55 protein-coding genes, 1 other RNA gene and 1 riboswitch are annotated in these 57,671 nt (G+C 37.6%); of the genes, 11 read left to right on the forward strand and 45 right to left on the reverse strand.

The genetic code is table 11. The features are described 5' to 3' along the window. The 13 genes from MW695_RS11635 to MW695_RS11695 form a co-directional block, all read right to left on the reverse strand. Nucleotides 1-3,514, reverse strand: a 3,514-nt coding sequence (locus MW695_RS11635; RefSeq protein ID WP_247105493.1) for an isopeptide-forming domain-containing fimbrial protein, incomplete at its 3' end; no start/stop codon positions are given. Between the two features lie 1,102 nt (nt 3,515-4,616). Beyond that, complete coding sequence (locus MW695_RS11640; RefSeq protein ID WP_247105494.1) at nt 4,617-4,886, reverse strand: DUF2564 family protein; 270 nt, start codon at nt 4,884-4,886, stop codon at nt 4,617-4,619. 152 nt (nt 4,887-5,038) lie between these two features. After that, nucleotides 5,039-6,175, reverse strand: coding sequence for a THUMP domain-containing class I SAM-dependent RNA methyltransferase (locus MW695_RS11645; protein ID WP_247105495.1), 1,137 nt, complete (start codon nt 6,173-6,175; stop codon nt 5,039-5,041). A gap of 101 nt (nt 6,176-6,276) precedes the next feature. Beyond that, an RNA gene (gene rnpB / locus MW695_RS11650) (RNase P RNA component class B) lies at nt 6,277-6,656 on the reverse strand. 64 nt (nt 6,657-6,720) lie between these two features. Continuing rightward, nucleotides 6,721-7,119 (reverse strand): reverse transcriptase-like protein, encoded by a 399-nt coding sequence (locus MW695_RS11655; protein WP_247105496.1) that lies wholly within the window; start codon nt 7,117-7,119, stop codon nt 6,721-6,723. Nucleotides 7,120-7,137: 18 nt separating this feature from the next. Continuing rightward, entirely contained in the window at nt 7,138-7,437 is a 300-nt protein-coding gene (gene gpsB / locus MW695_RS11660) for a cell division regulator GpsB (RefSeq protein ID WP_247105497.1), read from the reverse strand. A 143-nt stretch (nt 7,438-7,580) separates the two neighbouring features. Further along, the gene (locus MW695_RS11665; protein ID WP_247105499.1) at nt 7,581-8,159 is read right to left on the reverse strand and encodes an SLOG family protein; all 579 of its coding nucleotides are present in this window, start codon (nt 8,157-8,159) and stop codon (nt 7,581-7,583) included. A 64-nt stretch (nt 8,160-8,223) separates the two neighbouring features. Then, entirely contained in the window at nt 8,224-8,640 is a 417-nt protein-coding gene (locus tag MW695_RS11670; protein WP_247105501.1) for a spore coat protein, read from the reverse strand. Nucleotides 8,641-9,027: 387 nt separating this feature from the next. After that, nucleotides 9,028-10,254 (reverse strand): ribonuclease H-like domain-containing protein, encoded by a 1,227-nt coding sequence (locus MW695_RS11675; RefSeq protein ID WP_247105502.1) that lies wholly within the window; start codon nt 10,252-10,254, stop codon nt 9,028-9,030. A gap of 2 nt (nt 10,255-10,256) precedes the next feature. Then, nucleotides 10,257-12,530, reverse strand: a complete 2,274-nt coding sequence (locus tag MW695_RS11680; protein ID WP_247105503.1) for a DEAD/DEAH box helicase — start codon at nt 12,528-12,530, stop codon at nt 10,257-10,259. Nucleotides 12,531-12,675: 145 nt separating this feature from the next. Then, nucleotides 12,676-12,933: a hypothetical protein gene (locus MW695_RS11685; RefSeq protein ID WP_247105504.1), complete on the reverse strand. Its 258-nt coding sequence runs from the start codon at nt 12,931-12,933 to the stop codon at nt 12,676-12,678. Nucleotides 12,934-12,974: 41 nt separating this feature from the next. Then, a complete protein-coding gene (locus tag MW695_RS11690; RefSeq protein ID WP_247105505.1) occupies nt 12,975-14,573 on the reverse strand; it encodes an ABC transporter permease in 1,599 nt (532 codons plus the stop codon). Then, complete coding sequence (locus tag MW695_RS11695) at nt 14,570-15,472, reverse strand: ABC transporter ATP-binding protein (protein WP_247105506.1); 903 nt, start codon at nt 15,470-15,472, stop codon at nt 14,570-14,572. Before MW695_RS11695 ends, MW695_RS11690 begins: the two co-directional genes overlap by 4 nt. A gap of 146 nt (nt 15,473-15,618) precedes the next feature. Between MW695_RS11695 and MW695_RS11700 the strand changes: the two genes are divergently transcribed. Next, nucleotides 15,619-16,200, forward strand: a complete 582-nt coding sequence (locus tag MW695_RS11700; RefSeq protein ID WP_247105507.1) for a TetR/AcrR family transcriptional regulator — start codon at nt 15,619-15,621, stop codon at nt 16,198-16,200. Between the two features lie 85 nt (nt 16,201-16,285). On the opposite strand, the gene MW695_RS11705 is transcribed toward MW695_RS11700, so the two are convergent. Both MW695_RS11705 and MW695_RS11710 read right to left on the reverse strand, forming a co-directional pair. Next, entirely contained in the window at nt 16,286-16,591 is a 306-nt protein-coding gene (locus tag MW695_RS11705) for an AzlD domain-containing protein (RefSeq protein ID WP_247105508.1), read from the reverse strand. Beyond that, a complete protein-coding gene (locus tag MW695_RS11710; protein ID WP_247105509.1) occupies nt 16,588-17,322 on the reverse strand; it encodes an AzlC family ABC transporter permease in 735 nt (244 codons plus the stop codon). Before MW695_RS11710 ends, MW695_RS11705 begins: the two co-directional genes overlap by 4 nt. Before the next feature lie 110 nt (nt 17,323-17,432). Between MW695_RS11710 and MW695_RS11715 the strand changes: the two genes are divergently transcribed. Beyond that, nucleotides 17,433-17,996 carry a helix-turn-helix domain-containing protein gene (locus tag MW695_RS11715; RefSeq protein ID WP_247105510.1) on the forward strand — a complete coding sequence of 188 codons (564 nt, stop codon included), beginning with the start codon at nt 17,433-17,435 and terminating at the stop codon, nt 17,994-17,996. Between the two features lie 130 nt (nt 17,997-18,126). On the opposite strand, the gene MW695_RS22700 is transcribed toward MW695_RS11715, so the two are convergent. The 4 genes from MW695_RS22700 to cspD form a co-directional block, all read right to left on the reverse strand. Beyond that, complete coding sequence (locus tag MW695_RS22700) at nt 18,127-18,249, reverse strand: hypothetical protein (RefSeq protein WP_260505910.1); 123 nt, start codon at nt 18,247-18,249, stop codon at nt 18,127-18,129. A 190-nt stretch (nt 18,250-18,439) separates the two neighbouring features. Next, entirely contained in the window at nt 18,440-19,408 is a 969-nt protein-coding gene (locus tag MW695_RS11720) for a sugar phosphate isomerase/epimerase family protein (protein WP_247105512.1), read from the reverse strand. Nucleotides 19,409-19,608: 200 nt separating this feature from the next. Next, complete coding sequence (locus tag MW695_RS11725; protein WP_247105513.1) at nt 19,609-21,633, reverse strand: penicillin-binding transpeptidase domain-containing protein; 2,025 nt, start codon at nt 21,631-21,633, stop codon at nt 19,609-19,611. A gap of 177 nt (nt 21,634-21,810) precedes the next feature. Further along, nucleotides 21,811-22,011 (reverse strand): cold-shock protein CspD, encoded by a 201-nt coding sequence (gene cspD / locus MW695_RS11730; protein WP_035340302.1) that lies wholly within the window; start codon nt 22,009-22,011, stop codon nt 21,811-21,813. Nucleotides 22,012-22,367: 356 nt separating this feature from the next. On the opposite strand from cspD, the gene MW695_RS11735 reads away from it, so the two are divergent. Further along, nucleotides 22,368-22,937, forward strand: a complete 570-nt coding sequence (locus MW695_RS11735; protein WP_247105514.1) for a hypothetical protein — start codon at nt 22,368-22,370, stop codon at nt 22,935-22,937. A 53-nt stretch (nt 22,938-22,990) separates the two neighbouring features. On the opposite strand, the gene MW695_RS11740 is transcribed toward MW695_RS11735, so the two are convergent. Next, on the reverse strand, nt 22,991-23,701 hold the full coding sequence (locus MW695_RS11740) for a YhcN/YlaJ family sporulation lipoprotein (protein WP_247105515.1): 711 nt from the start codon (nt 23,699-23,701) through the stop codon (nt 22,991-22,993). 246 nt (nt 23,702-23,947) lie between these two features. Here MW695_RS11740 and MW695_RS11745 point away from each other — a divergent pair, with 246 nt between their 5' ends. Then, nucleotides 23,948-24,094, forward strand: a complete 147-nt coding sequence (locus MW695_RS11745; RefSeq protein WP_247105516.1) for an aspartyl-phosphate phosphatase Spo0E family protein — start codon at nt 23,948-23,950, stop codon at nt 24,092-24,094. 106 nt (nt 24,095-24,200) lie between these two features. Beyond that, nucleotides 24,201-24,379, forward strand: a riboswitch (Lysine riboswitch). A gap of 131 nt (nt 24,380-24,510) precedes the next feature. Then, the gene (gene dapA / locus MW695_RS11750) at nt 24,511-25,398 is read left to right on the forward strand and encodes a 4-hydroxy-tetrahydrodipicolinate synthase (RefSeq protein WP_247105518.1); all 888 of its coding nucleotides are present in this window, start codon (nt 24,511-24,513) and stop codon (nt 25,396-25,398) included. 124 nt (nt 25,399-25,522) lie between these two features. Here dapA and MW695_RS11755 read toward each other — a convergent pair whose 3' ends face one another. From MW695_RS11755 to MW695_RS11780, 6 genes are all read right to left on the reverse strand, one after another. After that, nucleotides 25,523-26,449, reverse strand: a complete 927-nt coding sequence (locus MW695_RS11755) for a DMT family transporter (RefSeq protein WP_247105519.1) — start codon at nt 26,447-26,449, stop codon at nt 25,523-25,525. Between the two features lie 207 nt (nt 26,450-26,656). Further along, nucleotides 26,657-27,847 (reverse strand): M24 family metallopeptidase, encoded by a 1,191-nt coding sequence (locus tag MW695_RS11760; RefSeq protein ID WP_247105520.1) that lies wholly within the window; start codon nt 27,845-27,847, stop codon nt 26,657-26,659. Nucleotides 27,848-27,882: 35 nt separating this feature from the next. Then, on the reverse strand, nt 27,883-29,322 hold the full coding sequence (locus MW695_RS11765; protein WP_247105521.1) for an aldehyde dehydrogenase family protein: 1,440 nt from the start codon (nt 29,320-29,322) through the stop codon (nt 27,883-27,885). Further along, on the reverse strand, nt 29,300-30,367 hold the full coding sequence (locus MW695_RS11770) for a homoserine dehydrogenase (RefSeq protein ID WP_247105522.1): 1,068 nt from the start codon (nt 30,365-30,367) through the stop codon (nt 29,300-29,302). Before MW695_RS11770 ends, MW695_RS11765 begins: the two co-directional genes overlap by 23 nt. After that, nucleotides 30,357-31,544 (reverse strand): M20 metallopeptidase family protein, encoded by a 1,188-nt coding sequence (locus MW695_RS11775; RefSeq protein WP_247105523.1) that lies wholly within the window; start codon nt 31,542-31,544, stop codon nt 30,357-30,359. The genes MW695_RS11770 and MW695_RS11775 overlap by 11 nt, the downstream gene beginning before the upstream one ends. Before the next feature lies 1 nt (nt 31,545). Then, nucleotides 31,546-32,733 carry a cystathionine gamma-synthase family protein gene (locus tag MW695_RS11780; RefSeq protein ID WP_483299857.1) on the reverse strand — a complete coding sequence of 396 codons (1,188 nt, stop codon included), beginning with the start codon at nt 32,731-32,733 and terminating at the stop codon, nt 31,546-31,548. A gap of 139 nt (nt 32,734-32,872) precedes the next feature. On the opposite strand from MW695_RS11780, the gene MW695_RS11785 reads away from it, so the two are divergent. Further along, nucleotides 32,873-34,549, forward strand: coding sequence for a PucR family transcriptional regulator (locus MW695_RS11785; RefSeq protein ID WP_247105524.1), 1,677 nt, complete (start codon nt 32,873-32,875; stop codon nt 34,547-34,549). Between the two features lie 38 nt (nt 34,550-34,587). Here the strand turns inward: MW695_RS11785 and kapB are convergent, their stop codons facing one another. From kapB to gltB, 6 genes are all read right to left on the reverse strand, one after another. Then, complete coding sequence (gene kapB, locus MW695_RS11790; protein ID WP_247105526.1) at nt 34,588-34,965, reverse strand: kinase-associated lipoprotein KapB; 378 nt, start codon at nt 34,963-34,965, stop codon at nt 34,588-34,590. Between the two features lie 73 nt (nt 34,966-35,038). Continuing rightward, a complete protein-coding gene (locus tag MW695_RS11795; protein ID WP_247105527.1) occupies nt 35,039-35,263 on the reverse strand; it encodes a hypothetical protein in 225 nt (74 codons plus the stop codon). Between the two features lie 58 nt (nt 35,264-35,321). Beyond that, a complete protein-coding gene (locus tag MW695_RS11800) occupies nt 35,322-35,684 on the reverse strand; it encodes a hypothetical protein (protein WP_247105528.1) in 363 nt (120 codons plus the stop codon). Nucleotides 35,685-36,022: 338 nt separating this feature from the next. After that, complete coding sequence (locus tag MW695_RS11805) at nt 36,023-36,670, reverse strand: YpjP family protein (RefSeq protein WP_247105720.1); 648 nt, start codon at nt 36,668-36,670, stop codon at nt 36,023-36,025. A gap of 164 nt (nt 36,671-36,834) precedes the next feature. Continuing rightward, nucleotides 36,835-38,322 carry a glutamate synthase subunit beta gene (locus tag MW695_RS11810; protein WP_247105721.1) on the reverse strand — a complete coding sequence of 496 codons (1,488 nt, stop codon included), beginning with the start codon at nt 38,320-38,322 and terminating at the stop codon, nt 36,835-36,837. A 146-nt stretch (nt 38,323-38,468) separates the two neighbouring features. Next, nucleotides 38,469-43,061 (reverse strand): glutamate synthase large subunit, encoded by a 4,593-nt coding sequence (gene gltB / locus MW695_RS11815; protein ID WP_247105722.1) that lies wholly within the window; start codon nt 43,059-43,061, stop codon nt 38,469-38,471. Between the two features lie 531 nt (nt 43,062-43,592). Between gltB and MW695_RS11820 the strand changes: the two genes are divergently transcribed. Both MW695_RS11820 and MW695_RS11825 read left to right on the forward strand, forming a co-directional pair. After that, nucleotides 43,593-44,588 carry a toxic anion resistance protein gene (locus tag MW695_RS11820; RefSeq protein WP_247105529.1) on the forward strand — a complete coding sequence of 332 codons (996 nt, stop codon included), beginning with the start codon at nt 43,593-43,595 and terminating at the stop codon, nt 44,586-44,588. A gap of 30 nt (nt 44,589-44,618) precedes the next feature. Next, nucleotides 44,619-45,518 (forward strand): hypothetical protein, encoded by a 900-nt coding sequence (locus MW695_RS11825; protein WP_247105530.1) that lies wholly within the window; start codon nt 44,619-44,621, stop codon nt 45,516-45,518. A gap of 215 nt (nt 45,519-45,733) precedes the next feature. Here MW695_RS11825 and MW695_RS11830 read toward each other — a convergent pair whose 3' ends face one another. The 4 genes from MW695_RS11830 to MW695_RS11845 are packed head-to-tail and all read right to left on the reverse strand — an operon-like array spanning nt 45,734 to nt 49,083. Beyond that, nucleotides 45,734-47,245, reverse strand: a complete 1,512-nt coding sequence (locus tag MW695_RS11830; protein ID WP_247105532.1) for a PH domain-containing protein — start codon at nt 47,243-47,245, stop codon at nt 45,734-45,736. After that, entirely contained in the window at nt 47,238-47,714 is a 477-nt protein-coding gene (locus MW695_RS11835) for a PH domain-containing protein (RefSeq protein ID WP_247105533.1), read from the reverse strand. Before MW695_RS11835 ends, MW695_RS11830 begins: the two co-directional genes overlap by 8 nt. A gap of 19 nt (nt 47,715-47,733) precedes the next feature. Beyond that, nucleotides 47,734-47,943 carry a hypothetical protein gene (locus MW695_RS11840; protein WP_247105535.1) on the reverse strand — a complete coding sequence of 70 codons (210 nt, stop codon included), beginning with the start codon at nt 47,941-47,943 and terminating at the stop codon, nt 47,734-47,736. A 6-nt stretch (nt 47,944-47,949) separates the two neighbouring features. Next, the gene (locus MW695_RS11845) at nt 47,950-49,083 is read right to left on the reverse strand and encodes a conserved virulence factor C family protein (RefSeq protein WP_247105536.1); all 1,134 of its coding nucleotides are present in this window, start codon (nt 49,081-49,083) and stop codon (nt 47,950-47,952) included. 176 nt (nt 49,084-49,259) lie between these two features. Between MW695_RS11845 and MW695_RS11850 the strand changes: the two genes are divergently transcribed. Next, nucleotides 49,260-49,982, forward strand: a complete 723-nt coding sequence (locus MW695_RS11850; protein WP_247105537.1) for a metallophosphoesterase family protein — start codon at nt 49,260-49,262, stop codon at nt 49,980-49,982. A 63-nt stretch (nt 49,983-50,045) separates the two neighbouring features. Here the strand turns inward: MW695_RS11850 and MW695_RS11855 are convergent, their stop codons facing one another. From MW695_RS11855 to MW695_RS11875, 5 genes are all read right to left on the reverse strand, one after another. Beyond that, entirely contained in the window at nt 50,046-50,483 is a 438-nt protein-coding gene (locus MW695_RS11855) for a BrxA/BrxB family bacilliredoxin (RefSeq protein WP_247105538.1), read from the reverse strand. Between the two features lie 4 nt (nt 50,484-50,487). Then, nucleotides 50,488-50,817, reverse strand: coding sequence for a thioredoxin family protein (locus MW695_RS11860; RefSeq protein ID WP_247105540.1), 330 nt, complete (start codon nt 50,815-50,817; stop codon nt 50,488-50,490). A gap of 145 nt (nt 50,818-50,962) precedes the next feature. After that, entirely contained in the window at nt 50,963-51,223 is a 261-nt protein-coding gene (locus MW695_RS11865) for a DUF2524 family protein (protein WP_247105541.1), read from the reverse strand. 62 nt (nt 51,224-51,285) lie between these two features. Further along, the gene (gene rnz, locus MW695_RS11870; RefSeq protein WP_247105542.1) at nt 51,286-52,197 is read right to left on the reverse strand and encodes a ribonuclease Z; all 912 of its coding nucleotides are present in this window, start codon (nt 52,195-52,197) and stop codon (nt 51,286-51,288) included. 2 nt (nt 52,198-52,199) lie between these two features. Further along, complete coding sequence (locus MW695_RS11875) at nt 52,200-52,724, reverse strand: type 1 glutamine amidotransferase domain-containing protein (RefSeq protein WP_247105543.1); 525 nt, start codon at nt 52,722-52,724, stop codon at nt 52,200-52,202. A gap of 137 nt (nt 52,725-52,861) precedes the next feature. Between MW695_RS11875 and MW695_RS22825 the strand changes: the two genes are divergently transcribed. Beyond that, on the forward strand, nt 52,862-54,010 hold the full coding sequence (locus MW695_RS22825) for a C40 family peptidase (protein WP_308446087.1): 1,149 nt from the start codon (nt 52,862-52,864) through the stop codon (nt 54,008-54,010). A gap of 195 nt (nt 54,011-54,205) precedes the next feature. Here the strand turns inward: MW695_RS22825 and MW695_RS11895 are convergent, their stop codons facing one another. Together MW695_RS11895 and ilvA are read right to left on the reverse strand one after the other, a co-directional pair. After that, the gene (locus MW695_RS11895) at nt 54,206-55,111 is read right to left on the reverse strand and encodes a chemotaxis protein (RefSeq protein ID WP_247105545.1); all 906 of its coding nucleotides are present in this window, start codon (nt 55,109-55,111) and stop codon (nt 54,206-54,208) included. Between the two features lie 35 nt (nt 55,112-55,146). Next, nucleotides 55,147-56,394, reverse strand: coding sequence for a threonine ammonia-lyase IlvA (gene ilvA / locus MW695_RS11900; protein ID WP_247105546.1), 1,248 nt, complete (start codon nt 56,392-56,394; stop codon nt 55,147-55,149). 192 nt (nt 56,395-56,586) lie between these two features. On the opposite strand from ilvA, the gene MW695_RS11905 reads away from it, so the two are divergent. Next, on the forward strand, nt 56,587-56,787 hold the full coding sequence (locus MW695_RS11905) for a hypothetical protein (protein ID WP_247105547.1): 201 nt from the start codon (nt 56,587-56,589) through the stop codon (nt 56,785-56,787). A 70-nt stretch (nt 56,788-56,857) separates the two neighbouring features. Here MW695_RS11905 and MW695_RS11910 read toward each other — a convergent pair whose 3' ends face one another. After that, nucleotides 56,858-57,250 carry a YppE family protein gene (locus MW695_RS11910; protein ID WP_247105548.1) on the reverse strand — a complete coding sequence of 131 codons (393 nt, stop codon included), beginning with the start codon at nt 57,248-57,250 and terminating at the stop codon, nt 56,858-56,860. A gap of 68 nt (nt 57,251-57,318) precedes the next feature. Continuing rightward, nucleotides 57,319-57,567 (reverse strand): hypothetical protein, encoded by a 249-nt coding sequence (locus tag MW695_RS11915; protein WP_247105549.1) that lies wholly within the window; start codon nt 57,565-57,567, stop codon nt 57,319-57,321. Between the last annotated feature and the right edge of the window lie 104 nt (nt 57,568-57,671).

The raw sequence follows: 57,671 nt of genomic DNA on the forward strand, positions 1-57,671 counted from the left end.
CGGCATCCCCGTTCACTCTTAGCGTTCCCGGCACATATTCCAACCCTTCTGGGATCACATCGGAGATGACTAGATTTTCAACTTGACTGTCTTCAATCGTATTTCGTGCCTCAATCGTATACAGAAGTGTATCGCCTACTTCTGGATGATCGTCATCGGTATTTCCGTCTGCTTTCTCAAGAAGCGTGGCCGTTTTGTCCGATTCGAGTACTGGATCTCTGTACTCAACTGGTGTCTCGACTTCGTTAGAATCGGTCGTTTCATCTTCACCCGTTAGTAAGTTTTTATAATCAACGGTGGCTTGGTTTACAATCAACTCACCAATATGACTCGATAATGCGGTCACTTTAAATTGTACAGTGATTCCATCAGATAAATCCGTCGTATTTGGTAAATCCCCAAGTTGGATAATCACTTTTTCACCGTCAAAATATCCAGCATCTCCATCATCTGCATCGGTTAAATTGCCCGCGTTTGGTCCATTGAGAATTCGCATTGAATTTGGTGAATACTCTGAACCTTCTGGGATCGCATCTTCAAAGACGACGTCCGCCGCGATGTCCCCACCTTCGTTTTTAATCGTTACTTCGTAGGTCAATTCGTCTCCGGCAACTACTTCTCCCTCAGGAGAAACCGATTTTTCTGCCACGACGCACGGCTCTGTTCCTAGAAAAATGTCGTCTAAGAAGTTTCCAGCACCTAATACTCCATTTGCAGTGCTAACCGCTTCAAATCCAAATCTTGTCTCAGTTTGTCCAGCTGGGACAGTATAGGTACCTGTATACGTTGCCCAAGCTGTATTTCCTGTCGACATTTGGGTTTGCACGATCGTATCATAAGGATTGTCAGTCGCTGGACCAAAGCGAACTTGCATCGTGTCTACCCCTTGACGCCCCATATGAGATAAACGCCAGTAAATCGTTTGACCAGGGGTGGTCTCGACATCTTGATACAGCATGCCATGCTCATAGGCATTTAATTCTGCATAACGGTTGCCATCAGGTGGCGCAGGAAAGTTCCTGACTCCGGCCGGATAGTTTTGCGCATAATCCCAGATTTCAATAATTTTCACACCTTGGCTATCATCTGTCGTCAACCATCCAGGTACTTCTTCCTCTAAAAACGCCCATGAGCCGTTATAAGATCCTCTTGCAGGACCTCCCTCAAAACTTCCATTGATCAAGGCAACAGGCCTTGCGCAAGCATCAATGACTGGCCTTTCAATAATAGTATTTGTCACTTCGTTTGATTCAGTCGTTTGCGCTTCATCTGTTTGTAAGTTTCTATAATGAACGTCGGCTTTATTAACGACTGTTTCGCCCATATGGCTTGTTAACGCAATGACTCTAAATTGTACGGTAATGCCATCAGGTAATTCGGTCGTATTTTGTAAATTGCCAAGCTCGATAATGACCTTTTCGCCGTCGAAGTGACCCGCATCGTCATCGTCCTCATCGGTTAGGTCACCGGCGTTAGGGCCTGTTACGATCCTCATCGATCCTGGAACATATTCGGTACCCTCTGGAATCGCGTCTTCAAAGACCGTATTAGCCGCAATGTGTTCCCCTACATTTGTAATCGTGACGTTGTATGTGAGGACATCGCCGTCAAATACTTCATGCTCCGGAGACACTGATTTCTCGGCTTGTATCACAGGGCCATCCCGCGGATACACCTCGACGGTCTCGCTAGGTTCCTCCGGTTCATCGACATTGTCACCTACAACCGAGGCTGTATTATCAATGTCTCTTCCTGCTTGTCCCGGCAAGATGATCACGTCAAATTCAAGCGTATGCCATTCTGTATCTGCTATATCGCCAAAGTGTCCGACCACGTCACCGTTCACATAATGACCTTTGTCATTATCTTCTTCATCGGTGACAGCTTGTCCATCCACTTTTAATGTCCCTTGTACATATTCCAATCCTTCTGGAATCGTGTCAGAAATGACAAGGTTTTGGAATAAGCTATTTTCTATTGTGTTCCGTGCTTGAATCGTATAACGTAACATGTCCCCCACTTCTGGGTTCTCATCGTCGGAGTTTCCTTCTCCTTTTTCCACCAACTCCACTGACTTCTCAGCTTCTACCACAGGAGGCAGCGGATCGAATCTTGGATAGACTCGTGAGGCTAAATCGAAAGATGGAAAAAATCTCCCATCGCCAGCTATCGTGGCTGACCCAAGAAAAGTTGTTTGCAAAGTTTCTGGATCTATTGAAAAATAGTCAGCACTTTGGCTACCCTGGGCACCAAGCCCACTAGACAATAAGATTTGACCATTCGGTAAAAAGCTAAGACCTCTCACCCCTCCTTGCAAGACTACACCGTCTCCACTCGTAATCGGGACCTGACGTAAAACCTCACCTGTTTGTGCATCCATCTGAATGATGGAACCAGCTGTATTATTCGAAAACCAAATATATCCATCTTCATCGATAATCAGGTCTCCTCCAACATCATTGTTATCATAACCATTGATGGGAATTGCTTCTTTCTCTCCTGTCACTAGATGGTAAGAGCCAAGAAGAAGCACCCCATTTTCTATATAGGTATGATAGTAGCGTGTCCCATCTTCTGAAATGATCGCATTAGCAGCCGTACCATCTAGATCTCCAACATACTCGGCTGCTCCACCTGGTGTAATTCGATACAATCTATGTGGGATTTCATCTCCAGGGAAGCCACCATATGCATAAAAGGCATTTTCAGTCGGGTGAACAGCTAAGCCATTATTCATGTTTACTCCACTAGGGAGCCCCGTAATAAACACGATCGCCTTCGGATCTGGATCAAAGTTCCCTCCATCAAATTGACGAATTTGAGGGGTAGTTCTATCCGTATTATTTGAAATGCCATACGAATCTACATCGTTGATTTCTAAGACATTATTGGTTTCAACATTGTTTATGCCAATAACGGCCTCTTCACTTTCAGACTCCTCATCCGAATGATCAACTAGTATGACTACAGCAGAGGTTGTTTCTAAAAGAGTATCGTCATTAATCAAAATATGGGCAATATTATCAATTTCCTCTCCAGCTGTAGCACCCTCTGTTGCTTGTGTTGTGATCTGCAATGTCACTTCCTTACCCGCAAGCTCCTCAAGCTGTTCTCTCGTCCATTCAAGGGAAACATTTTGTTCATCTACCGTTACTTGATAAGTATCGGCCACTTCTCCATTGATGTAGGTAGATGTTTCCTGAATGGCTAATCGGGTATCTATTGCGTCTGAGATGATCAGAGATTCATAGCTTGATACATCCACAGGCAATTCAAATGAGATATTATAGGAATAGTCTTGTCCAATTAGCACCTCTTTACTTTCTTCACCATCGACATCTTTTGATACAACTAGGTCTTCTATGCCTGTACCTGTATCTTCTGCTACTGCGATCAAAGGAATGGTCGCTAAAGCCTCACTACAAATGATGAGCACTGTCATCAATAAAATAAAGGAGCTTTGTAGAGTCGATTTCATTTTCCTATTTATGAATCGTTTAGATGTAGTTCTCAATCTTACCCCTCCTAACATCATTTATCTTTTGAATAGTAAAAATTAAGGTTAATCGTGAATTGTCGAAATGACTATCCTCCTTTCTCTGATAGGAACGTAAGTACCTTCATGTAAAATACCACCCCCTTTCAATAGAATTTCAAGACATAGACTTACCTCATCGAAACATTTAACCGTACTTAAGTTACCTTTGTGATAAGCAGTTTTATCCACTTTGAGTTAGTGCTTTTAATATGGATTGAACCTACTATTAAATCTACTATTAATTATTGTTTTTACTAATTATCTACTTTATCGGATAAATGTGTTTAGCATTCCATAGTTCTTAATGGCTGATTTTTTTTGACAAAATTCGAATAAATTCACAGTTCTAATTAACCACTTTTTAAATAAACCACTAAAAAATAACTATAGAACTTTTTTGACTGACAGGAAATAATTACTATATTTTGGCACTTCGGGGTACGGGAGGTGAATCTTTTCTAGCTGGTTTTTCCAACGAGTTTGAAAAATAAAAGTTCACTCGTTCAATACTAATTCTATCGATTGATTTGAATTAATTGTAATTTTTTGTTTATAATTGTAAATGTTGATTATCAAGTTTTCTTATATGAAATGATTTATTATTTAACTAAATTCAATTTATTTTGGAGGCTTTATAAATGTTTGGTAGATTCAATCCAGATCTATCTAAACGGTGACAAAGGTGACAAATTAGTAATGGTGAAGAATACGAAACGAGGGTGTGAATTTTCTGCGGGACACAGAGAAGAATAGAAATGTTTTATTGAAGCAGCTAGAAGAGAAGCTTTTGACGAAGTTGGTGCAATGTTAAATTAGGTTAATGCGTTTTACCTAATGGGCACGTTATGATTATTACACTTACTGAAAGTTTTATATTACGAGTGGGTTTCTCGTTCAAACGAGCAACGAGTGAAGCCTTTGCTAATCAAATCAAAGCCACTGAGAAATTTAATTTGTGTATTTTCAGTGCCTCCTTTCATCCCGCGGGAGTCTACGTATATTTCATCCGCTATGTTCCCTAGATGTTCGGATTTTCAGCTAGACACTTTCACAATGTCTAGCCTCATTTTTGGGGATTTTATTCTGATTGACGATCTTTCATTGCTTCTACTAATTGATGATCTGCCTTATTAATTAACTCATCGGCCATTTCTAAAAATGCGTGATCTACCCCTGTTTTGTGTGTAACCGCATTACGCAATTGCGTCTTTGCTATTGAGATGGCTTCAGTTGCTGACTGGAGCTGTTCCTCATCCATAGATCTAGTTGCTTGCCCTACCATATGCTCTGCTGATAATATTGCCATTTCCACTTGCTTAATGTCATTATACTCTTGATCAGAAGCCATAAAGCATCCTCCTTTCATTCAATGTTAGAATACCCAATTTTAAAAAGTACATTCACATTTCCACACATGAAGTTAATCATAATTGTATTATGTTAACTTAAAGCGTAATAAAAACAATAGCCTATAGCAGCTACTGTTTTTACCAATTATCCTTATGATTTTGGGGGTCTTGGTCCAAAAAATTGATAATAATCAACTTTCAAATTTCCATTGTATAGTTTACGTTTTTTTGATGCTTGCTTGCCAAATAATGTTTCAAAGCCTTCATGAGAGGTTAGCATGTAAATGGACCACGTTTCTAACCGATTACATACATTCCCCATATCTTTGTACATTTGCTCGACCTCTGGACGTTCCATTAGACGTTCTCCATATGGTGGATTTCCGATCATCACCCCATATTCCCTTGAGTGTGTGAAGTCCTTAATTTGCATTTGCTTAAATGAAATAAGGTCTGAAAAACCAGCTTCCATCGCATTGCCTTTCGATAATTCAACACTTCGATGATCGATATCGCTACCTAAAATATCAAGAGGTTGATCATAATTAGCGACATCTTCCACTTCTTGTCTGGCAGCATCCCATGTTTTCTTCCCGATCCAGTGCCAATCTTCAGATACAAATTCACGATTAAACCCTGGAGCAATATTTTGACCGATCATAGCTGCTTCAATCGGGATCGTTCCTGAACCGCAAAATGGATCAACAAGTGGAAGTTCTGGTTTCCATGTTGTTAGCATAATCATAGCAGCCGCTAACGTTTCTTTTAACGGAGCTTCATTATGTAAATAACGATAACCGCGTTTATGTAATCCAGTCCCAGAAGTATCAATGGATAGTGTCGCTACATCTTTGTGAAGTGCTACTTCTATTCGATAAAAAGGGCCGTTCTCATCAAACCAACCTCGCTTATAACGCGTCTTCATTGATTCAACAACTGCTTTTTTTACAATCGCCTGACAATCTGAAACACTAAAGAGCTTTGATTTAACAGACTTCCCAATAACGGGAAACTCTCCATGTACAGGAATAAGGTCAGCCCATGGTAATGCTTTTGTTTTTTCGAAAAGCTCATCAAACGAGAATGCCTTGAATTGACCAACCTGTAGCTTGATACGATCTGCTGTTCGTAACCATAAATTGGCTCGAGGAATAGCTGATACATCAGCTGTAAATGTTACTTTTCCATTCTCTACTTGTACATCTTCATATCCTAAACTACGAACTTCCCTTGCAACTAAAGCCTCTAGACCCATTGTTGCAGTTGCAATTAGTGTCACTTTTTTCATAATTAGCTCCTTTATCAATCATTCGGTTAATACCTATTATTTCCACTATCTATGATTATAAAAAAAGCCCCATAAAGGGGTTTTCTTTCATCTTATAAGCATTCGATAAGCCATGTTCTGTTCCATTGTACTACAAACGGTGATGAACCTCGTACTCCGGTGGCAATCATCTATCTACAAGGGATTCCCTTGTTCTCCTCATTCGTTCATTTCCGGTTGAGAAGATGCCCCTACCAATTTTGGGTTTCTCGCTCGAGGGGTTTACCGCGTTCCACTCCACCTGTTTCCAGCTGGACTACGTCACTGTGGCACTTTCAAAGGGCTCACACCATATCATATGACTTAGGTGCTTCCCTTGCCGTTAGTCTTATAAAGACTACCCTAGCTTATGACTTCGCTAGGCACGAACACTACGAGCATCGCAGCTCGTGCGAGCATGGACTTTCCTCTACATATAAATATGCAGCGATTACCTGAATGCTTATACATTGTCTTAAGCGACAATCTTCATTATATCGTGAAAGTGTTAAGGAAGCAATAGGTAATTATTTCCTTCCTTTTATGATCGCTTGTCTTGCTAATTGATCTGCTTGTTGATTTTGTCGACTTGGTATCCATTTTAGAAAAAATAGATCAAAATGACGATCAATAAGCTCAAGAGCCTCTTTTACATACGGTTGGTATAGAGGGTTTTTCACGTGTTGTTTTTCAATCGCATCATCAACCAACTTAGAGTCCGTCCGAAAAGAAACTGTTTTGATTTTTTGTTCACAGCATAAATGAAGGGCAATTATCAATGCTTCAAATTCAGCTTCGTGGTTCGTTAATTCACCTAAAAATGTAGAATGGTGTTCAACTTTTCCGTTTTTATAATTGATATATATACCTGCCCCAGATGGACCGGGATTACCAGCACTCGCACCGTCAATGTAGACTTCAATCATTTTGCTCGATTTAAAAGTCTATAATTTATTGCCAAAGACGGCTTTTTCTAAATTAGACAAACGTTGTAGGATATCGTAGTTGGTACTCCCAACCGGCTGAGCTGGTGCTTGCTTTTGCCGTTCGGTTGCTTTTTTCAAATCACGCTTCAAATGAACATTTTCTTCTTCAAGCTCTTTAATTTTTCTGCTGAAAACCTCGTAATCTTGTATGATCGCATCCAAAAATTTATCAACCTCATCGGCATTGTAGCCTCTCATGCTTGTCTTAAAATCTTTTTCCAAAATTTCCTTCGTTGTAAACTTTAACTCTTGATTCATCGTCTTCACCCCATCATTATCAATGTTCATATCTCGTTATATATGTATGGTCGATCTGTCTCATTATTCACAAAATCATTTGAATACTTATTGGTGTTTATCACATAAACTACTTTTTATTTTTTCAAAAATTCGATCTCTTGTCAATTTTCAAATGGTTCATCATGATCATATGAATGTAGAAATTGCTCTTCTTGAATGAGTTCGTTCATATCCATCGCTGTTATTTGTATTAATTCTACATCACCACGGTCAGTCATTTTCTTTGCCAAGTCGAACATGAACCTGGGGGAACCAGGATTTTCTTCGTCATAAAACAATATCAATCCGTCAGCTTTAGATAAAATAAATTCATTCTTTTGTTTAAGTTGTACAGGGCTGGCATAAGGCCTCTTAGAAATACTATCATTGAAATCGGCTCGGTCCAAGATGGATTGATAATATTGTTGAGTTTCTTCCTTCCAGCGACTTTCTTGTTCTAAATAAGGTGTTAGTACCGCTAATCTTAAGTCTTTGTATTCTTGTTTCAATGAAAAGACGACTTCAGCGCTCCAAAGCTCAACACCTAATTGGCCACTAATGATCACCCATTCTAAACCCTGATCACATAATGGTTTAAGCCTGTTTTCGATTGCTTTTTTGATGTATGTAATCGCTTCATGGTTAGAATCAAAAATACCTAGCTCATGAGCTTTATATCCTGAAATTGCCACAACCTTCATTGTTCATTCACACCTTTATAAAGGAAAAGCGAACTGGCAGTGATCAGTTCGCTTTTCTGTTAACTTAACGTCTGCAGCCGCATCCCTTTGGTCCAAAGCCCGCAGGCCCCATGCCCATCGGTCCAGATTGAGCGCCTGCAACTTGCCCCATTCCTGGTCCGTATCCTGGTCCCATGCCCATCGGTCCTGTTTGAGCGCCTGCAACTTGCCCGAATCCTGGTCCGTATCCTGGTCCTGTTTGAGCACCTGCAACAAATTGCTGATTTGCGATTGACTCACTTTGAGAATAAGTGTGAGGGAAGCTCTTAACATGCTTATATACATGGTTTACCTGCTGATGCGTATGAGTTGGATATATTTCAGGGACAATATATTCACACGTCTTTTTCACGATATTATGCTGCGTAGGTGCAACTTGTGCTGGCATCACCTGAGTTGTGGTTGGAAGCTTGCAAACATGTGGTCTAGGCTTACAATACATAGGTAAATTCCTCCTTTATTAGTTGAGTCAATATTAACCTATGTGAAAACTTGACGATTGTCCTAGTCAGCTACCTATTTAATGAGCCTAAAAATATTTAAATAGGCATTCTATTCTTTATAAGAGTGATAACGCCGCTTCTCTAATATCTGACATAATTAAAAAGGTTAATCCAATCATAATGAAAAATAAAATTAACAATGCACGATGCAATGTGCCCTCACCTTCTCCTACCTAAACGTCTCTAACGATTTTTATTTTAATAGGTTCGAAGAAAAATGACAAATCCTTTTTCGGTTTTACAAAGACTTACCAAAATTTCACGTGTTGTTTGACAAAAATTGTTGATTTATCACATTACTTGCGCTTGCCCCGGAAATAGTTTGATCAACGCCTTATTTTTTTCGTAAGCCGCTTCATTCTCTTTCGCACATCTTCTGTAGGTGATTGGGTATTGACTTGATTACAATAATAAAGAGCTTGTTCAAAATCATTGAATTGATGCTCTAATAGTTTAGCAGCTTCTATAGCGGCGACGCAAAAGTTGGGTTGTGAAGGTGCGCATTTTTTAAAGTAACAGAGTGCTTCTTCGTGGCGCTTTTGCTTTTTTAATAATAGGCCGTATGAAAAGTAGCAATTATGCTTCGTGTCATCGTCTAGTTTGTCATCCATCTTTAATAGCATCTCGTACAATTGGATTGCTTGATTCACTTCACCTAATGAGTCAAACCAACGTGCTATTTCAAATGTTTCTTTGTAAGTAGCCCATTTTTCAGGTTGAATAATTTTTTGCGATAGGTGGATATACAAGCTTAATAAGGATAGAACATCCCACTCATGATGCAAAAAAACAGAACGTACATACGCAGGATTAGGATCTTGTAAAAAATCAAAATATAACATCGGAACGAGATAGCTAGGAGTGTCAGCCTGTCGATAAAAGTGTAGCTCCTCCTCTTCCACTATTTTTAGCTTACACGAGGGCAACACATTCTTCCATAGCCTGCGAGATGCATGCAGCAGATCGAAATGTCCAAATGACGGAAGCTTTGGCACCTGATTGCGGACGAATGTGTGCCTCGTTTTAACTTGTGGCCAATCAAATGCTTTACCATTATATGTGACGAGATATTTGTCATCACCAATATCTGTTAAAAATGCATGATAAAGAGCTACTTCAGACTCAGGCCCAGGTAAAAAATATTGTTTAACAATAATAGACTCATGATCAAATTGACAAAAGCCTAGTAAAAAGATCGTATTCCCAGCACCTCCACTAAGACCAGTCGTTTCTGTATCAAAAAAAAGAAGCTGGTTCTCTTTTACCCCTTTCGTAGTAAGTGGATGTGTCACCTGTTGTGTCTCCCATAATAATAAAACGTCTTGTAGTTGCTCGAATAGATAATGTCCATGTTTTTTTGTTAAAGGGTAAATCTTTTCGCGAATGAGAATATACTGTCCGTCAAACCAATAAGGGTACACGTCAAGCTCAGACCATTCTGATTCATAAGGAATGGTCTCTGTTTTCGTTTGTTCGACCTGAACAAGTTTCTTTTGAGTCGGTTCACCTTGAAAGCCCATGTGTCCTTTAAGACGATTTAATTTTGCTTTCATCACTAAGAGCTCTCCCTTAACAATAAATCAATAAAATGTATAACGATCGATTTCACCTGCTCATCGTCTGTTGTTCCAATACAAGAAGGGCAGCCAGTACGACAAGTACAACGGTGAATAGCATTAGATATATGATTCAAGATCGTATGTAAGTTAGTAAAGACGTCCTTGGCTAAACCGATTCCCCCCGGGTATCGATCATAAACAAAAATCGTCGGACAATGATTATGATCAGCCTTGATTTGTGGGATGACGTGTAAATCATGCTGATCACACATAACAAATACGGGAGCTACATGTTGAATGAGTTGAGCTAAGCCGGTTAGAACGGCATCTAGTCGTTGTTCTGAATAATGCTGGAACAATTGCTCTTGAAATTGAATCCACATCGCATTTGTGTGTAATTCTTCTTCAGGGAGATGGATCGTTCCAGAACCAATCGTTTCAAATGTTGTTAGTTTAATCTTTTTGAAAATCGTTGCCTTTGCATTGACCATGACATCACCAAAATACATAAAGGTATTAGATCCAACCTTTTTTTCATCCTCTTCTAATACGCGTAATTGAACAGCTAAATGAGCATCTGTAAAGTAGTCAACAGCTACCTGTGTAACAAATGCCTTCTTCTCCTCCCAATCGAGCTTTTCAACTTGAAATTGAACGCCTTCATGCAAATAAATGGCTTCGTCATGCAATAAAGTCATTGCGCTAAATCGATCCATTTCACCGATGACTTTCTCTGAACCTATTTTGGTTTGGTCAATGATAATGACATTTTCTTGAGAGGCAGATCGTAAGCTAATTCCGTGTGCCGGAAAGGCATCGGACATCCAATACCACTTATTGACTCGGTGGTGAAGCACATGCTCCTCTGCTAAAAAATCAAGGATGTCTTCTATATCCTTCCTATCAAATAGCTCACCACGTTGAAAAGGTAGCTCATAAGCAGCACACTTTAAATGATCGACTAAGATAATTAAATTGTCAGGGTTAATCCGAGCTGATTCAGGACTTCGTTCAAAGAAATAACGTGGATTTGAAATCATATATTGGTCAAGTGGTGACGAGCTAGCAACCATAATGATGACTGATTCATTTTGACGTCTACCGGCTCGACCTGCCTGTTGCCAAGAGCTAGCAATTGAACCAGGATACCCTGTCATAATACAAACTTGCAGTTGGCCAATATCAACGCCTAACTCAAGAGCATTTGTACTTACTACCCCCTTTATAGAGCCTTCGCGTAAACCTTTTTCGATTTCACGTCTTTGTTTCGGTAAGTAACCGCCACGATAGCCTCTTATCGATTGGTTGCCAAGCTTATTTTTTGTTAACTCCTTTAGATGACTTAAAATAATTTCAACTCGAACTCGACTACGAGCAAATACAATCGTTTGAATATCATGGTTTAGAAAGAGCTTAGCGAGTTGATTCACTTCAACTGTTGCGCTTTTACGAATGTTTAATGGTTCGTTTATAAGTGGCGGGTTATAGAAAATAAAGTGCTTCTTTCCTCTTGGTGCTCCATTATTATTAATAAGTTTAACATGTTCCCCAATCAAACCTTCTGCTAATTCTTTTGGGTTAGCAATTGTAGCCGAAGTGCAAATAAATATTGGATTACTTCCGTAGTAATGAGCAATTCGTTTTAATCGTCTAATCACATTTGCAACATGACTCCCAAAAACACCACGGTATGTATGAAGTTCATCAATAACGATATACTTTAGCTTTTCAAAAAAAGAAACCCACTTCGTGTGGTGAGGCAAAATGGCAGCATGTAACATATCAGGATTTGTAATGACGACATGTCCAGCCTTACGGACAGCCTGCCTAATAGTCGGTGGTGTATCTCCGTCGTACGTATAGCTTTTTATTGGGATTTGCATTTCTGAGATCAATTCATTCATTTCACTCATTTGATCTTGAGCTAATGCTTTCGTAGGGAAAAGATATAATGCTCGACTTTCATCATTTTTCGTTATTTCTTGTAGCACGGGTAAATTGTAACATAGCGTTTTACCTGAAGCAGTTGGTGTAACAGCTACAACGTGCTTCTTTTCTTGAGTTGCACGATACGCTTCGTATTGATGAGTATATAAAGTGTTCATCCCTCTATTATGCAAAGCAGTGACAAGGCGTGAATCAAGTTCGGTAGGAAATGGAACTGTTTTCGCTTCTACTGCTTCGATTTCATGCCAATGAACAATTTGCTGTTTATAGTTTTCTTGCGTTTGAAATTCTTCAAGTAGTTGCTGTAAACTTTTTTTAAACATTTCTCTTCCACCTCGTTTCAATTATTCATTATAGCGAATGTTTGTTTGTATGAAAAGAGAGATTCGAAGAAATGGTTATTTATGACGTATCGTGTGCAGATGTTAAAATGGTTTGAGGAGCATTTTTGAAAGAGTGTTCTTTCATTCAATTCCAATGACATATAAGGTGATGAGGGCTCCAAAAATCAACTAATTTCTGAGTGTGTAAAAAAACAGTGAAGAAAGAGAAGTCCACCAAAAAAGTTTGGTTTTTAACCTTTTTGGTGGATTTAAAGTAATGAGCGAAAACATTTCCTGTATTAAGCGAGCAACGAGTGCGGTCATTGCTAGTTAAATAAAGGAATGAAAAAGTCGGTTTGTCCTTTTTCAGTGGCATCTGTTTTTTAACTTCTTCGGTATTCATTAAGAGCCCTTCTTCGCTGTGTAAAACGAATCTATACTATTTTATCCTTCTAAATCACGTGAACGATATTGGGTGAAGCCAACGGTTGTCAACACAATGGCGATAAGACAAAGAATTAACGTCACTGCCCAGTTCATATCTTCAACAGGTAAATTTGGGACAGCACCAAATGGTGAGAGTGAGTTAAGCCAAGTTGGAAATTGTAACAAATCTCCTAAATAGACGACGAAAAAAGAATAGCCTAAATAACACCAAATCATTGAAGACATTTTCGGTATAACTCCGATGAAGAAAATGGATATAGCTACCATAACTAGAATGGCGGGCATATACACAAAAATAGCTGGCAATAGTATTCCTAATCTAAGTGGCTCTTCCATGACAAAGTATTGCGCTAACCATAGTCCAACGCAAGCTAATAACAACATGACGATACTACAAATAACCGATAGAATCGTATACGATGCAATCATGTTTATTCTAGAAATAGGATAAGCAAATAACCCCTCTGTCATATTCCTCTTTTCTTCTCCACGTAGCTTTAATATGATCATTAAAGCAGGAACGGTTGCGATCATCGACATTACGGTCATAAGCATCGTAATAAATTGTTCTGTTAAACTGATATCGGAAGCCGTTAACATTTCCGCGAACATTTCATTGCTAGCTATAAACGACTCTAAGTCTCCAAAAATAGAGCCATATGATAGACCGATAACGAACATTCCAATTGCCCATATGATGATACTCGTTCTTTGTAAACGAAATGAAAGAGCTAACGGATTTCTCAAGTACGAATTGGCATGAGCGCTCCCTTTCCTAGTAGGTAAAAATCCAGAACCAAGGTCACGGATGAAGTTAAGATAAAGTGAAAGTATAATTAAAAAGAGAGAAACGATGAATAAAAGTAAAACGGGCCACCAATAATTATTTACGTATACTTCCGTACGTAAAATCCAATTAAGTGGTGAAAGCCAAGATAGCCACTCTATGCTAACATCTCCAATTGCCCGAATTATATAAAGGAAAAACAAAGTGGCAAAAGATAATCCGATTGTTCCACGTGTACTTTCAGTTATTTGAGCAAACACACTTGTAAGGGCGACAAAAAAGATTCCTACTACTCCTAACGAAACCCCATACAGTAAGGATCCAGTCCAATTTATATGATCTATTTGTAATGCTGTAAGCCCAATAGCCATAAGGATCGCTAACAAAAAATGCACAAATATATAAATGGTCAAAGTAGCACCAGTGATCGATAATCGCCCAATTGGTAATGCTCGTAACAACTCCATTCGCCCTTCCTCTTCATCTGAGCGTGTGTGACGCGCAACGAGTAAAATGCTCATAATCGCTACAATTACTGCTGAAAATAAAAGCATTTGATGTGCGAGCATGGCACCTTCAGTATAATCATCTAGTCCGTAACCCGGACCAACCATAGCTGTCATTGCTGGGTTGCGCATCGTTTCAGCGATAGCTTGTCGTTCTTCTTCCGTTTGATATAATCCTGAAAAGCTAGACGCAGTTAAAACCGTAAAAATCGTAATGGCAAACAACCAAATCGGTATTCGAAATCGATCTCGTTTTACCATAAATCGAATAAAATCACTCATGTGATGAAAAGTAGCTTTCATCGTGACTCGACTCCTTCCACACCAACCTCATAATGACGCATAAATAAATCTTCGAGCGTCGGTGCTGTGCTCTCTAACTTTTTAATCCCATAACGACTAAGGTAAGACATCACCTCATCAAGCTTCTCAGCATCCACTTGAAAAGATAGCCCAGCCTCTTTTTGTTTTAATTCATATATACCTTCAAATTGATCCATTTGTTCAATTGGTTTCTTTGTTTCGATATACAGCTGGGTCCGAGTTAAATGTCGCATCTCTTGAAGAATCCCCGTTTCAATCATTTGCCCTTGACGAATAATCCCAACCTTATCACATAATCGTTCAACCTCAGATAGAATATGGCTTGAAAGTAATACACTCTTTCCATCACGTTTGGCTTCCAGTACACATTCTTGGAACACTCTCTCCATTAATGGATCTAATCCAGAAGTTGGTTCATCAAGGATAAACAAGTCAGCATTTGATGCAAATGCAGCTACAAGAGCTACTTTTTGACGATTTCCCTTTGAATAAGCTCGACATTTTTTTGTAGGATCTAGCTGAAACCTTTCAATCAATTGCTCTCTTTTCTGCGAGTGAGCATTTCCATGTAATCTCATAAAAAAATCAATGACTTCCCCACCTGTTAAATTGGGCCAAAGATTTACATCTCCAGGTACATAGGCAAGCCTTTTATGAATGTCGACTGCGTCTTTCCAGGCATCCATTCCAAACAGCTGAGCTTTTCCTGACGAGGCTTTGATCATCCCAAGTAAAATGCGAATGGTCGTCGATTTACCAGCACCATTCGGACCGATAAATCCGTATATTTCCCCTTTCTTAAGCTCAAGGCTAACTCTATTTAATGCTTGAAAGGAACCAAATTGTTTCGTTAAATGACTTGCTTTTAGAACAGACATTGTCTTACCCCTTTCAAAATAATTATGAAATATTTTAACTTATATATTTCATATTATACAAAAAATATGTTTTTGACAAGAGATTTTGAACGGAATTATTTGTTTTATTTCATATTTTTGATTAAACTTAATGAGAGGTGAACGAAATGGACGGTTTTCAAAAACGAAAAGAACAAAAAAAGCGAAACATTCTCGAGGCTGCGCAGCAACTTTTTATGATTTATGGTGTTCAAAAAGTTTCGATTGCTGAAATTGCTAAAAAAGCGAATGTATCTCAAGTAACGATTTACAATTATTTTGAAAATAAACATACATTAATTAATGAGGTATTTATTTATTACGTTGATGAGGCATTAAAGGAATTTGAAACGACGGTCTTTAGTGATGCCCCATTTCCAGAGAAGATAAAAAAATTGATTTTTGCCAAAAAGCGTGTAGCAAATGAAATTCACCAAGAATTTTATGAGTATTTAATGAATGAGTATTCAACTGAAGGAAATTATATTGAGAGAGTATATGAAGAAAAAGCCGTTCCGTATTTTACTCATCTTTTCAATGAAGGGAAAAAGGAAGGGTATTTAAATCCAGAGCTTTCACACGAAGCGATTTTATTTTATTTGAAAATGCTAAGTGAATACATTCAACGTGAGGACGTTTATCGTCACATCCTCCCACTAACGGAAGATATCACTCGTATTTTCTTTTATGGTATTATGGATCAGCATTAAATGGCTCAATATCCTTATAAATACTGAATGGAAAATATCAGGAATGACTCTTTCTATCATGTCTAGTAGACTGATAGAAAGGAGTCTAGAAAAAGAAATGATGACTAATAAATACAGCGGTGATCCCACCTAATACAATAATGATTAAATTCATTCCAAAAATTGCAAGGATTATGGATGCAAGACCACCGATGATGGCGGCTGGCACATGATCAACAGAGTATAAAATTCCCGGAAAAATTAAACTTGCTAACACAGCATATGGGACGAACTGTAAGAAGCGTTGTAGGAAGTTTGGTAACTCAATCGAATGTAAAAAAACCATTGGTAACATCCGTGGTATGAATGTTACGAGTCCCATACATAAAACTAATAGGAAATATTCAATCATTTCATTTCCTCCTTTGGATACAATAGTGCGCCAATTGAAGCGGCAATAACTGTTGTGCCGATGATCTGCATCCCACTTGATACTTGTATAAAATAAGGTACGATCCAATAAAATAACGAACTAACGAACAAGGCAATTGAGACGACAACAATCGTTTCTTTTGATTTCTTTAAACTAGGAACTAATAAACCGATAAACATGGAATAAAGGGCAATTCCCATACTTGATTGAATCGAGGTCGGTAAACCAACAGCTATAAAGACACCCATCCACGTTCCGATGTTCCAAGAAACGAACGTAATACTATTTAAGCCTAATAGAAATGTTGGGTGCAATTCTTTATCTTGCTGGGTTGAAGCGACACTAAATGTTTCATCCGTAACTCCAAATGAAAGAATAGCTAGTACTTTCTTCGATGTCTTTTTTGGTAATCGTTGTGATAGTGAGGCAGTCATTAAAAAATGACGTACATTTAATAAAAAGGTTGTAAAAACAATTTCCCAATAAGCGACTCCAGCTGCCATAAGATTAATGCCGATAAATTGACTTGCACCTGCAAATATCATAAAGGACATCATCATAGTTACAATATCTGGTACTTGAGCAGATTTAGCTAGGAGGCCAAACGCTATCGCAATAGGAATATATCCGATTGAAACAGGGATGCCTATTTTTAATCCCTTTTTAAAATTCGATTCTGTCTTTTGATCAATAGATATGACATTATTCACTTTTCCTCCTCCTTAACATCATACATCATAACATATTTTTGTATGTTATGATAAACATCATACTCTCTTTAATACATAATCACAACATTAAATATAGGAAGGTGTAGTAAATGGATGACATCAACGTACGAATAGCAGCAAAATTAAAATCGATACGGAAATCCAAGAGGCTTAGTTTAGAACAAGCATCTAATGTGACAGGTGTCAGTAAAGCAATGTTAGGTCAAATTGAACGTGGTCTTTCGAATCCAACTGTGTCCGTCCTATGGAAAATTGCAAATGGGTTAAAAGTATCTTTTTCCTCTTTTTTTGAAGAAGAGGAAGAAGAAGTTGCTCTTGTTTCATTTGAGCAAATCGAACCGATCACTGAATCAAATGGCCATTACAATGTGTACCCTATCTTTCCATTTAAACAAGGTAAGCAGTTTGAAATTTATACGATACAAATGGAGCCGCACAGTACACATATGTCAGAAGCTCATCAGAGTGGCGTTGAGGAATACATTATTGTGACAAAAGGAACGCTAATTATAGAGATCAATGATATGACTTATACGGTGACTGAAAAGGATGCGATTCATTTTGTAGCACATTCCTCTCACATTTATCGTAATGAAACGGATGGTTCTGTCAGCTTTCAGAACATATTGTACTATTCTAATGAAGAAAAATAAGGTTTCAAAAGTTATGTAATATAATGTCTTCGTTTGCACGCTTCTATTAACGGGTATACAATACGTAAAAGTTTCCTCAGTGCGTTATATGGCATTCAAATTGAACAAACAGAACTAGAAAATATCGGAATTACGGATTAAATCCCATCAACTGATTACGAAAAACAAGCAACAATTGCTGATTTGTTAACGTCACGTCCAGGCGTATATTTGCAAGTAGGAGAAGAAATTGATCGGAATGAGATGGAGACATCCAAATAGAGAACGTTATGAACCGGGCACATACTTCTATTATAATAATTGGGATTTTAATGTATTGGTTTCATCGCTCGTTTAAACAAGTGAATGATGATACATGTCTTCATTTATTAAAAATGATTGTAGATGCTAAACAAACGAAAAAAGCAAGCTGCATCGGATCAGCTTGCTTTTTTATAACTTTATTACACCCACCACATATCTGTTGGTTGTTCCCTTAACAATACTTTCTGTAAATTGTCTACGGCACATTTAAACCCTTCATCAATCGACATAAGTGGATCCTCATGTTCAATGCTTACCACAAAGTCATAGCCATACGTTCGAAGAGCACTCATCATATTGATCCACTCTTGGCTACTATGACCTAATCCAACTGAACGGAAATTCCATGCGCGTGTTTGAATTTCGCCATATGGCTGCATATCTGTTAAACCATACATGTTGACATTATCTTGATCGATAAATGTGTCCTTTGCATGGAAATGATGAATCGCACCTGCTTTACCAAGAATTTTAATGGCTGCTACGGGATCAATTCCTTGCCACCATAAATGACTTGGGTCAAGGTTCGCACCGATTGCATCGCACGTTGCTTCTCGTAATTTAAGCAATGTATATGGTGTATGTACAAGGAATCCACCGTGTAACTCCAAGCCAACTTTAATTCCATGATCTTCGGCAAACGCTCCCGCTTCTTTCCAATAAGGAATTAGTTTCTCTTCCCATTGCCATTTTAAAACATCGCCATATTCGTTTGGCCATGGTGCTACTGGCCAGTTTGGATATTTGGCACCCTCATGATCTCCAGCTGCTCCTGAAAATGTATTGACAACTGGAACATTTAATAATTTTGCTAGTCGCACTGTTTTCTTAAACGTTTCATGACATTCTTCCGCGAACGCTTTATCTGGTGATATCGGATTTCCATGACAACTAAATGAACTAATCGTTAATCCACGTGATTCAACTTTCTCTTTATATTCATTGCGCTTTTCTTCACTTTCAAGAAGTTCGTCTAAAGGACAATGGGCATTGCCTGGATAGCCACCTGTTCCGATTTCAACGGAGTCCAATCCTGCTTCTTTCACATAATCTAACATTTCCTCAAAGCTTAAGTTTGAAAATAATACAGTAAACACTCCTAATTTCATCTCTTAACACCTCTCCTTTGTTCATTTGATCAACCATATGTGAGAACGATCCCATAATGATGTAACAATTAGCTGAAATCGTTTACACTTACTATAAAAGGTTATTGGATATAAGTCAATGATTGATCCAGTATTCATCATAATGCTACGGCCTTACCTTTTCATTAATACCTTTAAAAGATAAGGCCTTAGCCTACTCATTAGTTGCCAAAAGTTCGTTCAAAAATTTCTTTCACTTTCGGAACAACGTAACTACTACCACCACGATCTTCTACTTCCTCAACCATTAAAGTTACTAATAATTCAGGATTTTCTGAGTCATAAGCTACAAACCAGCCTGTTTCATTTCCATTATCATCCTGAGTCAATTTATATTCTGTCGTACCTGTCTTACCTGTCAGTGGAAGGTTAGTCATATTTGCAGCATGAGCTGTCCCCCTTGAGTCTTCTACAACTGTTTGTAAAGATTGATCGATAAGCTGTGCATGCTCTTCCGTCAGTACTTGCTCTAGCCAATAAGACGTTTCCTCACCATGAATTAAAGAAGGTTTGACAATATTCCCTTCATTCACAAAAGCTGTATACATAAGAGTTAAATGTAAAGGATTTACGAGCATCTCTCCTTGTCCATATGAAGTATCAGCTAATTGTAAATCACTTGATATATCTTCATTAGCAAAAGTGGAAGTTCTCATCCCATATGAAAATGGGAGTGTTTCATTAAAACCAAATTTATTCAACCCATCCGTAAAGGCATCTGTACCTAGTTCTAAAATGATTTGAGCAAAATAGATGTTATCTGAATACATTAAAGCACTATTCAAGTCGATTGAATGACCAGGATCGGTTACGCGTCTAACAAAATACTCCCCCCATGCTGAATCGTCTGGCTGCCATTGATGAGATTGAATCGTACGTTCATTATTTGGATCTAATCCTTCATTTAGCGCAATAGCAGCTGTAATAGGTTTAATGGACGAGCCAGGTGCAAATGACTGTGTAAATCGATTTGTAAATGGTCGATGTTCATTTTGCTCTAATGATTCATATTCTCCTGGTTGGAAACCAATGACAAATGAATTCGGATCGTACATAGGAGAGCTAACTAATGATAGAACCTCCCCTGTTTTTGGATGTATCGCAACAGCAACACCTGCATCTTCATCTGATAAAGTTTCAACTATTCTTTTTTGTAAGGTACTATCAATGGTTAAATGGATGTCCTCTCCATCTATCGGATCTTTACGGGTGATTAAGTCCTTTTCTTGACCTTCTTCATTTATAACAGCTATCTCAATACCAAATTCCCCTCGTAATTGTTCTTCGAATACAGCTTCAAGGCCCGCTCGCCCAATTAAACTATCTTCTGGATACCCATCATTTAAGCGTTCCTCTATTTGATCTTCCGGAATAGAGCCTATATAGCCAATTAAATGAGCGGCAGCTTCAGCTAATGGATATTCGCGTGTATCGAACGGTAAATAGCTGATGCCTGGCACTGTTAAACGTAAATGTTCAACATAATCCTCTTGGTCACTTCTTACACTAATTAATGGAACAAATGTATCTGGTTGAACCCATGATTGATTGAGTCTTGCTTCGATAAATTCTTCAGATAAACCAAACTCTTCCTCTAAAAAGGCAAAAGTCTCATGTTCAACTCCTTCCATCCGGTCTTGCACTAACCCGATGTCATAAGCTTGACCATTAATGGCTAGCCCCTCTCCATTTCGATCAAATATTTCGCCTCTTTCAGGCATTTGATATCGAACTTGTAGGTCATCGCCAGCATTTAACATTGGAAGGATTAGTGAATGATCCCAATCGACTTCCCATTCATTCGTTTCAGCATTTCGAATGAAAGAGATATGCTCCTCGAGTTGCAACGATCCGCTTATAATATTTAATGATTGTTTATAAGGTAAATAAACTTCTGTTACGTCATCATCTCGTTCTTCTTGATCTTCCTCTTCCAAAATAGGGCTTTCTACTGTTAGTTCATTTAATTGTAATTTTTCATACACCTGACTATATGCTTGTGTAAATTCTTCGCTTGAAATTGTCTGTTTCACATTCTCAGTTATCATGTTGTACATATTGCTATATTCTTCATTTTCCCAATAGTTCAAATAAGTCTGTAGTGCTTGCTCAGGTGTTGGGTCTGGCTCAGAACAGCCTACAATTAAGAAAATAAGAATACCCCCCATACAAAATAAACGTTTCATTGTAAACTCCTCTCTTTTTCTATCTATACATAAAAATATTTTACTTAATTTATGTCCTTTTGGCTATGTTCTTGCAACAAAAAAACATCCTAAGAAGAATTCCATCTTCTTAGGATGTTTTCATCAACACACATAAGATAGTGTGAGATTTATAAATTGAATAAGCGTTAACGCAAATTAGCGCTTAACAACGTTAGCTGCTTGAGGACCACGGTCACCTTCAACGATTTCAAATTCTACTGCTTGACCTTCGTCAAGAGATTTGAAACCTTCACCTGTGATAGCGCTGAAATGTACAAATACGTCATTTCCACCTTCAACTTCAATAAAACCGAATCCTTTTTCTGCGTTGAACCACTTAACTGTACCAGTTTGCATGCTTTAATTTCTCCAATCGTAAATAAATTTTCTTAATATGCGCTAATCTGTATTTGCACGAGCAAATAGAAAAAAATTCACATATTATAAGGAATATCAACAACAAAATGAGTAAATATCCCTTATAAGATGTGAATACTGAACTCTTCATTAATTGCAATTGATGGTACATTTAAATTATTTATAGAACATTTATTAATGTATTCTTTCATTATCATTACTATACACGACTCGATTAAGTAATGCAAGTTATTTCAAGAAAAATTTTCACTTTTTTAAAAAGTAACAGTCTCTTACACATAAATTATCTTGTTTTATTCATACTAATAAAAAAGTGATATATGGAGTGATTGACATTGCAAAGATTCTTTCTAGTCCTCATTGTACTTCTTTTGATAATATCAGGGTGTGCTATTTCTGATAGTGAGGAAGACATAGTTAATGATTTGACCATTCAACAATCAGATGAGAATACGAAAGAAGACCAACCCAATAATATGGAACAAAACACGTTTCTAAATCCAAATGTGAGAACGATGGATTTACAGGGATATGCAGACTATACAGGTACATATATTTATTCAGTATATCAGTATTTAGAAACTGTCGATGAACTCTTCAATGATGAGCGTGTTATAAATGATTCAATTGTCAATGACGCAACTGAATCGTTGAAAAGATTATTAGAAGAACATGAACATTATCGTCAGATAGAAGAACCTCAGCCATTTAATGGGCTTTCAGATGTACATAGTGTAGCCATTTATGAAATTGAGTTGTTACTTGAAGAACTTAACAAAATGAAGAAAGGTCAATCAAACAATTCATTAGAGCATGCACGGCGTCATTACGAAAATGCGATCCTATCTCATAATTTAATGGAGCGAGAATTTATGTCATTATCAGAGGAATACGGTTTATATTAAGGTTAATATGAGATCACAGGCAAAAGGAATACATGTTGCTGTGATCTCTTGTATTATCGATGATGATGCGTAGCATCGTCGATTAAATCAACGATTTCTGCAAGGGCAGCTCCAAATGTGTCAAACGGTTCAGCGAGCGATACATTGTGTTCCAATGCTTTTATTCGATTAATTATTTTTCTATTTGTTGTTACATGAATTTCCTCTTCTTTAAATGAATCAAGTTCTTTTCTAACTTGATTGACTAAATGATTTCGATCAGTTTCATCAGACTCTACTCCGACGACAAAAGTATTTTCATTTGAAATGACATGAGCATCTCTAACAATTTGAAGTTTTTCCACTATTTTTTCGATCTCATTCTCTTTTAATGATTGTGATTGGATAACAATATTAGATTGATCCGTTTTTAGTCTTTTCTTTGAATCGGAGCGTCTATGAGCATATTTATCTCTTATTGTTCCTGGGCGGTTCGTGTAAATCCTTGCACCTTGGTGATTGATCCCTTCATGTTTCATCCCTAAATTTTTCCTTGTCGCTGAATGTGTATGGTTAAGAATGTCATCGATTCTTTGACCGGTGCCCATAGGAGATTGATCGGGAACCATTAAATCAGTAAGTGGTCCTTCATGATTCCGATAAAATGAAATCGTTGAATTTTTCTCTGTTTTATTTGCATTTACACCTAAAGGAGATTGTTGTGGAACGGTACAAGCTGAAAGCATTATAACGATAAATAATACAGCCAATCCGTTACGTGACATCTATACCTCCTCCTTTCTTTTATATAGTGTGCATCAATTTCCTTATTAAAACCAACATAACTCCTGAAAAATCAACCAATTAATTGATAAAAAATGTCGATTTTTTTCTTATCATTCATCTTTCTGACTTATTTCGTAGAATCACTTTTTTTTATTAAGGATTCGCTTATAATTAGTCGTATGAAGAAAAAAGGTGCTTCTATTTAGAAAACCCTATTTCTTATTAAGACATTTGGAGTGGGAATTATGATTATTGGTAAGATTGAGGATAAACGTATGGAAATGCTGAAATTTGCTAAATCTCATGGACTAACTTCGAAAATAACGATTCAATGTAGCCAGGAATTGGATAAGTTATTGAATAAAGTACAAAAGAAACCTCATATTAAGTAAAATGCGTTATACATTTTAAAAAAATTTATGCAAAACCATTGCAAACATTGAGTACATTTGTTAAGGTAGACACAAATTAATACTTAATCTTACTTCAAATGCTTGAAGTGAGGGTAGAGGTGCAAAGATCATCAGTAAACATGTTGAGGAGAATGAGCTCCAAGGACCCATGTTAAAAGGGATATTTGCCGAAGCTATTGGAAGCTCATAATCCAATCGCTGGGACTGTTTTGAATAAGAGCAGGACTGTCATATAGCATGGCTATATGGAGGGCTATCTCACACATTGAATTGGTTTTGCTATTCTTTGCTAACCATCAACAATGAGATGTAACCTCATTGTTGTTTTTTTGTGCTTCCATTAGTAGCCCAAAACGAAATAGGACAAACTAAAATAAAGAACGAGGGTGAATCGGATGAATTTCGGTCGAGTAATTACAGCAATGGTAACACCATTTAATCAAGACGGACAAGTAAATGTCGAGGCAATAAGAGAGCTTGTTCATCACTTATTAGCAAATGGTTCAGATGCACTTGTCGTTGGAGGAACAACAGGTGAATCCCCGACGTTATCAAAAGAAGAAAAAATCCTTTTATACAAAACAGTTGTTGAAGAAGTTAATGGAAAAGCACCTGTTATTGCAGGCACTGGTTCGAACAATACGTATGAATCCATCGAATTAACGAAACAAGCTGAACAAATTGGTGTGGACGCCGTTATGTTAGTCGTACCGTACTATAATAAACCTTCACAAGAAGGTATGTATGCTCATTTCAAAGCAATTGCCGAAGCTACATCATTACCTGTTATGCTATATAATATTCCAGGTCGAAGTGCTGTTAATATGAATGTTGATACGACATTACGTCTAGCACAAATTCCTAACATTGTTGCAACGAAGGAAGCAAGTGCTGATTTAGAAGCCATGTCTGAAATTATTGAGAATGCGCCAGAAGGTTTCTCATTATATAGCGGAGATGATAGCTTAACATTACCAATTCTTTCAATTGGCGGAATGGGTATCGTGTCTGTAGCTTCTCATATTGTCGGAAATGAAATGCAACAGATGGTACGTAATTTCCAAGCAGGACAAGTAACTGCTGCTGCAATGCAACATCGCCAGTTACTACCAGTTATGAAAAAGCTATTTATGGCTCCTAACCCTACTCCTGTAAAAGCTGCATTAGAAATGAAAGGAATTCAAGCAGGATCCGTTCGTTTGCCATTAATTCCTCTGACAAATGAACAATATAAAGAGCTTCAATCAGTGATCCATCCTAATATGAACTTCTTTGTTAGCTAAATAATAATGGTAATACAAAAACAGCCTTCAATAGCGCACAATTGAAGGCTGTTTTCAATTTGTATAGAAGCATTGCTCGCTTAATACGAGAAATCCATTCAAAATTACGCACATTGCCCTTGTTTTATGAGGCTCTCTTCTTATACTCTGCTCGCTCTTTTGAAAACCACATATGTTCCATGTAACCAGTACCGAAAAGGACACCAATCACTATAAATATAAACCCTACCCCTTGGTACCAAAAAATTTGCTCACCTAAAAAGATAGCAGAACTAATTAAACCAAAAAAAGGAACAAAATTATTAAAAATAGCTGTTTGTCCAGCACCAATTTGTTCAATAGCAGCATTGAATAAAAAGTGGCCAATGGCAGTAGCAACGATAGCTGATATAGCAAAAACACCATAAACCCACATTGGTGCACCACTCATTTGTTGTATCCCATTAGGTTCAATTATGAAGCTAATTATAAATAACCCAAAAGATCCGATGACGAGCATATATCCAGTCATTTGTTTAGAATCTAATGTCTTGGTGGCCAGTTTAATATACACAAAGCTGATCGCTTGAAGCAGCATGGCAATAAATATATACATCTCACCTTTGTCAATTAATAACGTACCACTCCCACTTTGAATGAAGAAAACGCCAAAAAAGGCAATGCCTATACCAAAAAGCCTCCATCTTGTAAGTCGATCATGTAAAAACCAAACAGCAAGAATGGACGTTGTAACGGGAAGTAAAGCCAATATTAATACAGCATTAGAGGCTCCTGTATGAACTAATCCTTCAGCTAGAAAAAAGTGATGTCCGACAACACCAAACAATGCCCCAAGTAATGTATATTTCCACTCGAAAGCCGTTAAATTACGTATATTACGTGCTAGGAATATGATGGCCATTACAACAATACCAGCTAACATAATTCGTAATGATGTCATTGAAATCGACGGGAAGTGTTCAACTAGTATTTTTAGCATAACGGCATTCACTCCCCAAATCATCATCACAAACAAGATCACACCGTATGTCATTAGTAATGAATGTTTCATTTAACCCCTTCTCTCCACTAACCATTATCTATAGTTTTACTCTATCGTCGTATGTATCTTATCATGTTCACCGTGTATCGTACATCACAATGGACGTTCATATTTAACAACTATTTATCATAAATAGTCATTATTTGATTAAGTCGAACATTGAAGAAAGACATCTAAAAAGGCCTCTTTCTAGATGTCAATGTATACATAGTGTCATTAGACGGATTCTGACATGCGTAAGCATGATTTTTCATACAATTCCCGTGGGAATGTCGTGAGTGTATCCACTCCTTTATCCGTCAGTAAAATCGTTTCAGTGATTTCAATGCCATAATCCTCATACCAAATGCCTGGCATTAGATGAAAGGTCATATTCGGTTTTAAAATAGAGTGATCACCCTGGCGAAAGCTTATTGTATGCTCACCCCAATCAGGTGGGAAGCTTAGACCGACAGAATAGCCTAAACGAGAGGCTTTAGTATGGCCTTTCTTTTCAATTGCTTTCCTCCAGACTGTTTCTACCTCTTCTGCAGTCATACCTGGCTTAATGGCGTCGAGCGTGAGCTGAATCCCTTCCTCTACTACTTTGGAAAGCTCTTTCAATTTATGTGGAGCAGGACCTAAGGACATCGTACGCGCCATAGGAGCGTGATATCGTTTATAAGCTCCAGCTATTTCTAGCGTTAAGAAATCACCTATTTTATATGTCTGATCTGTCCAAGTTAGGTGAGGGCACGATGTATGCTCATTTGTTGGTAGCATTGGTACGATCGATGTGTAATCTCCACCAAAATCTTTTGTCCCTTGTATTTGCGAATGAAAGATGGTTGCTGCCACATCACATTCTCTTACTCCCACATTCACTTTGTCATATGCAGCTTGCATAGTTTGCTCGACAATCTTCGCAGCTCTCCTCATGCATTCAATTTCTCGGTCTGATTTAATTAATCGGATCATATTCACCAAGGTTGTTGTATCCTTAAAAGTAGCATTAGGTAATCCATTTGTTAGTTGTTGGTATGATAATCCAGTAAAATAGTGTGCATCCATCTCAATCCCTATCACTCGATTACTTTGACCAATCTCTTTCAATATATTGACGATAAAATTCATCGGGTGTTTCTCTTTAGATTGAACATAGTAGTCAGGATAAGGGATGATATGATGATCATCCAGCCAAGTTGTTTTTGAGACGCCTTGAGCGTCCATTTGTCTTCCTATCCAAATCGGTTGGGCATCTTCAAGTGTTACGATCATCATTTGATGCACGTAAAAGCTCCAAGCTGAATAATTCGATAAATAATACATATTAGAAGGGTTCGAGATAAGTAATACCTCTACCCCTTCATGAGCCATTCTTTTTTTTAGTGTATGAAGACGTTGATGGTATTCTTTTAGTGGAAACACTCTCCCCACCCTCTTTCTATTTAATAAAAAGGTACTTATTCTTTCGTTTGGAATGCAACTACTTTCCATTCAGTCATTGCTTCCATTGAATAGCGAACTCCTTCCCTACCTATTCCAGAATGTTTCACCCCACCAAATGGCATGCTGTCAATTCGAACATCGCTACTATCATTGATCATGACTGCACCTACATCTAATTGCTTAACGGCTAATAATGCTCGCTGAATGTTTGATGTATATACACCAGCCTGCAATCCATATTTTGAATGATTAGCCTTTTCAATTGCTTCTGAAAATGTTTCAAATGGCTCAATTATAACAACAGGCCCGAAGGCTTCCTCCTGCGCAATGATTGCTTCACTCGGTACATTAGTGAGAACGGTCGGCTCTAGGAATGCCCCCTCCCGTTTTCCCCCATATAAAATCGACCCACCACGTTCGACAGCATCTCTAATCCAGGCTTCAACACGTAGTGCTTCTTTTGCTGTAATCATCGGTCCCATATCTGTTGACTCTTGTTTTTTTGAACCTACTTTTAGATTTTTTGTTTCGGTAATAAATTGATTCATAAATGTCTTATAAATCGAAGACATGACGTAAATTCGCTGTACACTTAAACAATTTTGCCCAGCAACACTGAATGCGCCTTGTACCGTATCATGAACAGCCTTTGAGATATTAGCATCATCAAAAATGATAGTTGGTGAATTGGAACCGAGCTCCATTACCGTTTTCTTAATTCCTGCTGATGACATAATTTTCCTTCCTGTTTTATAACCGCCAGTGAATGAAATAAATGAGATCGCATCGTGTTCAAGTATAGGTGGGCAGATTTCGGCTCCGTCACCTGTTAATACCGTTACGACGTGTGGTGGTAATCCAGATTGTAAGAAAGCTTCCGTCAATCGTAGCGTACTAAGTGGAGTTAAGGTTGAAGGTTTAATGATGATTGCATTTCCTGTTGCAATAGCTGGGCCCATTTTATGTGCAACTAAATTTAAAGGATCATTAAAAGGAGTAATAGCTAAAACAATGCCGATCGGAAATCGATATTTATAACCGATTCGTTCTTCGTGTCCTTCTACTTGTGCAAAGGATATTGTTTCTCCTTCTAATCGTTTCGCTTCTTCTGCACATAGGGTTAACGTGGTTAAACAGCGTTTTACTTCTTTTCTTGCTTCACGAATCGTTTTGCTGCTTTCCTGTACAATTGTATGAACAAATTGCTCGAAATGGTTGTTTATATAAGAAATAGTATTCTTCAATATACGCACTCGCTCATGAATTGGTAACTGTGCTGAAATAGATGCTCCTTTCATTGCGCTGTCAATCGCCTTATAAGCATCTTCTTTTGTTGCTTCCGGTACGTAAGCGATGATTTCATTTGTTTCGGGATTACTTACTTCTGTATATTGCTTTGCATCTACCCATTCACCGTTTACGAACATTTTTTCAAATACGGTTTGAATGGCCATTGTGATCACCACCTATCTCTTGATTTAAGGTGAGTAAATCAATTAATACGGCATATGCAGTTTCTAGCTTTCCTGCACCAGCTCCGACTAAAGTAATCGGTCCAGATATGTCGCAATCATACGTGATCGCATTCATCGCACCAGAAACGGCAGAAAGTGGATCTGTCATTGAAAGTAACTCAGGTTGAACGGTCGCTCTCGTTTCATTCGATGAGTGTTTAATTGAACCGATATATTTCCATTTTGCATTTTTTTGTTTAGCGATCTTCACATCCTCTTCTGAAATGGTCGTTAAGCCTTTAACCTGTACATCTTCACGTTTTAGTGGTACATCTAATAAGACATTGGCTAAAATTAATAGCTTATATAGTACATCGTAGCCTTCTATATCATTGGTTGGATCAGCTTCGGCATAACCGAGCTGCTGAGCTTCTTTTATTGCTTTCGATAAAGATACTCCTTCTTCCATTCGCATTAAGATGAAGTTACAAGTTCCATTAAGAATACCCCTTATTTCAGAAATGCTATTTGCAACTAAGGTCTTCTCAGGTAGTCGTAATGCAGGAGTACCACTCATCACCGCTCCTTCAAAATACCACTTTACTCCATTTGATTGGGCTTCATTCAGGAGGTGCTTATATTCAAGTGCCACAGGTCCTTTATTTGTCATCACGACGTTTTTCTGCTCTTTAAAGGCTGATAAGCAATGATCTATAGCGGGTTGACCTGTATGAGTATCCGTAAATGTCATTTCGATGATCGTATCAGCATTTGTGTTCATAATGGTTTCTTTACTCGACCAACCGCGAATTAGATTGTTTGATGTTGGATAAGAATCTAATGAATCATTTGATTTGATTAGTTCGTTTATTTTGTATAAATCTAAACCATTTTCATCATGAATAGCCCCTTTATATAAATCACAGATTGAAACAACAACAAACGTATGACCTAGTTTTTGTAATGTTTGTTCCTTTTTAATGAGTAATTCAATAACCGTTTGACCAACTCCACCAAAACCAATTAAAGCGATCTTATGTTCCATTGTTATCACTCCTTAATTGATTAATAACAAACTGAACCAGAGTATTCATTCCAAATACTAGTGCTTTTTCATCAAAGTCAAAGGATGGATGATGTAAAGTAGTATCAATGTGGCCTTCTTTTTTTGCGCCTATAAATAGAAATGCGCCTTTCATTCGATTTGTAAAATGACTAAAATCCTCTCCACCCATTCCATACGGAATTTGATGAATCGCTACATGAGGATTTATTTGTTGTACACTATTTTTTATTTCGCGTACAACATCTTCATCGTTATTTAATAGTGGTTCGCCTTTCATATAGTGTAATTGTACAACTCCGCCATGAGGCGATAGCGAATCACATATTTGCTGTAGGTGTTGCTCCATACATGCTCTAGCTTCTTCTGAATACGTTCTACAAGTCCCCTCTAACTTAACTTGTGATGGAATGACATTTGCCGAAGTTCCTGCTGTAATTTGACCGATACTGCAAACAGCAGGCTCCAAAGGCGAAAAACGGCGACCAGGCATACTATAAAGAGCTGGTAATACGAAAGAGAGAAGCCAAATTGGATCATTTGTTTGTTCGGGATAACCTCCATGACCACCTTTTGAATGAATAATTATAGAAAAGGTATCAACATTCGCCATAACCGGTCCAGTTGTTAGCTTCACCTGACCCAGTGGCAATGTTGGGTCAATGTGCAGGGCCATAATCATGTCTATCTGTTTGATCAGTGAGGATTCAACCATATACTCAGCACCTGTTCGACCGTTATCATCTGTTGCCTCTTCTGCTGGTTGAAACACACATGTGACATTTCCTGTTAATTGACCGTTTTGAAATAATGCGGACAATTTGTGGATGGCTCCAATCAGCATCGCTGTATGACCATCATGACCACAGGCATGCATAATTCCGTTATGTTTAGAGCGATAGTCACAAATGTGATCCTCTACAATTGGTAAAGCATCAATATCCGCTCGAAGCCCGATTCCTCGTTTTGTACCATCACCTATAACGGCGATTAATCCTGTTGAAGTTCCTACTAATTCTTTTCCGTGGAATATTTCCACATGGGGTAAAGAATCAAGCTGCTGAATGATATAGTCCGTCGTATCATACTCTTCATAACTTAGCTCTGGATATTGATGTAAATGTCTTCTCCATGTTACCATTTCGTTAAATAGATCCATTTCATTCACCTACGAAACGAAGTGCTTGCTCAAGGTCTTCCATTAAATCGTTTATATCTTCAATACCTGTTGAATAACGCACTAAACCCTCTGGTATTCCTAATGCTTGTCGCTCTTCTTTTGTATTTTCAACATGACTTGTCGTTCTTGCAGGTCCAACGGTCGTTTCTACGGCACCTAAGTTAGCGGCACGATGAGCCAATTGTAATTTGGGTAGGAATTGTCTAACAGCTGCCATCTCTCCTTTTAATGAAAAGCTAAGCATACTTCCAAATCCACTCATTTGTTTTTTGGCGATATCATGGTGTAAGTGGTCTTTTAAGCCAGGATAAAAGACGGTTTCCACTTTACGATGAGATTTTAAAAATTGGGCAATTTGATGGGCATTTTCTTCCTGTTTTTTTATTCGGATATCAAGTGTTTTCATTCCACGTAATAACAAATAAGCAGCCATCGGATCGAGTGATGCTCCATTGATTTCTCGATAATGGTAAATCTGTTCTACTAAAAGCTTGGAGCCACATACAACTCCACCTAATGCATCTGCATGACCACCAAGAAATTTAGTTGCACTATGAATGACAAGATCGACATCCATCATTAACGGATTTTGATTAATCGGTGTTGCAAACGTGTTATCGACAAAAACAAGAGCTCCCATTTGTCGTGCTGCTTCAGTGATTCGTTTAATATCTGTTATTTTCACTGTAGGATTTGTTGGAGTTTCCAAATAGACAAGTTGGCACCCTTTAGCTATTTCATCTTCCATTTTACTATGGTTGCCCGTTTCAATAAGGTCGACTTCTATTTGAAGCTTTGGGAGAAATTCCGTGAATATCTTATTTGTTCCACCATACGTATCTTTAATAGATACAACTCGATCCCCTGGCTTCAAAAATGTTAACAATGAATTAGATATTGCCGCCATTCCTGTTGAGAAGCTTGTAGATGCTTCAGCTCGTTCAAGCGCTCTTACTTTATCTTCGAACGCTTGAACAGTTGGGTTCGTATTTCGTCCATATATATGCCCCTTCTGCTTTCCAGTTGCGACCTCATACCATTGATCGATGTCATCATACGTATAAGCAACACTATGAACGACAGGTACTTGAGATGCTCCATGAACTAAATACTCTTTCTCACCTGACCAAACGGTTTTCGTAGCATTACGACGTGTCATGTCTTTCATCAATAGCACCTCTTTCTTTTTTGTTAGTACTATCATACGAAAAACCATGGTAGGTAACTATTCGTCAAATTGTATGAATTTTATCATAAATTTTCATACGTCTTTGACAAATTGAGATTATTAGAAAGGTGGGTTTGTTATGAGTATTTATTTAAAAGACATTCAATCCCTTTCGATATTGAATAAAGCAAAGGTTCATAGTGGTAATCATTTATTGGCAATAAAAAAAGTGGAATGGATATCCGTTATTGAGGCCCCTGTCGAGTCATTTGTACGTCAGAATGAATATGTATTAACAACGGGTGTTAGCTTTTCAGAAAACGTACAATCTTTTCAACAATTTGTAGAAGATATTATCACGTCAAATGCAGCTGCATTAGCAATTGCATTTGGTCCGTATGTAAAAGAAATTCCTCAGTCTATCATCGAGCTTGCTGAAAATCATCAACTTCCTTTAATCGAATTGGCTTGGACGACACGCTTTGCGGACATTATTAAAGAAGTAATAAACCTCATGCAACGACATAAACATGAATATGTAGAAAGAATTGAATTAATCCGACGAGCTTTGCTTGACTATATATTAAATGGTCAATCTTTATCTGTAGTAGCACAGCATGTATCTGATTCGATTCAGTCAGATGTTATCATTGCTGATAAAAAAGGAATGATCCGAGGTTATAACAAGAAATTGAATCCTATGTTAGAAAAGGCGTGGCAACAATCTTTAAACAAGTCTTTATTAGAAGATGGACTAGAGCAAGAAACAGAAAATCAATTTCAATGGATCCTATATGATCGCAAGTATTATGCCCTTCAACTATCCATACAGTTAACAGGGCATGTTCAAGGATATGTTGTGATCGGTGATTTTTCAGAAGAACCTCTCACTCCAACGGAGGAGAAGAAATGGAAAATGCTACTTGAACATGTTACTACGGCTATTGCTATCTATTTTCTTCATGAACAGGCTGCAAAAGAAGCTGAATGGCGTCTGCGTGATGATTTTGTTTGGGAATTATCGCAAGGAAGTATACATTCAACGGATTTATTACGTTCGCGAGCCAAATCTCTTAACTACCAAATTCATTTACCATATATTTGTCTCATATTGCATGTTTCGAATTTAAAGGAATCTTATGATTTACATCCTCACCTTCCAATTTCATTTGACCATTGGCATCATGAATGTATTAGACATATTGAGGAAGAAGCTGAGCGTACAGCTAAATCAATGGCCATAAAGTTATTAGTCACTTATCAACACAAAGAATTCGTACTGTTTATTGAAACAAGTGAGCATAATGTCATTAGTCATGCTAATACATTTATTAATCGTTTAAAGAAGCGAATTCAGATGCTCTATCCATATGTTTTATTAACATGGGGAATCGCGAACCAGTTTGGCTACTCTTGTTTTAACGAAAGTTATTTAGAAGCAAAGAGAGCAATTGATATTGGGCGTAAACGAAGAGGAGAAGGAACAACCTCTGTTTACGCTGATACAAAGGTAGACCGTGTGTTAGAGCTATTATTGTTGAATAAAGACCTACAAGAAATAGCTTATTCTGTGTTGAGTTCGTTATTACGTTATGAACAAAATAGACAAATCGATCTCATTCATACGTTTACTACGTACCATGCGAATCATGGGAATGTTAGTCAAACAGCAAGGCAGTTAAATTTGCATAGACAATCATTATTGTATCGACTTCGAAAAATTGAAACGTTAACCAACTGTCAACTTTCAAACGCAGATGACTTATTTTTATTAGATTTAAGCATTAGGCTTTGGTTATATGGCATGGAAATCTAATACTAGCAGCATTGTCACCTCTCATAAAAAGAGTACAACTAGGGTAAGTTGTACTCTTTTTCGCATTCGCGTAGTTTCGCTAAGCTCATTTTAGCCCAGTCAGACTGATCAGCTTGCAAAGTGTTCTTTTGTTGTAGGATTGCTTTTTTTAATGAATCTTTGTATTCAGGTACAACATCATGCTCAAATGGTTTCATCGATGTTAAAGGAACCCATGCTTTTTCAAATTGAGCTAATGCTTTTCGTTGGTGAAAGAGCGGGACATTGATTTGCTTTGGAGAGTGTAAATCACCTTGAGTAGGGTGCTTTACAACTGCGATAATTTTAATTAAACCTCTATTTTGGTTAGCCTGACGTTCTATAAGCTCTCCAATATAAACTCCCGTTTTATATGTAGCACGAACTAGTTCAGTCAAGTTTCGTCAACTCCCATCTCCTAATACTGAGGCCTCGGAAAAAGTATAAATCTCCTTTTTAGTACCCTTCTAATTATAATCCAGGAATTAAAAAAGTAAATAAATCCCACATGAATTCTGATAACGGAACTAAATATTGATCAGAAATAGTGCCCAATCGATTCGAATCGGTAAATAAATCGACGACGACAAATGAGAATGTTATTAAGATCGAGATGATTGTGATAGCTAATATAATGGCTAGGAAAATAACATAGGCTAACAAAACTCTAAGAATCCATATTAACCATGTAGGCATTTCACTCCTCTTACGTTCCTCTCTAGACAAAAATTTCTCCTCCCACACAATAAAATAGTTAGTCAGCGATGCCTATTTTCTCTAAGATCCCATCAATAGGAACCCCGTCTCGTGCTGAAATATCGCTAAAATCATAATTTGACAAATCAAACGTTTCGTTAGCAAGGTAAGAGTCTTCGTTGTCACTTACTATGATAACTATTTCTTCATCTTCTTTGTTTGCATTAACCTCTTCACCTTTAAAGTCAGTCTCCTCTGTATTATCTGCTCCATCTAACGTTATTTCCTCAAATTCAAATCCATCCATTGGTGATTCTTGACTATAATCTAATTGTGAATTTGTCATTTGGATAATGACTAACACCCAAATACCGACAAATGCAATAAATGTTGTTATTAGTAATGCGAGTTGTTTTTTCATTATCAATCACCACCTATTATGTATAACTAATATTCTATCATTTTACACAACTTTTGTCACATTTAGGTGAAAGAAATCACAATTTAGCCATTTTGCTTGAAATAAGAAAAAGACGCTGTGACAAAACCCTCCTCTGAAATGAAAGTTTCACCGACTTTCATTATCTCTTACTCTTTAAAGTAAGGGTCTGTCACAGGTTCCTTCTATTGCGCTCCGGGAGCGAAGCGCCCGTATCGTGGCAACTAATCAAAAAAACCTGTCGACTGTCTCGCTTTTGCGAGACTTTGCCGACAGGCTGAATCCTCATTATTAAAATAATGATTCATATTATGTTAGTCCTATACATCATAAATGTCAGTACTCCACTTGGGTGGCATATCTTTCCCCCAATATACGATACCTAACTCATTATGAGATTCATAATTATCAACCATAGTATGGTAATGAAAGTTAAAATAGTAACCTTGTTTAGGACGCTGATCCCTACGCACGTGAAAACGAAGTATATCTCTTCCTGAATCCCCATTGTATAAATGAATGATTTTTTCTCCAAGGCCTCTTGACGGTTGAGTTGACCATTTTAAAGTTAGCCAGTCATTTGTTGAAAAATCTTTCGTCGTGTTACTGATAACCTCTTTAAACTTCGGTATGATTTCAGATTTGTATTGTTTCGCAATATTGTCTGAAATAGCTGAGCCGAATTTTGTTAACCCCTGTTCAATCGCCTGGTTGGCAATGTAGTCATTTAATAAAAGTGACGATTTGACATCACGGTGAATATAGCAATCTGTTCGTACAGGTAATACATCTGTATACAATTCATAATCATGCTGATCTATTTTATAAATGAGCTTTTCATCAGCTTCATCATGAGTTTTATCTACTTTATCATTTAACTCAGCAGCAATGGCTTGTTGTAAATCAACTGAAGTAGCTAACCCAAATGATAGAAGGACTGATGAAAGAATAAGGCTTCTTTTCATCATTTTAATCACGTGTATGACGTCCTTTCATGAGTTCATTACTTATATTTTCTCATGAATTCTATGAAAGCGCCACATTTTTTTAAAAGAATGAAGATCTATATATTAGGGATGTTGCAACAAAAAACGACAATTGCATTACTATTGCCGTTTTTTGTATTAAACTATTAAGGTAGATTAGAGCTTCCCATCAAATAACGATCACATTCTCTAGCTGCCTCACGTCCTTCATGAATAGCCCAAACGACTAAACTTTGACCTCGGCGATTATCACCAGCTGCAAACACACCAGGAACATTCGTTGAATACTCTCCATATTCAGCATCAATTGTTGATCGACCTGTCGTTTGTAATGATAGCTCTTCGATAATACGTTCCTCTGGACCTGTGAAGCCAACTGCTAGTAAGATTAAATCTGCCTTCCAAACTTTTTCCGTTCCAGGAATAGGAGTACGTACTTTTCGACCACTTGCATCAATTGTTGTATCTACACAAATGGTATGAAGCTCTGTTACTTGGCCATTCTCGTTTCCAACAAATTTAGTTGTGCTCACTTGGTAGCTACGAGGATCCTTCCCATAGACTGCAATGGCTTCCTTTTGACCATCTTCTACTGTATGAACAATAGGAAATAGTGGCCATGGGTTGCCTTCAGATCTTTCATTTGTCTTCTCGCTATTTATGTCAAACTGCGTTATAGACGCAGCGCCATGACGAACTGACGTAGTAATACAGTCTACACCTGTATCTCCTCCACCAATTACAATAACATGTTTGTCTTTAGCAGAAATATAATTGCCATCCTTATGCTCTGAATTAAGCAAGCTTCTTGTATTTTCTGTTAAGAAATCCATGGCAAAATGAATGCCTTTTAAGCTTCGTCCTTCAACTTCAACATCACGAGGCTTGGTAGCACCTGTACAAAGAATAACGGAATCGAATTGATCATGTAATTCTTTAGCAGAAATATCTTTTCCAATTTCAGTATTTGTCTTAAAGGAGATCCCTTCTGCATTTAAAATAGAGATTCTACGTTCGACGATGTCATTAGCTAACTTAACATCTGGAATGCCATATGTTAATAAGCCCCCTATTCGATCCTCGCGTTCAAATACGGTTACTAAATGACCCGCTCTGTTTAATTGCTGAGCGGCAGCTAGTCCAGCTGGACCTGAGCCAACGACTGCTACTTTTTTGCCTGTTCGATTAGAAGGAGGCTGAGGTTTAATCCATCCTTCCTGGAATCCACGCTCTACAATGTGGTATTCGATACTTTTAATTGTGACTGGGTCATCACTAATAGCTACCGTACAGGAGCCTTCACAAGGTGCTGGACAAACACGTCCAGTGAATTCAGGAAAGTTATTTGTTTTATGAAGACGGTCAAGAGCTTCCTTCCATTTACCACGATAAACTAAGTCGTTCCATTCTGGAATTAAATTATAAACTGGACAACCAATTTCACCAGACCCGTCCATTGTTGTACCAGTTTGGCAAAATGGTACACCACAATCCATACAACGTGCACCTTGTTGGCGTAAAGCTGGTTCAGGCATTAAAATTTGGAACTCTTTCCAACTCTTTGTACGTTCAAATGGATCTTTTTTGGTTGGGTTTTCTCTCTTATATTCAAGAAATCCTGTTGGCTTCCCCATCGCATTCACTCCAATCTCTGTCGTTCCCCTTTTTAAAAAGGTAATCATAGAACTATGTTACATGCACATGAGAGCATCGTTGCTTATAAATCCATAAGCAACGAACCTCAACAGAGCACAGGTCGTTCCTTTGTGCTTCACTATCTTTATTTACCACTTACACGCGATTTGTCATTTTTATTTTCATCAAATGCTACCATAACCGCATCAAGTCCAGTTAAACCATCCTGCTTAACACGCTCAATTGCTGCAAGCATTCTTTTGTAATCTTTAGGAATGACTTTAACAAACTTTGAAACTTCATTAGCCCAATTTCCAAGGATGTAAGTAGCATTTTCACTACTTGTATAATTTTGATGATTTTCAAGTAATGTTCTAAGCTCTTCGATATCCTCTTGTGATGAAATAGGTTCTAACAATACCATTTCTTGGTTACAGTGCTCACTAAACGTACCATACGGATCGTATACATAAGCGACTCCACCAGACATCCCGGCAGCGAAGTTTTTCCCAACTTTTCCTAAGTTGACAACAATTCCACCAGTCATGTACTCAAGTCCATGGTCACCGACACCTTCAACAACAACTTTCACACCTGAGTTACGAACAGCAAAACGTTCACCAGCTATACCATTTATATAAGCTTCTCCATTCGTTGCTCCGTAGAAAGTTGTGTTTCCAATTATAATATTATCATCAGACTTTAGATCGGCGTTAGTTGGAGGATATACAATGATCTTACCACCTGATAATCCTTTACCAAGATAATCATTGGCATCTCCTTCAAGACGCATTGTCATCCCTTTTGGCACAAACGCCCCAAAGCTTTGACCAGCAGACCCTTTGAAATCAAACATAATGGTATCTTCAGGTAATCCTTTTGCACCGTATCTTTTACTTATCTCACTTCCAACAATCGTACCGACCACCCGGTCAATATTACGAACAAGGTAGGTACCTTTTACATTTTCTCCATTTAAAATCGCTGGTTGACTGGCAGGCAATAATTCACGCTGATCGAGCGATTGCTCAAGTTGATGATCTTGCTCCTTCGTCTTGTATTGACGCTCTTGTGATTCAGACGCTGGTTTAAATAATAAGTTTGATAAATCAACTTGTTTTGCTTTATCATTTTCAATATTTTTATTTACTTCAAGAAGATCTGTACGCCCGATTAGGTCATCTAACTTATGAATACCTAGTTCAGCCATAATTTCTCGTATTTCTTGAGCGATAAATTTCATGAAGTTTTCTACATGCTCAGGCTTACCCATATATTTTTTACGAAGCTCTGGGTTTTGAGTCGCAATACCTACCGGACATGTGTCCAAATGACAGACACGCATAATAATACATCCTAAGACGACTAGCGGAGCAGTAGAGAAGGCATATTCCTCTGCACCAAGCATTGCCGCAATTGCAACGTCTCGTCCAGTCATTAATTTACCATCCGTTTCTACTGTTACTCGATCACGTAAATTGTTTAACAATAGGGTCTGATGTGTTTCAGCGAGGCCGATTTCCCATGGTAATCCAGTATGTTTAATACTTGTTCTAGCAGCAGCACCTGTACCGCCATCATAACCACTAATAATAATACCGTCTGCTCGACCCTTTGCTACACCAGCTGCAATTGTACCAACACCAGTACCAGCGACAAGCTTAACACTTACCTTTGCTGAAGGATTGGCATTTTTTAAATCATGAATGAGCTCTGCCAAATCTTCAATCGAGTATATGTCATGATGTGGCGGAGGAGAAATAAGCCCTACCCCTGGAGTTGATCCACGGACTTCTGCTACCCAAGGATATACTTTATTACCAGGTAATTGACCACCTTCACCAGGTTTTGCGCCTTGTGCAACCTTGATTTGGATTTCATCTGCATTCACTAAGTAATGGCTCGTTACGCCAAATCGACCAGATGCAACCTGTTTAATTGAACTACGACGCAAATCACCGTTTTCATCACGTGTAAAACGATCTGGATCTTCCCCGCCCTCACCAGTATTGCTTTTTCCACCTAGACGGTTCATAGCAATCGCTAATGTTTCATGAGCCTCTTGTGAGATTGAACCAAAAGACATTGCTCCAGTACGGAATCGTTTCACAATCTCTTCAATGGGCTCTACCTCATCAATTGAAATTGAGTTTTGTCCGTTTTTAAACGTTAATAAGCCACGTAATGTTGTTTGTTCTTTAGACTGTTCATTGATAGTCTTTGAATATTTCTTAAATAATTCATAGTTCGTTGAACGACACGCATTTTGTAGCATATGAATCGTGTGTGGGTTATATTGATGGGGATCACCATTACGGCGCCATTGTAAATCATCCCCTGGATCCAATGCTTTATCCACGCCTTCTTGCTCTGAATAAGCCCTCTTATGTCGTTCGCGTACTTCTTTTTCAATCGTTTCTAAATTAACTCCACCAATACGTGTTGTTGTCCATGTGAAATACTTATCGACAACAGATGGAGAAATTCCAACCGCTTCAAAAATTTGTGCTCCTCTATAACTTTGAATCGTTGAAATACCCATTTTAGAAAGAACCTTCATAATGCCTTTAGCAGCTGCTTTAATGTATTTGTTCACAGCTTCAATATAAGAAATGTCTTCAAGTAATCCGTCTTGAATTAAGCCATCAATAGAATCAAACACAAGGTACGGGTTAACAGCCTCGGCACCATATCCAAGTAAAACAGAGAAATGGTGAACTTCTCTTGGTTCGCCTGATTCTAGTAAAATACTAACGTCCGTGCGTGTTCCTTGACGAATTAAATGGTGATGCAATCCACCTACAGCAAGTAACGCTGGAATTGGTGCGTTATGATTATTTACATCACGATCACTTAAAATTAGTAATGTATGACCGTCTTTAATCGCTTGATCAGCTTTTGTAAATAAAGATTCTAGTGCAGATTCTAACTGATTTTCTTTCGAGCTATCAAAAGTAATCGAAAGGGTGATCGACTTAAAGCCTTCCATTTTATTGTACTTAAGCTTAGCCAATTCCTCATTATTAATAATTGGATACGGTAAATGAATGTGACGACAGCTCTCAGGGTCTGGATTTAAAAGGTCACGCTCTTTACCAATAGTTGTTCCGATTGCTGTAACGACTTCTTCGCGAATAGCATCGATTGGAGGATTCGTCACTTGTGCAAACAACTGCTTAAAATAATTGTATAGTAATTGTGGTTTCTTAGATAATACTGCAAGTGGTGAGTCATACCCCATTGATCCAACTGGATCTACGCCATCCTTGACCATAGGCTGAATCATCTTCGACAATTCCTCATACGTATACCCAAACGCTAATTGACGTAATTCTAATGATTTGAAATCAGTATGATCGACGTGAGCCGTTTCCAATACATCTTCCAATTCTACTAAATGCTGATTGACCCAATCCTTATAAGGCTTTTCTTTTGCCATTTCATTTTTTATTTCTTCATCAGGGATAATACGTCCTTCAACTGTATCAATTAGAAGCATTTGACCTGGATGTAGTCGCTCTTTTGCTAGTACATTTTCAGGCTTCACATCAAGAACACCTACTTCAGATGACATGATAATATAATCATCTTTCGTCACATAATAACGTGATGGACGAAGACCATTACGGTCAAGAGAAGCTCCAATCTGTTTACCATCAGTGAAAACTATTGCTGTAGGACCATCCCAAGGTTCCATTAACGTACTATGGTACTGGTAAAAAGCTTTCTTCTCAGTACTCATATGTGTATCGTTTTGCCATGGTTCAGGAATCATCATCATCGCAGCATGTGTCATAGAACGTCCAGCTAATGATAAAAATTCTAACGTGTTGTCAAACATGGAAGAGTCAGAGCCTTCTTTATCAACAACGGGTAGCACCTTGCTCAAATCTTTGCCAAAAACATCAGAGGTAAACTTCGCTTCTCGTGCGTGCATCCAGTTAACGTTTCCTCTAATTGTATTAATCTCCCCGTTATGAATCATGTAACGATTCGGGTGCGCTCTTTCCCAACTTGGAAATGTATTTGTACTAAAACGCGAATGAACGAGAGCAATGGCAGATTCAAACGCTTGGTCATTTAAATCAAGATAAAATTGATTTACTTGTTCTGTTGTAAGCATTCCTTTATAGACGATAGTACGGCTTGAAAAGCTAGTAAAATAGAACGATTCATGTTCAGCAACCCTTGATCCTATTTCATGTTCTGCACGTTTACGAATGACATAGAGCTGCCTTTCAAAGTCTACTTCTGTCATTTTATAATCATTTTTCTTAATAAATAATTGACGAATAAATGGCATAGCTGCTTTTGCCGCATTACCAAGCATCGAATCATCAACAGGAACAGTGCGCCAGCCTATGAGTTCTTGATTCTCTTCTGCTATGATGGCTTCTAATTCCTTTTCACATGCTCCTCTCGCTTCTTCATCCTGTGGCAAAAATAGCATCCCAACTCCGTACTCACCTTGATTTGGAAGGTTTAATCCACTTTCAATGCAAGTTTTTTTGAAAAAACGATGCGGGATTTGTAGAAGAATACCTGCACCATCTCCTGTGTTTACTTCATCACCTTGACCACCACGATGCTCGAGATTTCGTAGAATGTGAAGAGCATCTTGAACTACTTTATGCGACTGTTTCCCTTTCATGTGAGCTAAAAAGCCGATCCCACAATTGTCATGTTCGAATTGCGGATCATATAAGCCTTGTTTCTTCGGGAATTGTGTGTACCGCATTGGCATCAACCTTTCTCCAAAAAATAAAAACGCAATCAACTCTCCCTTTATTAAATGAGCTAATATACAGGATCATATCATTTTTCTGACATTTCGGCAAATTATTTTTTTTATTCATTTCCATTGAAAGCGATTACTATGTTGCTGCGTTAAAGGGTTTAGTGACTGATTAAATTATGCATATTCCATTTAGTTTTTTTCTCTCTATACATAAAGCATGAATAAATATACAACTATATGCGGGGTGTTTGGCTTTTGGAAAAAGTATATTGGAGAAAGACATTTGTTCAAGTACGAACGATTGATTGGATTTGAAAGTGTAACTTCTGTTTATTGGTTAAAAATAAAATGATTGGAAAACAAACGAAGAGAAAACAAGTCTGATATTGTCATAGTATACCACTAAATTCATCGCCTGTAATTTAGCTTCATTAATTATATGCGTATTCATAAGCTATGAACATTGTCTTAATTGAAAAAATCAATCATAATAGGAAGTGACATACTTTGTTGAATATTAGGAGGAATTTGATGAGTTCCAATAACGAAATGAATCAAGATATGAAGCATAATGATGAAGAATTGGCAAAAGTTCTATCAACACTTGACCAGCTTGGGGAAACTGAACAAAAAGAAGCTGGGGAATCATTAGAGGCTTTAAAACGCCCAGTTAAAGAAATGATGAATGATCAAAATAACACACTCCCTACTAAGCTTCACGAATTGAAAGAAACGGTTAGTCAGTTAGAGCCAACACACCTTAAAGATAGTAAAGCGAAAAAATGGATGAGTAAATTGCTACGCCGTAATCCGATTGAACAATATGCTAAAAAATATCAAACAGTTGAAGCTCAGGTTGAGCAAATTGTTGAAGGGCTTTTAACTGGAAAGGATAAGTTGCAAGAAGATAATGTTATGCTCGAACAGTTGAAAGAAGTAGCTATTGAACGAATTGATAAATTAAACAAACAAATCGAAACAGGTCAAACGTTACAAACGATGTTAAATGAAAAGCTAGAATATGAACAAGATTCTCAAATGATTAATGAAATAAAAAAAGGTCAACTAAAGGTAGTCTCACGAGTTAAAAATATGTCCCAGGCTGTTATGGTTTTGCAACAGTCACTTGCGTCTGTGGATTTAATTAAGGAAAATAACGGAAAATTGGAAGAGGCTATTTTCAATGCTATTACAATGACGAAGAATGTTATTACTGTATCGGCATCGATTCAGATGGCTCTGGCCAATCAACAAAAGGTTATTAATGCGGTTAAAAATGTAAATGAAGCCACGGAATCAATGCTGCTCTCTAACTCTGAACTATTAAAGTCAAATACTGAAGAGACACTAAAGACGATGGAAGAACCAGCTATTGCTCTCGAATCGTTCCGCAAAGCATATGAAAATGTCTTTGAGGCTATTGAACTTACCGAGCAATCAAATGATCGAATTATTCAAACAGGTCAGCAATTTATCACGGAATTAGATCAATTAAACAAAGAGATGAAAACAAAACTTTTACCATAATGAACTGTTGGGCTCTGGAGGTGGTTGAACATGAGAATGATGGAAGAATTACGATCTTTTTTTACACCAGCTCATAAAAAGCCTGTTGAAGAGCATTTAATTCGTGATTCCGCTACAAGACGCTTGATTGAAGATACGGAGGAGCTATTAGTGCGCATTTCGGAAAACAAACCTAAATCAGCTAAGGTCCTTAAACGAAAGCAGCGCGAGTGGTCAATTAAGGTTAAGATGAAGCAACCGACTATTCAAGTAATCATGACTGATACTAAGCATTCAACAGCACCTATTAAGAAGAGAATGACGATAACTTGCTACAGAAAATATATAAAGGCAGTAAATGGCGTTGGAGTTTGCAAGGAAGCCTCGGTACACTATTTAAAGGACGGACGTTCACAAACGCGTTCTATAAAAGATTCACCTTTATTTCAAACACTATTTTATCGAATTCACTATTTGGACTCGGTGTTATCAAATGATATATCAACACTAACGGAAACACCTAAATCATTACTTCAACAGCAGGAGCAACTTTTAAAAACGAGTGATCATAATCAGTTACATTTGCTACTTGATGAAGCGAAAAGGTATAAGCAACTACTCTCAAAGTTTCAAGTGGATCCTTCGATTGAACACCGGTTACAACGTATTTTGGAGCATTCCTCTTTGTTAGCTGATGATTTTATGATGCTTGACTTTGAGGAAAAACACATTGTTCGACGAATGCTTAGAGAAGATATCCCATCTCTGTTACATACGTATATTTCATTAACGACTAAGCATCAACTTGAGCAAAAGGAGAACGTTTATTTAACACTGTTCAAAATGGAGCTGACTCTTATCGACTACAAAGAAAAACTAGAAAAAGAGAGAGTCGCTCGAATGGATCAGCTATTTAAGCTCCAATCAATGCGATATGACCGGAATTCCTAATTCTTTAAGAAAAACGGTGCAGCAGTCATTTCTTCATTGCGTCGTCGTTACAAGGGGTTTAGTTGATCTGAATGTGTTTCCTTTCAGATCAACGTGTAACGAACGTAGCCTATGCTCTTCTCTGAATCAGTCTCCAACTCTCTAAAGGTTTTTACTACTAGCTTTTAAAATTGGATGTACTTATATATATTAATTCTAAAAAAAAGAGAAAGATGTCATGACAAACGAACATCTTTCTCACTGCTCTCTTTTGAATACCATTCTAATATCCTTTGAACGTTCTCATCATCCTGGTCAACAACTGTATATGTCCTCCCAGTAATTGATGAAAGAACTGAAAATTGGATCGAGGCGAGCCTTTTGCGTTTTTGAAAAAAGGAAGTATGACTTTCCATTGATTGGATTTTCTTCTTTTCTGAAATCACCGTTGTTTGTTTTAACCTTCGAAAGCGCAAGCAAATGAAGTCTCCATTCATAGATGTTGCTCCATCGCGGTATTGTAGGTAACCTAAAAGCAGAGAAAGAAGAATGATTAAAATTCCCCAATAGCCGTATGATGTAAAATAACAAGTTATGGCAGTTACGACAATTGGCAGCCATGACATTCTTCTCATAGCACGGAAAATAGCTCGCTTCGGAATGGATATTAATGTATGATTTGTTTCGTAATGTGGTAAAACCTCTGCGAAAATGGCTTGAATCTCTTTAGGACGGATGATTGGTAAAATAACAGTCGAAAGTTGTTCATCCATACTTCCCCCACCGGCGCATTCGACATAGACCGTCGCAAAACCAATCGGTTGTCTTAAAATCGATTTCTCAATTGAAACGGCTGTAACACGATTTAAAGCAATTGTTAATTGGCGTTTTTCGATAATACCACGTGAAATAACTAATTCATTTCCATATTTCTCAATTTTAAAGCTACCGTATTTTAACATATGTGCTCCAATGGATATGAGCCATGCTAGTAAGAAACCAGCAAATAAGAGGAAAAGAAGAAGCCACAGACCACTATCACGAAAGAATGAAAATACTCGATCATAGATTGCTTCAGGGAGGAATTGTTCTACTTGTCCTAATAACACGAGTACAGCTGACAATGTTAATCCAATCCCACTTGAAGTAAGTGCAGAAATCCATAGACGTGAGTTTGTTAAGTGCCATTGAAATTCAGGCTGCTCTTCCGGAGCTGCGTACTCCTTAACTTCTGTTTCGTCTTCTGTTTCATCATTGATCATGTCTTCACTTGTGGTAGTTATGTTATTATTTGTTTCATCACGAAAGCTTTCCTTTAAATATTGTCTAATATTTATTGCCTCTTCTTTTTGAATCGCAAGCAATGATACTTCTGGTTCAGAGCCCCCTCCCGCAGTCTCTACTTTCAGTTTAACGAGCCCAAACAACCGTTGAAACAACCCAGCAGTTATATCGATACTTTGAACTTTATGCTGGTATATAAATCTTTTTTTTCGGATGAAAACCCCGTGTTGAATATATAATTGACCTTCGCTAACGCGATATTTAAAGAAAACCCACCTTAGTAGCCCAGATAATATGGCAACAACTAAAAGAAAAATCCATATGTATTCAAATCGAAAAAAGCCTATCGGGTCTGTCGTTGTACCAATAAATAAACTAATAATAATTGGTAGTAGAAATTCTTTTAAGGCTAATACTGCTGAAATAAAAATGGTTGCAGGGTGCATACGCTTTAATTCAGTCATCTGTTGCCACCGCCGCAAGTGTTGCTATTTGATCTCGTAAATGATCAGCGACTTCTTGAGATAGTGCTGGGATCGTATGAACAGTAGCAGCTGTTGAAATAGTAACAGCCGACAGTTTATACTTCTTCAGTAACGGACCTTGAACGGTATCGACATGCTGGACACGAGTCATTGGAATGAGTGTTCGTTTCATGATAATGACGCCATATTGTAAATCTACTTCCTCTCCTAACACTTCATAGCTCCAGCGCTTCCACTTGATAGGTGGGAAAATTAGCACTGTAAATACCATATGAATAATCCATACAGCAATCAAGACCCATAGAATCCAATTAGGCAAAGAAAAGAAAAATAATAGTACCCCGTACCCAATTGGTACGAGGGCTGTTATAATGCATTGGATAGCAGCTTGTAAACGAAACAAAGGTAATGCTTTCTCTGGTAGTGTTTCGGTTGGTTTTTCCCTCAAGGTTGCTTCCTCCTCTAGTTTACTCCTCATCTTTTATATTAATAATCGTTACACCAAGTTCCTTTAATAAATCTATCACTTGTTTATTTAACGTTCGGTCATATAATAGGCCAACTGAATGTACGACTTCTAACTCTTCTAAATCACCTGATTCGGCGTCTTCAATTAATTCAAGAATATCATCTAAGTTTTGCTTCTTTAATTCATCTAGAATGTCTTGTTTCATCATCGCAATCTACCCTTCATTCTTTCTTGCATCGGTCATTTGCTTCCAAACTGATCCTTTTGCTTCTTGACCACCTTCAATGCGTTCTAGCGCCATTTTCACTTGTAATGCAACTTCAAATTCTTCATCCGCTTCCGCTTTTTTTAATGCAGGAATGGCAGTTTCATTACCTACTTCATATAAAAACATAGCTGCTCTCCATCTAACTAGCTTATTCTTATCTTCCAGCGCTTCAATCATAGCAGGGATTGCTGCATCACTCCCTATATCTGATAAGCAATCACCAGCTGTTCTTCGTACCGTAACGGAAGAATCCTTTAATGCTTTGTATAAGTAGGGCAGAACAGATTCTTTTTCAATCATACCAAAATAAACAGTTGCTAATCGTCTTATAGAAGCTTTTTCATCATCTAAGGCTTTTTCTAGAACAGGAATATCCTTTTCCTTTGGGTCCATTCGTTCTAATACAGCATATCGCTTCTTCCAGTCATCTTCATTTAACATTTCGGGCGTAACTTCGATAAATCGGCTTGCAAACGCCGCTTCTTTTTCAGTTGGATTTCCACTAGCTAGTGCGATTAATGCTTGAAGTCTTTCACTTGAATATGCAGCGGATAACTCATCAGCGACCTCTTTGGCTACTTGATCCAATTCACCATAGCGGACACCCTTCTCTACCCACTTACGCTCTAGTACAACGTTATCTTCTGGTTTCTGGACCTTTGTTACGGCTTCGGTGAATCTATCAGGCAAGCCCTCTCGCTTCTCTTGCTCCCCATCTGTTAATTTAATTTGCATTGGGATGCCCTTAAACATTTGTATGAAAACATTAACTTCACCATAATGTTCATTCACACCTGATTCTTCTGAAGAATCACTTACTTGGTCTTCACCAAATACTTCTCTAACTTTAGGCAAAATTTGTTTCCAATCTTTTTTCGGATGACGGTCAATAGCAATGAAATCCGCTACATGATAGACCCCTTTTACACCATCGATGTCAAATAATTGTTGTATATAACTTGGCGCTTCTTCTTTATTTTTTGCTGTATAAGAATTTCTAGTACTATCGCCCAAGCTTTCGCTTAATGTCAGTTTCATTGTATTCGGGCTAGGTGTAGGTTCAATTGAATGAATGTGCATGTCGAATACCTCCAATTTCCAATTCTTCATTTGGTTTTACTTTATCATACGATTTCTATCAATGCCACCCTTCCGCTCGAACTAACAAAATGATGTTTTAAAAGTATATGTAAAAGGAATGATTTACTGTATACTATTAATAGTCTGTTATAATAGAAAAAAGGGAGGTTTTTCTATTGAGAATAGCTTTTTTATCTGATATTCATGGAAATGCAACAGCATTGGAAGCTGTCCTACAAGATGTTCGTCAACAACAAGTCGATAAGATATGTATTTTAGGTGATTTATGCTTCCGAGGACCTGAACCAAAACGAGTATTGGAAACGGTACAATCTTTAAATGCAAAAGTCATAAAAGGGAATGCTGATGAGTGGCTTGTTCGTGGATTTAAAGAAGGAGAAGTTCCGAAGCAAACATTAGACATGATGAACCAGGAGCGCGACTGGACATTAAAGCGCTTAAATCAAAGTGATTTAGATTTTTTAGACCAATTGCCTACTGAGCTTGTACTAGATGAAGGAGTAGATACGATCATTCATGCCTTTCATGCGACTCCAACAAGTCTGTTTGATGTTGTTCTACCAGATGAAACTGATAAGATCGAAAACAACTTAATGCAGCGTGATGACGCAGATTTGTATGTTTATGGTCATATTCATCACCCTTATATTCGTTCAATGCATGGGAAGAATATCGTGAACGTCGGTAGCGTTGGCTTACCTTTTGATGGTCATCCACTTGCTTCTTATTTAGTAGCTGATGTTGAAGAGGGACGACACCGCTTACATTTAAATCGTGTTCCATATAACCGAGAGCATGTCGTAGAAATCTACAAACAAGCCGGCTATCCGAATACGCAAACGATGGCGCCCGTTATCTTTTATGGTGTAAGACCATAATTAAATACGAAAGGGATGTCTACCAATGTACATGATTGGTTGGACATCCCTTTTCACATTCTTCTATGATTGACAATGTTCGTTATAAGCAAGTGCTAGGTTACGAATAATATCCATCGGTTCAACGCCTTCAATTTGCTCTCTTGGAATAAAATGAACAAGATTCTTCCCTTTAAATAAAGCCATAGATGGTGAAGATGGTGGTATTTCACCAACGTATTCACGCATTCGAGCAGTGGCCTCCTTATCCTGTCCTGCAAACACAGTTACTAGGTGATCAGGAGTGTGATCATGTTGAAGAGACGTGACTGCGGCAGGACGTGCTAAACCAGCGGCGCAACCACAAACAGAGTTGATAACAACGAGTGTCGTCCCTTCTGCGCTCTCCATATAGGAATCAACTTCAGCTGAAGTTGTTAATTCCTCAAAACCATTTTCAGTAAGCTCTAATCTCATTGGTAATACAACTTGTTTCATGTATTCTTCATAAGCCATCGACATATTATTAAATATCCCCTTTCTCCATTAACGTATAAGGTAATAAAAGCTGATGTACATGCATGATTGAATGAAATGCATATATTTGCTTTACACTAAAACCTTTCTGAAAGATATAAAGTGCTGGCACACTTTTCACTTGCCACTTTTGAGCAAAAGTCGGTGCTTGATTTATATTAATTGTATATATCTTCACCATAGGTAGCATTTCTTCCACGACTTCTAGCATTTTCTTTGCAACCGTGCATGTACCGCATAAAGGTGTATAAATAAATACAAATAAATCTTCACGCTTCGCTAATCGTTCGTTTATTTCTTCCATTTTTAATTCAATCATAAAGACACCTCACATACTCAATACTATTGTAACAAAAATAAGTATACTTGTCTTATGATAAGCTGTACACGTTTCATGATTGATATTAATTCATTACGCAAAAAATAAACCAAGCATTTATACGCTCGGTTTATTTTTTAAAGGATTATCGCTTTAAAATCATATGATTTTGCAGTTGTCGAATTTGTTGCTGTTTTCGAGTTAATTCTTCGCGCTGCTCAGGTGTTGCTGTTCGAATTAACGTATCCAGCTCATTATGCATTGCCTGTAAATTTTCTTGTGTCTGTATGTAATCTGAATCATCAACCCAATTAACAGTTTGAGATTTTCTAAATATCTCCTCTGCCATTTCGATTTGATGATTGAAACGATTCAAAACTTCCTTAACGTGACTACGTTCAGTCATATTCACAGCCTCCTCCATAAAGATGAACTGTGCTTACTTTTTCCAAAAAGGATACGTTCTATTCACATTAATTTGTAAATCATGTGATCATAGGCAATAATAGCTCTGGGAAAACCCATCTCAGCTTCAGTTAATAATTCATTCTCCATATCAACATATCTAGAACTAATATGTGTAAGAATAAGTGATTGGACGTTTGCATTTTTAGCTAAACTAGTGACCTCTTTTATCGTCGAATGTCCATACTTTTTCGCATGCTCGCGTCGATCATCAAGAAATGTTCCTTCATGAATAAGAAGGTCGACATTTTCGATAAATGGCGTTAAAGAAGCAATAGGTCTTGTATCTCCTACAATGACAACCTGCCTTCCCTTTTCTGGAGAACTAACATAGTCAGCATTATGGATCGTTTCACCATTACTTAATGTGACTTGTTCTCCATCTTTAATTTTTTTATAAATTGGCCCTGGTGAAATGCCCGCATTTTTTAATTTATCCACTAGCAATGAACCTGGCTTTTCATCTTCAATTAACTTGTATGCGAAGCTTTCAATGACATGATCGAGCTGTTTGACTGCAATCGTAATCCCTTGTTCATAAGCCTTAAATCCATCTTTGACGATGACATAGTCAATCGTATAACCAAGTGATGTCTTAGAAACCTCGAATGTCTTTTCAATAAATTCTTTAACTCCTTCAGGGCCATAAATCGTTAACTTGCTCTGACCACCTTGGGCAGAGCGTGACGATAATAGTCCTGGTAAACCATAGATATGATCACCATGCAAATGTGTTATAAAGATATGTGAGATTTTCGAAAGCGTAATGGAACTGCTTAATAACTGATGTTGTGTCGCTTCTCCACAATCAAATAACCAGACATCTTTTCTTTGCAAAAAACGAACAGCTAACCCACTTACATTTCTTGATTTAGACGGTATTCCAGATCCCGTACCTAAAAAGTGAAACTCCATTACTATTCTCCAACTAGTGCATCTGCAAATGCTTTTGCATATGGAGGCAAATCAGGTGGGCGTCGACTTGAAATAATGTGATGATCTACAACAACGGCTTCATCCTTCCATGTCGCACCTGCATTTTCCATATCATCACGAATTCCAGGTGTACTTGTAACGATTTTCCCTTCTAATATTTTTGCAGAAATAAGCACCCAGCCAGCGTGACAAATTTGTCCAATTGGTTTTTTCGCTTGATCCATTTCCTTTACAAGAGTAAGAACCTCTGGATATCGACGTAATTTGTCTGGAGCCCAGCCACCAGGAACTAGAATTCCATCATATTCACTGCTCTTTACTTCAGAAAATGCATATTCTGTTGTAGCAGGGACACCATACTTTCCGATATATGTTTTGTCCTTTTCCAGTCCGACTAAATGGACAGTTGCTCCTTCCTCTCTTAAACGCATAACAGGATACCACAATTCCAAATCTTCAAATTCTTCATCAACAAGTGCGATCACTTTTTTATGCTGTAGACGCATATCTTCACTCTCCTTTTTCATTTATAGATAGTATAACATGTTCGTTTTCTTTTCAAAATTGTTACACGTGTTCTATCTTCTCTTTTCCCACATAAAAATAGAGAAACAACCACGACCTTACTTAGGAGGAATGAATCGTGAACACGAAAACGAAAGGGACTTTACTCGTCTCAACAGCGATGGTTGGTTCAGTCAGCTCCTTTATTTCACTTCCCATTGATCAGCCGCAACTTGAATTGTCTAATCATGCCAAAAAGTGGACTCATCATCAGTCTTTACAATTTGGAGATAGAAATAGCTCTGTTTATAATCTTCAAGGGTATTTAAAAGCATTTGATTATTATCGTGGAGAACAAGATGGTCAATTCGGTTTATTGACGAAGTTAGCGATTATTTCCTATCAGAAACAGCACCAGTTACAAATGAATGGAGTTGCAAATGAAGAAACACTTAAACATTTGTTGCACTCTAATGAAGTTCAGTTAAAAATTGACGAGGCGAAGATTAGTAGTTTTACTATTGAAGAGCAGCCAAACAGTTTAGATCATGTACTAACGGCAACCGAAGAAACATCATCTTTAAAAGGAAGCTCACAGCACCTATTTCAAATTGGCGACGAAGGCCAACAAGTTGAAAGCTTTCAAGAAACGTTAGCTGAGTTTGGATATTATAGTGGAATAGACGGCATTTTTGGTCCAAAAACAAAAGAGGCCGTGAAACTCTTCCAAGAAAAACATCATTTGCAAGTTGATGGTATTATCGGTCCTGAAACGAAAGAAGCTTTAGCAAATACAGATGATATTATCAAATATGAAGCTACTGAAGTCGTTGTTGAAAATGAGATAGAAACGCAGATCAATACGACTAAACATAACGAAGACATAGAAAGTAAAGAAGCAGGTGACAAATCAAATAAGGAAAATGAACGTAATCATCATTCTGATGTGATTGATACAGCCCATTCTTTAATTGGAACACCTTATTCGTGGGGAGGAACAACCACTGCTGGTTTTGATTGTAGCGGCTTTATTCAATATGTGTTTGAGAAGCATCACATATCTGTGCCACGTACAACAAACGACTTGTACAATGAAGGAGCGTCAGTGTCGAGCTTGCAAGTTGGTGACATAGTATTTTTCACTACATATCGTAGTGGACCTTCTCATGCTGGAATCTACATCGGTGATCAACAATTTATTCATGCCGGATCATCAACGGGTGTTACAATATCTAGTTTAGATCAAAATTATTGGTCTGAGCGTTATATAGGTGCAAAACGTTACTAAGAAACCTATAATCATACACTTGAAACGAATTTGTTTATTTTAAACATACTAAGACTAGTGGGTAAGATCATCGACGGATGATTTTGCCCACTAGTCTCGTTTAAGAGGCTGGGACATAACTAGTTTAAATAATAAAAGTCGGTGAAATTTTCATTTCAGCGAAGGGTTTTGTCCCAGCCGCTTTTTTCTATCTTATTACAATACAAGTTGATCGATCACTTTAATGAGTTCGACAATTTGCGGTTTACTTATTTGTGCATCGGCACCGATTCCTTTACCTTTATAAAATAAATCTTCTGTAATAAGCGAAGAAAAGATGACAACAGGTAATTGCTGCAATTTTTCATCTTCCTTTATTCTCTTTGTTAAATGGTGTCCATCCATCTTAGGCATTTCAATATCGGTAATGACTAATTGAAGATCATCAAATAAGCTCTCATCATCTTTCTTACCATATAAGAACTCCCAAAGCGCTTGTCCATCTTCAAAAAATTGAACTTGATCATAGCCTGCTTCCTTTAACGTATCTCCAATTAATTTACGTAAAATAGCTGAGTCTTCGGCCACTATAATTTTTTTATTACTTCTTTCTCTTTCACCAAGTTGCTTGACTTGTTGAACAGATATGCTACGTTCAGGGTTTATGTCAACGAGAATCTTTTCAAAGTCTACTAGTAGAATCATTTCGTCTTCAATTTTTATAACACCGGTTGCAGCTGTTTCGATATTTTGAGCAAGCTCATTAGGTTTTTGAATATCTTCCCAAGAAATGCGATGAATACGAGAAACATCTTGAACACGAAAAGCTACTTTTAACTGATTTAATTCTGCAATAATAAACTTATCATCATTTAAATTGTTTGAAGGTTCGAAGCCTAATACATCTGTTAAATTGACTACTGTCATGACTTCCTCACGTAACCGAATAATACCTTCTATATGTCGGTGGCTATTCGGAATTGGAGTAATCGTTTGAGCAGGAATAATTTCACGTACTTTCATAACATTTATTCCGAATAAGCTTGTACCGACTTCAAAAACAATGACTTCTAATTCATTTGTACCTGTTTCTAGTAAAATTCCTTTTTTGCTTTCAGCCATGTCGTACCTTCTCCCCTTTAAGTTAGAGAACTATATTAAATAAGAAGTTGAAATAAACTCTCATCTTTGTTTAGCTCTGTATATGCAAAGCCTTTTTTTGTTAAGCGATCAATTAATTGATCATAGTCACTAGCATACTTAAGTTCGACACCTAATAATACTGGACCATTTGAACGGTTATTCTTTTTCGTATATTCAAAACGTGTAATATCATCATCAGGACCTAATACTTCTGATATAAATTCTCTTAACGCCCCTGCGCGTTGTGGGAATTGGACTATAAAGTAATGCTGTAGCCCTTCATAAATAAGAGAACGCTCTCTCATTTCTTGCATCCGTCCAATGTCATTATTGCCTCCACTTACAACACATACGACATTTTTCCCTTTAATCTCTTCACGATAAAAATCTAGCGCGGCAATTGACATCGCTCCTGCAGGCTCAGCAACAATGGCATTTTGGTTGTACAATTCTAAAATGGTCGTACAAATTTTCCCTTCAGGCACTAAAACAACATCATCAAGGATATTTTGACAAATGGAAAATGGAATATCACCGACTCTTTTAACAGCTGCACCATCTACGAATTTGTCAATTTTCTCTAACTCGACAACTTTCCCTTGTTTTAATGATTCCTTCATCGATGGTGCTCCACTAGGCTCACAACCGATAAGTCTGGTTCTAGGACTAATGCTCTTAATATATGTCCCTACTCCACTAATAAGTCCGCCACCGCCAATTGAAGAAAATAAATAATCAATGTTGTCATCGATGTCATTCATGATTTCCATCCCTACAGTCCCTTGTCCAGCAACAATTTTCTCCTGGTTAAATGGATGGATAAACGCCATATTGTAGTCATTAGAATAACTGAGCGCCTGTTTGTAAGAGTCATCAAACGTATCTCCAATAAGTAATACTTCAACAAATTCCTTACCAAAAAATTTCACTTGGTCTACCTTTTGTCTCGGGGTTGTCGAAGGCATAAATATTTTCCCTTGAATTTTCAACGCACGACAGGAGTAAGCAACTCCTTGTGCATGATTTCCAGCACTTGCGCAAACAATGCCATTATCTAATTCCTCTTCAGATAAGCTAGAAATTTGGTAATAGGCACCTCTAATTTTAAATGAACGAACGACCTGTAAGTCTTCCCTTTTTAAGAATACATTACATTCGTAACGTTCTGACAATACTTCATTCTTCTGTAATGGGGTATGTGTTACAATGTCCTTTAAACGTTGGTTTGCAATAATAATATCTTCTATATGTAAAATTCCCATGATCCTATCCCTCTCGATTCATTGTCTACAGTATATCTATAGTATCACAATGACTTTCTTTTGCGAACCCCTAAGCCATTGAGCAGTTGCTCAATAAGCTGTATGATTTTGTCATAATAAGATTGATTATTTAATCCCAGCTTACTATAATAGAGTGAAGGATCTTTCTGTTCTTGTTGAGGAGGGTAGAATATGAAATTAAAATGGATACTATCAACAGCAATCATCATGCTAATCTGTATGGTACCAGCACAAGTTCTTGCAGCAGCTGCTGAAAATGGTGATGAAGCTGCTAGCTCTGAACCTTCTGGATTGCTTGTTGTTTCACTTACAATCTTATCGATAGTGACAATGATTTATTTAATCTATCTTGAAATTCGTGATAACGGGTAATCATCACTCATTTTCTTCATTTGATTGTAGTTAGGAATACGTACATATAAAAAGAGAGTTACTAGTTGTCCTAATAACTCTCTTTTTTGTATTGATCGATTGCGGTTAATAGTTGTGACAGTACAAAGTCAACTGATTTAAAAGTTTCCATTTGCCGTTTTCTACTTGTTTTTGAGTAAAATGATTTAATAGCAACAATTTCTAAATTCTCTTCTGTTTGATTCAATTGAGAAGGATGAAGATGTAGTGGTTTAGCCTTCTGTACGAATGACACAGCTAATGGAAGCCAGCTGTCTCTAATATCCTTCACCTGATCAGCAAAAGGCTTCACTTTCCCATAAAAATCAACCTCATATCCCTCTCTTTTGACTACCTGTATAAAATCATTTCTTGCTTCATCATTTCGTTTACATAATTCTTTTGTTAATCGTTCTAACTGTTCTAATTTATTTTGTTCTAGCATAACGCCCTCCTTTTTGTATCATATCAAAGGTGGCGATAAATCAAAAGGCAAATAAGGAATATCAATTTTCAACATTCATCTTTAAATGCCTTTAGTCGTTTTTTCATTTTGGCGAATGTTGCATGAAATTCAGTTAAATGCTGCACATTTCTTTCATGCTTTAAATGTCTCATACAATCATATTCTTCAAATAGATTCTCAATTGAATCAAGTTTACTCTGTATGGTTGCACCTGTGACATAGTTTTCATGTTGGGAGTTGTTTTTGCAATGATGAACATTTGGTTTGTGATCAGTTACGCGAATGACATATTCCATGTTAACACCCTCCTCCTTTATCGTACTGAACGTATTCCATAGAACGATATTCATTTCCTTTCACGTAGACAAAACTAGTATTCATTCGGCAAAGAAAGTGCCAA

This window comes from Halalkalibacter sp. APA_J-10(15) (genome assembly GCF_023017105.1).
Classification (GTDB): Bacteria; Bacillota; Bacilli; order Bacillales; family Bacillaceae_D; genus Halalkalibacter.

Bases quoted from the DNA above. Each gene is read 5' to 3' on its own strand.
- MW695_RS11845 (WP_247105536.1), bottom strand. From the start codon at position 49,083: ATGCACATTCATTCAATTGAACCTACACCTAGCCCGAATACAATGAAA.
- MW695_RS11910 (WP_247105548.1), bottom strand. From the start codon at position 57,250: ATGCTAGAACAAAATAAATTAGAACAGTTAGAACGATTAACAAAAGAA.
- gpsB (WP_247105497.1), bottom strand. From the start codon at position 7,437: ATGAATCAAGAGTTAAAGTTTACAACGAAGGAAATTTTGGAAAAAGAT.
- MW695_RS11725 (WP_247105513.1), bottom strand. From the start codon at position 21,633: ATGAAACGTTTATTTTGTATGGGGGGTATTCTTATTTTCTTAATTGTA.
- MW695_RS11640 (WP_247105494.1), bottom strand. From the start codon at position 4,886: ATGGCTTCTGATCAAGAGTATAATGACATTAAGCAAGTGGAAATGGCA.
- MW695_RS11670 (WP_247105501.1), bottom strand. From the start codon at position 8,640: ATGTATTGTAAGCCTAGACCACATGTTTGCAAGCTTCCAACCACAACT.
- MW695_RS11860 (WP_247105540.1), bottom strand. From the start codon at position 50,817: ATGATTGAATTAAAAATGGAAGAAATAAACGAACGATTAGCGAAGCGT.
- MW695_RS11715 (WP_247105510.1), top strand. From the start codon at position 17,433: ATGGATGACATCAACGTACGAATAGCAGCAAAATTAAAATCGATACGG.
- MW695_RS11905 (WP_247105547.1), top strand. From the start codon at position 56,587: ATGAAATTAAAATGGATACTATCAACAGCAATCATCATGCTAATCTGT.
- MW695_RS11655 (WP_247105496.1), bottom strand. From the start codon at position 7,119: ATGATTGAAGTCTACATTGACGGTGCGAGTGCTGGTAATCCCGGTCCA.
- MW695_RS11645 (WP_247105495.1), bottom strand. From the start codon at position 6,175: ATGAAAAAAGTGACACTAATTGCAACTGCAACAATGGGTCTAGAGGCT.
- MW695_RS11675 (WP_247105502.1), bottom strand. From the start codon at position 10,254: ATGAAAGCAAAATTAAATCGTCTTAAAGGACACATGGGCTTTCAAGGT.
- MW695_RS11840 (WP_247105535.1), bottom strand. From the start codon at position 47,943: ATGATGAAACAAGACATTCTAGATGAATTAAAGAAGCAAAACTTAGAT.
- MW695_RS11690 (WP_247105505.1), bottom strand. From the start codon at position 14,573: ATGAAAGCTACTTTTCATCACATGAGTGATTTTATTCGATTTATGGTA.
- MW695_RS11825 (WP_247105530.1), top strand. From the start codon at position 44,619: ATGAGAATGATGGAAGAATTACGATCTTTTTTTACACCAGCTCATAAA.
- MW695_RS11775 (WP_247105523.1), bottom strand. From the start codon at position 31,544: ATGGATCTATTTAACGAAATGGTAACATGGAGAAGACATTTACATCAA.
- MW695_RS11915 (WP_247105549.1), bottom strand. From the start codon at position 57,567: ATGGAATATGTCATTCGCGTAACTGATCACAAACCAAATGTTCATCAT.
- MW695_RS11785 (WP_247105524.1), top strand. From the start codon at position 32,873: ATGAGTATTTATTTAAAAGACATTCAATCCCTTTCGATATTGAATAAA.
- MW695_RS11695 (WP_247105506.1), bottom strand. From the start codon at position 15,472: ATGTCTGTTCTAAAAGCAAGTCATTTAACGAAACAATTTGGTTCCTTT.
- MW695_RS11765 (WP_247105521.1), bottom strand. From the start codon at position 29,322: ATGGCCATTCAAACCGTATTTGAAAAAATGTTCGTAAACGGTGAATGG.
- MW695_RS11705 (WP_247105508.1), bottom strand. From the start codon at position 16,591: ATGATTGAATATTTCCTATTAGTTTTATGTATGGGACTCGTAACATTC.
- MW695_RS11680 (WP_247105503.1), bottom strand. From the start codon at position 12,530: ATGTTTAAAAAAAGTTTACAGCAACTACTTGAAGAATTTCAAACGCAA.
- MW695_RS11685 (WP_247105504.1), bottom strand. From the start codon at position 12,933: ATGAATACCGAAGAAGTTAAAAAACAGATGCCACTGAAAAAGGACAAA.
- MW695_RS22700 (WP_260505910.1), bottom strand. From the start codon at position 18,249: ATGTCTCCATCTCATTCCGATCAATTTCTTCTCCTACTTGCAAATATA.
- MW695_RS11770 (WP_247105522.1), bottom strand. From the start codon at position 30,367: ATGGAACATAAGATCGCTTTAATTGGTTTTGGTGGAGTTGGTCAAACG.
- MW695_RS11745 (WP_247105516.1), top strand. From the start codon at position 23,948: ATGATTATTGGTAAGATTGAGGATAAACGTATGGAAATGCTGAAATTT.
- MW695_RS11805 (WP_247105720.1), bottom strand. From the start codon at position 36,670: ATGATGAAAAGAAGCCTTATTCTTTCATCAGTCCTTCTATCATTTGGG.
- MW695_RS11700 (WP_247105507.1), top strand. From the start codon at position 15,619: ATGGACGGTTTTCAAAAACGAAAAGAACAAAAAAAGCGAAACATTCTC.
- MW695_RS11875 (WP_247105543.1), bottom strand. From the start codon at position 52,724: ATGCGTCTACAGCATAAAAAAGTGATCGCACTTGTTGATGAAGAATTT.
- MW695_RS11780 (WP_483299857.1), bottom strand. From the start codon at position 32,733: ATGAAAGACATGACACGTCGTAATGCTACGAAAACCGTTTGGTCAGGT.
- MW695_RS11795 (WP_247105527.1), bottom strand. From the start codon at position 35,263: ATGCCTACATGGTTAATATGGATTCTTAGAGTTTTGTTAGCCTATGTT.
- MW695_RS11830 (WP_247105532.1), bottom strand. From the start codon at position 47,245: ATGACTGAATTAAAGCGTATGCACCCTGCAACCATTTTTATTTCAGCA.
- MW695_RS11800 (WP_247105528.1), bottom strand. From the start codon at position 35,684: ATGAAAAAACAACTCGCATTACTAATAACAACATTTATTGCATTTGTC.
- MW695_RS11810 (WP_247105721.1), bottom strand. From the start codon at position 38,322: ATGGGGAAGCCAACAGGATTTCTTGAATATAAGAGAGAAAACCCAACC.
- MW695_RS11865 (WP_247105541.1), bottom strand. From the start codon at position 51,223: ATGACTGAACGTAGTCACGTTAAGGAAGTTTTGAATCGTTTCAATCAT.
- MW695_RS11855 (WP_247105538.1), bottom strand. From the start codon at position 50,483: ATGTCGATGGCTTATGAAGAATACATGAAACAAGTTGTATTACCAATG.
- MW695_RS11895 (WP_247105545.1), bottom strand. From the start codon at position 55,111: ATGGCTGAAAGCAAAAAAGGAATTTTACTAGAAACAGGTACAAATGAA.
- MW695_RS11665 (WP_247105499.1), bottom strand. From the start codon at position 8,159: ATGAAGGTTGTGGCAATTTCAGGATATAAAGCTCATGAGCTAGGTATT.
- dapA (WP_247105518.1), top strand. From the start codon at position 24,511: ATGAATTTCGGTCGAGTAATTACAGCAATGGTAACACCATTTAATCAA.
- MW695_RS11755 (WP_247105519.1), bottom strand. From the start codon at position 26,449: ATGAAACATTCATTACTAATGACATACGGTGTGATCTTGTTTGTGATG.
- cspD (WP_035340302.1), bottom strand. From the start codon at position 22,011: ATGCAAACTGGTACAGTTAAGTGGTTCAACGCAGAAAAAGGATTCGGT.
- MW695_RS11720 (WP_247105512.1), bottom strand. From the start codon at position 19,408: ATGAAATTAGGAGTGTTTACTGTATTATTTTCAAACTTAAGCTTTGAG.
- gltB (WP_247105722.1), bottom strand. From the start codon at position 43,061: ATGCGGTACACACAATTCCCGAAGAAACAAGGCTTATATGATCCGCAA.
- MW695_RS11740 (WP_247105515.1), bottom strand. From the start codon at position 23,701: ATGTCACGTAACGGATTGGCTGTATTATTTATCGTTATAATGCTTTCA.
- rnz (WP_247105542.1), bottom strand. From the start codon at position 52,197: ATGGAGTTTCACTTTTTAGGTACGGGATCTGGAATACCGTCTAAATCA.
- MW695_RS11820 (WP_247105529.1), top strand. From the start codon at position 43,593: ATGAGTTCCAATAACGAAATGAATCAAGATATGAAGCATAATGATGAA.
- ilvA (WP_247105546.1), bottom strand. From the start codon at position 56,394: ATGGGAATTTTACATATAGAAGATATTATTATTGCAAACCAACGTTTA.